Below are 55,939 nucleotides of genomic sequence, written 5' to 3'. Positions count from 1 at the left end.
GGGGGATGCGGGCGGGGCGGCTATGCTGATGGCATGCCAGCCCCTGCGCCGCCCGGATGGTACGTGATCTCGCTGCGTCCGCGTGGCGAGCATGCGGCGTTGCGCCGTGCCGCCGCGCGCGTGGGGGCCGGGCTCATCACACTTTCGCCGTGGCAACTGCAGTTGCGCGACGACGACGCGACGCGCGAGGCATTGCGCGATGCCACGCAGACCGCGCGCGTGGTGGTCACCAGCCCGACCGCGGTGCGCGCGGCGCGTTCGCTGCTGGCGCTGCATGCCCGGCCGGGGCAGCAATGGTTCGCGGTCGGTGCAGGCACCGCAGCGGCATTGCGCCGCGCCGGCGTGGCGGAAGTCGCGGCGCCATCGCGGATGGACAGCGAAGGCCTGCTGGCATTGCCGGGATTGCAGGACCTCGCCGGGACAGAGCTGGGTTTCATCAGCGCCCCGGGCGGTCGTGGCGTGCTGGTACCGGCGCTGCAGGCCCGCGGGGCACGGGTCGTGCGCGCCGATGTCTACGATCGTGTCGCGATCACGCCGACAACGCGTGCCGTGAATCAACTGCTCGCACTGGTCGCGCCCAGCGTGATCGCGCTGTCGAGTGGCGAAGCACTTGAGACGGTTCTCGCTGCATTGCCTGCGCCGGCCCGTGCACGGCTGCTGCAATCGTCTGTTGTTGCCGCCAGTGAGCGGCTGGCGGATATGGCACGGCAGGTGGGCTTCACCACAGTCGCGGTGGCCCGCAGCGCGCGTCCGCAGGACCTCATGGCGGCAGCGTCGGCCCACGCGCCGGCAGCTGCGAAAATGGCGCGCCCGGACAACCGTCCGTGACGCGTATCGCATCCGGTAGCATGGCGCCGTCCCTTACGACCTGACCCTGCCGTGTCCGCCACGCCTGAAGCCAACCCTGCGCCCGTATCCGCCACACCGTCGTCGCGCCGCTCGCGCGGCTGGCTGTGGCTGGTGCTGCTGCTGATCGTCGCCGGCGCGGGTGGCTATGGCTGGATGCAGTGGCAGGCGAAGCTCGAGCGCGACCGTGAGCAGGCCAGCGATGCCGGGCAACGGCTGGATGCACTCGATGGCCGCATCGATTCGATCCGCCGCGACCAGCGCGCGCAGGTGCAGCGACTGCAACAGGCCGATGCGACCAACCGCGTGCTGCGCGACGAACTGCTTGGCATTGGCCAGCGTGCGGCGCTGCTCGAGGACACGGTGTCCAAGCTGGCCGACCCCGATCGCCATGGCGAGCAGGCACTGCGGCTGGACGAGACCGAACTGCTGCTCAGCCTCGGCCAGCAGCGCCTGCTGATCGCAGGCGACCTCGATGGCGCGCGACGCGCATACGCGCTGGCCGGCCACGTGCTCGACGGTGTCGACGATCCGGCCTACCTGAGCCTGCGCCAGACGCTGCAACAGGAACGCGCCGGCCTGGACGCGCTCGGCATCGAACCGCGCGTGCAGGCGATGGCCGAGCTCGATGCGCTGGCGCAGACGGCGATGATCGCCCCGATTGAAACTTCCACGCAGGCGCAACCCGAAGCGCCGTGGTGGCGTCGCGCATTCTCGACCCTGATCGACGTGCACCCCAGCGACCGCATGGTCGCGGTGCAGGCCTCCGACCGCGTCGCCGCGATGGCCGGCCTGCAACTGGAAATCTCGCTCGCACGTGCCGCGGCCGAGCGTCGCGACCAGCCCGGCTTCCGCGCCGCGTTGCAGCGCGCCGACGGCTGGCTGACGCGCCTGTGGCCGGAATCGCCATCGCTGCAGCAGCAGCGTTCGCGCATGCGTGCACTGGCCCAGCGACCGCTTTCACTGTCGCTTCCGACCCTCGGCAGCACACTGCAGCAGCTGCGCCAGATGCGCGCGGCGGACTGACGACCGCCAAGGAGCCACGCGTCCATGAACATCTTCCGCAACCTGCTGTTCTGGATCGTGCTGGCACTGGCAGGCGCGCTGGTGGCGCAGGTATTGCTGCAGGATCCGGGCTACGTGCTGGTGCGTTACGGCGGCAACGACTACACCACCAACGTGCCCAAGGGCGCGGCCTTGCTGTTGCTGCTCGCGGCCGGCCTGTGGCTACTGTGGAAATTGCTGAGCCTGCCGTTTGCGGCGATGCGCCGGCACCGCAAGCGCCAGGCACGGGCGCAACTGATCGACGGATTGTCCGCGCTCGACCAGGGCCAGTGGGCCCGAGCCGAGAAGCTGCTCGACCAGGCCTCCGCGCAGGCGGACGTGCAAGCGTTGGCGCTTGCCGGTGCCGCGCGTGCCGCAGCGGCGCGTGGCGACGATGCGTCGGCGCAGCGCCACCTGGCCGCGCTCGACGCCGGGCACGCCACTGCACGCGCCATCGCCGGCGCCGAACTCGCACTGGAGCGGGGCCGTCCCGCCGATGCGCTGGCGGCACTGGATGCCGCGGGTGCCGCTCCGCTTCCGCCGCGGGGACTGGCCTTGCGCGCGCAGGCGCTGGTCGCGCTTGGCCGCAGCGGCGAGGCCTACGGGTTGCTGGGTGCGTTGCGCCAGCAGCAGGTATGGCCGGCCGATCGTTTGTCATTGCTCGAAGCACAGTGGGGCGCGGCTTCGCTGCGCGAAGCCGGCGATGCCAACGTCCTGGCCGACCGCTGGGAAGCGTTGCCCAAGCCGCTGCGCAGCGATCCGGCGGCCGTTGCCGCCTACGCCGAACGCGCCGCGGCGCTGCGCTGGGACGAGGCCGCGGCCAAGAGCATCGAACAGGCGCTCGACGCGCGCTGGGACGAATCACTGGCAGGCTTGTACGGGCGACTGTCGATCGGTCGCCTCGATGCCCGCCGCGCCAATGCCGATCGTTGGCTGCAGGCGCATCCGGCCAGCCCGGCGCTGCTGTTGACGCTGGCCCGCCTTGCGCGCGCACAGGGGCAGTGGCCACAGGCGGAGACGTACCTGCATCGCGCGCTGGCACAGGGTGCCAACAGCGAAGCCTGGGAAGAGCTCGGCCATGGCTTCAGCCAGGCCGGCGACGAGAAGCTCGCGCGCCTGTGCTATGCCAATGCCTTGAATGCCGCGCGCGGCGCGGCGACGCAGGAACTGCCCGGGCGCGACCTGCGCCAGAAGATCTTCGACCAGGCCGTGGTCGAGGAGCGCAACGAGCACGGCGTGCCGCGACTGCGCGGCTGAAGCATCGACGCCGCGACTTGCGCGGCTTACGCGGTCGGAACCGTGCTCAGCGCTCGAGGATCGCCACCACGCCCATGCCGCCGGCGGTGCAGATCGACACCAGGCATCGGCCGCCGCCGCGCTGCTTCAGTTCCTTCGCGGCGGTGGCAACGATGCGCGCACCGGTCGCGGCAAACGGATGGCCCGCGGCGAGCGAGGAACCGTTCGGGTTGATCTTCGCCACGTCGATGCGGCCCATCGGCGCGTCCAGGCCGAGGCGGCTGCGGCAGTACTCCTCGCTCTCCCACGCGCGCAGCGTGCACAGCACCTGCGCGGCGAAGGCTTCGTGGATCTCGTAGAAGTCGAAGTCCTGCAGGGTCAGGTCATTGCGCTTGAGCATCTCCGGCACGGCCACGGTCGGCGCCATCAGCAGGCCCTCGCCGTGGACGAAGTCGACTGCGGCGACGTGCGCATCACGCAGGTAGCACAGCACTTCGTGGCCGTGCGAGCGCGCCCAGTCCTCGGAGGCCAGCAGGCACGCGGAGGCGCCATCGGTCAGCGGCGTGGAGTTGGCGGCGGTCAGCGTGCCGCGGCCGGAGGTCTTGTCGAAGGCCGGCTTGAGCGAGGCCAGCTTTTCCAGGGTGCTGTCGGGACGCAGGATGTTGTCGCGCGAGACGCCGCGGAAACTCACCACCAGATCGTCGAAGAAGCCGCGCTCGTAGGCGGCGGCGAGCTTCTGGTGCGACGACAGCGCCCACTCGTCCTGCGAATCGCGCGAGATGTTCCATTGCTTGGCCATGTCCTCGCAGTGGTCGCCCATCGACTTGCCGGTGCGCGGCTCGGCCACGCCCGGGAACTCCGGCTTGAGCTCGCGGAAGTGGAAACCCTTGAACGCGGCCAGCTTGTCGCGTGGCGTCTTGGCGCGCGCGGCTTCGAGCAGGCGACGGCGCAGCTTCTGGCCGTAGACGATCGGCACGTCGGACGTGGTGTCGGAACCGCCGCCGATGCCGACCTCGATCTGCCCGGCGGCGATCTTGTTGCCGATGTGCACGATCGAATCGAGCGAGGTGCCGCAGGCGCGCTGCAGGGTGATGCCAGGCGTCAGCGGAGACAGGCCCGAGGACAGCGCGGCCTCGCGGCCGAGGTTCCAGTCGCTGGAGTGCTTGATCACCGCCCCCATCGCCACTTCGCCCAGCTGCTGCCCGTGCAGGCCGTACTTCTCGACCAGGGCGCCGAGGGTTCGGACCGACATGCCCAGGTTGCCAACGTCCGCATAGGCCGTGTTCTGGCGGCAGAACGGGATTCGGACGCCACCGAGCACGGCAACGGGACGGGCAGGACGCATCGTTACACCTCACGCTGAAGGGGGACACCCGGGCCTTAACGGCGCCGCGGGCATAATGTCCGCAGTGTAGCGCCGCCTTCGCGTGCGACCAAACGCCACCGTATCCATGAGTCTTGCCGACCCCGCCGCCGCTGCCCCCACCACCACCCTGCACGTGCTCGGCGCATTGGCGCTGGAGCTGCGGGGAGACGCCCCGGTCTCGCGCCAGACCCTGGCGCAGACCGAGGTTGGCGCACTGGCCGAGCTGGTCGCGCACGACCTGGCGGGCTTCGCACCCGAGGCGGCGGCGCTGGAGCTGGTGACCGTCGGCGCCCATTACGACCCGGTCGAGTTGCTGCGGCCGGGCTGGCCCCTGCACCAGGAACTGGACCAGCTGGCCGCGCGGGCGCCGCGTTCGGCCGCCCAGCCCGGCGGCCGGATCATCGCCTTCGGCGCGCACGAGGCGCAGCTGCCGGGTGCGTTGACGCCGTCACCGGACTTCGCCGGCGGACCGCTGCGGCTGGTGCCGTTCGTGCTCGGCGGCGATGCCGGCATCGCCACCCGGGTCGGCGACGCCTTCGAGCGCGAGTTGCTGGAGCGCGGCATGGCCGGCGCGGCCACCGCGCTGGCAGCGCAGGAAGCCTTCGGCCTGCAGGTCGAGCACGCGCGTTACCTCACCGTGCACGATCTGGCCGCGATGATGGCGATGCAGTACGACCACGCCGGCCTGGGTCCGCTATGGCCGCTGCTGGAAACCGCGTTGCTGCAACCGGAAGGCGAGCACTGGCTGGATGCGCCGCCGGAACCGCTGGTGCACTACGCCAACGGCGAGGCCCGCATCGCGCTGTTCGAACCGCGTGCCTGGAAGGCGCGCTATGCCACCGAAGCACCCTGCGAGACGCCCGAGTGCCGCGCCAAGCTCGAGCGGCTGCATGCGCACTTCCAGTCGCGCCAGCGCCAGATCGCCGCGGTGCTGGGCGCACACGGCGTGCCGGTCAACTTCGTGCATTGCACGGGCGAGCAGGCGCGCGAAGCGCTGGATTGAGCGACTAGAACTCCGTTTCGAAGATCGCGTAACCCGCGTCGACCATGCCCAGGGACTGGTACGTGCGCTGCGCGTTGGCGTTGTCGCGTTCCACATACAGGCGCAGGCCGACCACGCCGGGCGTGTTGCGAGCAAGCGTCTCGACGTGCCGGTACAGGGCCGCGAACACGCCCTGGCGGCGATGCGCCGGAGCCACGTAGACGCTCTGGATCCACCACCAGTCGCCGTTGCGCCAGTCGCTCCACTCGCGCGTGAGCATCAGCGTGCCGGCGGCGCTGGCGATGGTCTCGCGACCGGCGACGGTGGCTTCGCGCACGGCGACGAAGTAGCGCGCCCTGGCGGGATCGGCGATGGCCGCTTCGACGCCGGCCGTCACCGTGGCCGCGTCGAGTTGCTTGTGTTCGGTTTCATACGCCATCGCCAGCGCCCACTGCGCGAGCAGGTCGCGGTCGTGGGCGGTGGCCGCCCGGATGCGCAGCGGCGCCAGCACGGGATGGTCGGACACGTGGGCGTTATTGCGTGACGGTGATGACGCCGCAGGCCATGCGGCCGCCGGCGTTGCCGGTGGGCTGGGTCTTGTAGTCGTCGGCACTGGCGTGGACGATCACCGCCTTGCCGGCAACGTCGTTCGCGGCGCCGCCGCCGAGGGTGACGCCGGCGGCATGCACGTCGACCTTGGCCACGCCTTCGCCGTCGGCGACGATGTTGTTCATGTCACCGCCATGGTGCGCGCCGCTGTCGACCTTGCCGTGCGGCGATGCTGACGGATTGAAGTGACCGCCGGCGCTGCTGGCGTCGGCGGCGCTGCAGTCGCCCTTCTCGTGGATGTGGATGGCGTGCGTGCTGTTGGGCGCGAAGCCGCCGATCTCGCCGGTGATGTGCACGCCATCGCGCATGGGCACCACGCTGAGCTTGCCGCTGACCAGGCTGGCCGAGGCCGAGGCGAGGTTGACCGTCGCCGCTTTCGCGGTCGACACCGCGGTCGGCGTGGCAGGTGCCTTGGTCTTCGGCGCGGAACTGCAGGCGGTCACGGCCACCACCACGGTGGCGGCGAGCAGGGTGTTCAGCGTGGTGTTCATCGACTTCTCCATGTTTTTAAAGCCGTATTCAAAGCCGGATCGCACGCAGACTAGGCGCGTGCCGGTGGTCCGGCGGTGAAAGTCCGGCGGTGAAAATGAAGCTTCCCGCATTAACGGCGGCGATTCCCGGCCGCCTCGTTGCAGCATCGGCTCAGGTTCGGCGCCGTCCGGGGCCAAGCTTTCGCGTCAGCGTGTTGCGGCCCAGGCCCAGGCGCGCGGCCGCTTCGGTGCGGCGGCCGCCGGTGTGCTCCAGCGCAGCCTCGAACAGGGCGCGCTCGAAACGCTCGCGTGCCTGTGCGTGGATGTCGTCGCTGCCGAGCGCCAGCTGCGCGCGCGCCCATGCCGCGAGCTGCGTGTCCCAATCATCGTCCGCCGGGTTGCCACTGTCCTTGCCCGGCGTGGCGGCAAGCGCTTCGTCGAGGTCGGCACGCGCGATGGTCTCGCCCGGCGCGAGCGCGGCCAGGCGCCAGCACAGGTTCTCCAGCTGGCGCACGTTGCCGGGCCAGTCGTAGCCGAGCATGCGCTCCAGCGCCGGCTTGGCCAGGCGCTTGGCCGGCGCATCGAATCGCGCCGCGGCCGAGGCCAGGAAGCGTTCGGCCAGGCGCGGAATGTCGTCGCGGCGCTCGCGCAGTGGCGGCAGGTGCAGCCGCACGACGTCGAGGCGATGCAGCAGGTCGGCGCGGAAGCGGCCATCGGCGACCAGCGCTTCCAGATCCTGGTGGGTGGCGGCGATCACGCGCACGTCGACGCGGATCAGCTCGCGACCGCCGACGCGGAAGAACTCGCCCTCGGCCAGCACGCGCAGGAGCCGCGTCTGCAGCGGCAGCGGCATGTCGCCGATCTCGTCGAGGAACAGCGTGCCGCGATGCGCCTGTTCGAAGCGGCCGGTGTGGCGGCGCTGGGCACCGGTGAAGGCGCCGGCTTCGTGGCCGAACAGTTCGCTTTCCAGCAGTTCCGACGGAATCGCGGCGGTGTTGAGGGCGACGAAGGGGTGCTCGGCGCGTGGCGACTCGCGGTGCAGCGCGCGCGCCACCAGCTCCTTGCCGGTGCCGGTCTCGCCGGTGATCAGCACCGACAGCGGCGCCTGCGCGAGGCGGCCGATCGCGCGGAACAGCGTGCGCATCGCCGGCGTGTCGCCGATCAGCGCGTCGTCCTTGGGCAACTCGGCCTGCGTTGGCGCGGCACTCTCGCCCACCGCGGCAAGCGTGCGCGCGGCCAGCGCCACGGCTTCATCCAAGTCGAAGGGCTTGGACAGGAATTCATGCGCGCCGCCGCGGAACGCACCGGCGGTGCTGGCGACGTCGGTGTAGGCGCTCATCACGATGACCGGCAGCTGCGGCGCCTGCGCCTTGAGGCGTTCGAGCAGCACCAGTCCATCGTCGCCGGGCATGCGCACGTCGGTGAACAACAGGTCGGGGGCACCGCGTTCGGCCAGCGCGGCCAGGGCATCGGCGGTGTTCTCGAAGCCGTCGACCTTGTAGCCACCCTCGCGCAGCGCAGTGGCCAGCACGAAGCGCACGCCGCGGTCGTCGTCGACCACCCAGATCCTCTTCACGTGCCTTCCTCTTCCTCGATCTGCAGCGGCAACAGCAGGGTGAACACGGTGTGGCCCGGGCGCGAGCGATAGGCCAGCGAGCCGCGGTGCTCGCGCGCGACCTGCTGCGCCAGCGCCAGTCCCAGGCCGCTGCCTTCGGCGCGACCGGACACCAGCGGCAGGAACAACTGCTCGGCCAGTTCCTCGGGAACGCCGCGGCCGTCGTCGACGATCTCCAGCCGCATCGCGATCGGATGCACGGCATCGCCGATACGCACCGCGTGCTCGGCGCGCGTGCGCAGGGTGATGTTGGCGGCACCGGCTTCGATCGCGTTGCGCACCAGGTTCCATACCGCCTGCACGAGGCGGTCGGCGTCGCCGCCGAATTCGGGCAGGCTGGGGTCGTAGTCGCGGACCAGGCGCACGGCCCAGCCGGCGTCGCTTTCGGCCAGGCGCAGCACGCGCTCGAGCACGGCGTGGATGTTGAGCGGCGCGTGCGGACGCGGCGGCGCCGGCGTGAGCAGCTGGTCCACCAGGGCGGTCAGGCGCTCGACTTCGCTGCCGACCAGGGCCACCAGCTCGCCGGCGTCGCCATTGCTGTTTCCGGTGTCGGCATCGATGCGCCGCGCCAGCAACTGCGCCGCGCCCTTCAGGCCGGCGAGCGGATTGCGCAGTTCGTGGGCCAGGCCCTTGAGCGAGGCCGACAGCGCCGACGGCAGCAGCAAGGCCGGGTCGTCGCCGGGAAACTCGTCGACCGGATGCGCCTCGAGCAGCCAGCCGCCGTCTTCGCGCCGGCTGAGCCAGACATCGGCGAAGCACTCGTCACCGTCGGCGAAGCGCAGCCGGCTGCGGCGCAGGCGCAGGGGTGCGTCGGCGGCCGCGTCGAGGCGGCGCATGGCGTTGGCCAGGTGACCGTCGCCCCCATCCAGCCCCGCCAGCGGCCAGGCCACCAGCCGGCGGGCGCTGACCCCGAGCCAGCGCGAGAAGGCGGCATTGCAGCCGACGATCGCGCCGTCCTCGTCGCTCCACGCCAGCGGCGTGGTCAGGCCGTCGAGGTCAGGCCGGTCGAAATCGCTGGGGGCGGTCGCGGACATTGCACCATGTTAGTGCAAGCGGGCGAGGACGGGTTTGCCCGCCTTCAGCCGCGCCAGTTCGCATGCGTGCGCCAGAACTCGACGCTGCGCATATAGGCCTCGCGGTCGAGCGGCACGCCGGAGCCGCCTTCTTCCACGCCGAGCGCGTTTCGCATCATGGTGATGGGGGCCATGGGCGTCTCGACCGGCTCGGCGGTGTACATGCAACCCACCACGCCGTAATCGGCCGTGGTGTGCGTGCCCTCCTTCGCCAGTTGCTCGCGGCTGTAGAGGATGACGATCAGGTAATCGGCGACCGGCGGGTCGATGCCCTCGAACCAGCGCACCAGCACCGGCAGCTCGCCGCGCGTGCGTTCTTCGTAGCCCGATCGCAGCAGGTGGCGGTTGTCGTCGGTGATCGGCACGGCCAGGCAGCGCGTCGATGTCCAGTTGCGGTGCACGTGCAGCTTGCAGAACGGCGCGTAGCCGTCGAGCACCATCACTGGCGGCGTTTCGTTGAGGTGCCGCTCGAACTGCGCGGGCGTGCAGTCCTGGATGGTGTTGCGCCGTGGCTCGCGCGGGAACAGGCGGGTGCGGGCGAAGTCGGTGAGGACGATGGACATGCGCGGCAGTGAAGTCGGGGTGGCCGGCATTATCGGCTGGGAACCTCAGGGCGTCGCGAATGCCGCCTGCACTGCGGCGATGCTCACCGGCTTCTGCAGCACGTCGTCGAAGCCGTTGTGCACCAGCGACTCCATCTCTTCCGGCAGCACCGATGCGGTGTACGCCACGATCCGCAGCGGACCTTGCTGCAACTTCCGCAGCGCCAGGCAGACCTCGCGACCGTCCATGCCGGGAAGGCCGATGTCGAGCAGCACGGCGTCGAATGCCTCGCGCTGGAAGCACTCCAGCGCGGAGGCGCCGTTGTCGCATTCCACCGCTTCCCAGCCGACGCGTTCCAGAATCGCGCGGGCGAGCTTGCGATTGACCAGGTCGTCATCGACGATCAGTACGTGTGGCATGGCCTGAGCCCTCGTTGCTTGCGTGAACCGGTGCGCTCGCACGTGCAGTGCCGGGTCCTGTCACCGGAATCGAGAATGTGACGCTGGTGCCCGCGCCTTCCTGCGATTCGATCTCGATCGCACCGCCGTGGAGGGCGACCAGTTCCCTGGAGAACGCCAGGCCGAGCCCGGCGCCGGCCAGGGCCCTGGAGGCTTCGTCACGCCCTTCGCTGAAGGGCTGGAAGAGCCGACTCTTGATCTCGTCCGTCATGCCGATGCCGGTATCGGAGACACGCACGCAGGCCTGGCCATCGCGCAGGAACAGGTCCACCGCGACATGGCCGGCGCGGGTGAACTTGACGGCGTTGTGCAGCAGGTTGTGGAGGACTTCGCGGATGCGGACGCCGTCGCAGGTCACCCGCTCGGGAAAACCGGCCGCGACGTCGAGGCGAAACCCCAGCCCCTTCTGCTTGGCGACGATGGCATGGATGCGCGACACGCTCTGTGCGACCTGGCGAAGGTCGACATCGCCCAGCCGCAGCTGCAGCGTGCCGTTCCGCAGCTTGGCCAGGTCGAGGATCATGTTGACCAGGTCCAGCAGGTGGCTGGAGCTGTCGTGGATGTACTCGCCGTACTGGCGCTGCTCCGGCTCGCTGGCGGTGGTCTTGACCAGTTCGGAGAATCCGAGGATGCCGTTGAGCGGCGTGCGCAGGTCGTGGGAAATCTTCGCCAGGAAGGTCGACTTGAGCTCGTTCGCCTGGCGCTCGCTCCTGGCGAGCCGTTGCAGCGTGCGCTTCTGGCGCCTTGCCAGCACGGCGGCCAGGATGGTGAGCAGGCCGACACCGACGGTGAAGGCAACCGATCCGATCAGGTAGATCCGCCGATGCAGCTCGTAGTCGACCAGTGCGTCCTTGCGCGAGATTCCGACGACGATGATCAGCCGGTAGTCGCCCAGGTAGCCGCCTGACCACAGGCGCGGCACGACGTCGACCAATGGCACCGGCACTTTCTCGACGGTGCCGTCGTTCAGGCGCCTGAAGACCTGGTAGCTGGGCAGCCTGGCCGCCGGGACCTGGACGGCGCCGTGCAATGCGGCGCGCGGGCGACCGTCCAGCCCGAGTATCGCGGCGATATCGTCGCGACCCAGTTCGACCGCGCCGAACTGACGGGCCATCGGGCCGACGTTGAGCCTGCGCAACCGGCTCAGGATCTGCTCCGGTCGCACCTTGGCGACCACGGCACCGGCGAATGAGCCGTCGGGCCGCAGGATCGGACGGCTGACGATGAGCGCATCCGGCCGCCCTGCCCTCGCCGGCAGCGGCGTGGAGACCACCGTTCGATCGACCACTGTCCCGCCGGGAATGGTCGCCGGAAGCCATTCGGGGCTGCCCGACGCCTCGCCCACGGCCAGACGGTTGGCGGCATCGAGGATCGCCACTTCGATGCTCCGCTGTTCCGGAAAGCCCGCGTCGCGCAGCAGGCGATCGATGTCGATGTCCTTGCCGCGGGCCAGGTAGGCCGCGCGAACCACCCGCAGCATCTGGTCGATATCGTCGATCCGGTGCAACGTCTGTTCGGCGAAGGAGCGGCTGAGGCCGTTGGCCTCGCGGTAACCCTCGATCAGGGCGCGACTGCGGTCCTTGGCAAGCTGGCTGTAAGTCACGCCCCAGGCGAAGAAGATCATCATGGGGCCGATCAGCAGCATCAGCAATGCAGGGTCGAGACGGCTGGACCAGCGCCGCATGCGGGTCCTGAACGCGGATTCTTCGCGAGGGGCGGGCGGGACGTTCACGCTACTGCCATTCCACGCGCCAACCCAGCAGTGCTTCGGTTTCGTCACCGAGGCTGCGGTGCTCGATGGCGAAGGTGATGGCTTGCCGGTTCGGCAATGGCCACACGCCGCGGACATGGGTGATGAAGTTGTCCGGGTCGACGCCGTAGCCGATGCCGCCGGTGAGTTGCAGGCGGTCGCGCTCGTAGGTGAGGTCGGCGACGTAGGACATGCTGTCGTCGCCGATGTCGGGTTGCGAGTAGTAGCCGACCAGCGTGGCGTAGGTGTGTTGCGATGTCGGGATGCTCAGGCCTGCATGCCACAGGCGGTCGTCCTGCGAAGTGGCGCCGAACTGCTGGCGGACGCCGGCAAATCCCTGCACCTTGCCGCCGAGGCGATGGCCGAGGTTGAGCTCGATGCGCTGCGTGTCCTGGGCGGTGTCGTATTGCCGGTACTCGTAGGCGACTTCCCAGAAGTGCTGGCCCGGGACACGACGCAACCAGCCGATGCGGCCGCTGTTGGAGGGCAGCACGCTGGGATCGAGCGGATTGAGCGAAGGCAGCTCGCGATCGTTGTGCTCGTAGCGGATGTTGAACGCGTCCCTGGCATTGGCGGCGATCTCCAGTTGCGCCACGGCACGATTGGAATCGCCCGGCGCCAGGTCCTCGCGTCCGGCGGCGAGATCGAGGCGATAGCGCCATCCCGTCGCGAGTTCGGCGAGGCCAGCCTGCACGTCCGGGTCGCCGGGATGGGCCGCCTGCAGGGTCTGCAGGCGCTCGCGGGCATCGTCGTAGCGACGCTGTTGCAGGGCCACCATCGCCAGCCCGGTCTGCGCTTCGCGGTCGTCGGGATTGGCCGACACCAGTTCGCGGTAGATGGCTTCAGCTTCATCAGGACGGTATTGCTGGCGGGCGACCCGGGCCAGGCCGAGGCGTGCCGGCCGCGATGCGGGATCGGACTGCAGGACCTGCAGGTACAGCGCGCGGGCCTGCTCGGGGCGCTGCTGGAACTCATGCGTCACGGCCAGCTCGAGTGTCGGCGCCAACTCGCCCGGCGCCTGCGCGTGTGAGCGGGCCAGTGCATCGACGGCGTCGTCCAGCCGCCCTGCATCGCGTGCGAGCACGCCGGCCAAAAGGTCTACCCGGTAGTCGTTGCTGCCCGCGGCGCGACACTGGCCGAGCAATGCATCGATCTGCGCAGTGGGCCGAGGCTGCTGCTCCATCAGCCGCTGTGCCTGGTCGAGCTCGCACGTCGCCGCGGCGGCCGTCGGTGCCGCCGCCAGTGCCGCCAGCAGTGGAAGGACCACAGCGTTCATTGCGCCATCCAGAAACGCAGCCCGACCAGTCCGAGCAGCAGCACAAGGATGACGAGCTCCGCATACAGGAGACGTCGCTCCCGGCGCATGTCGGCCTGCACGATGGCCGTAAATTCGGCCGGGAGCCCGGTCGCGGTGGATTGCATCGGGTTCTGCGCGGCGGCTTGTGCGGCGGTCTGCACCGTCGACTTCACCGTGTTCTTGAGGTCGCTCATTCCAGTTGCCTCACCTTGCCTGTCTTCACCGTCTTGTCCCACTTGCGCTCGGCCCCGCGCAGCTCCTGCACGTAGGCGGACAGCGAGACGGCGCACAACACCGGGCCGACGCCCACCAGCGCCAGCAACGGACGCACCAGCCATGCCGGTGCGCCAGCGCGTTCGAGCCGATACAGCGCCCACGCAGCCGCCATGCACGCGCCGACCCACGCGTACAGCGCCAGGATGACCACGGCGTGCCAGTCCCATTGTTCGCCCGGCGACGGGAAGGCCAGCACCAGTTGCTGCAGCCGTTCCGGGAACACCGACCAGGCCATCAGGCCCACCGACAGCAGCCCCGGGAACAGCGCGCCTTCCAGCCAGGACCGCTTCGACGTCTGCGGGTCGATGACGAAGCACATCAACAACTGGAACAGGTAGACGAAGACATTGGTCAGCCACAGCACGTGGAAGGCACGCCATGCCCATGCCGGGTTCAGGAACAACAGGCTCAGGCCGCCGACCATCGCCATCAGCATCAGGATCGGTGTCAGCACGGTCGCGAACCAGATCAGCCCGAACACCAGGCCGCCGATGCCGCGATGCGAGAACGGGCGGAACCAGGCATGGCGGAACGCCCAGCTCAGCTGCAGGTTGCCGCGCGCCCAGCGCAGGCGCTGCTTCCACAGGCTGACGAGTGCATCGGGTTCTTCGGCCCAGACCACCGCGCTGGGGTCGAACAGGGCGCGCCGGCCGCTGAGCTCGGTGAGGAACGTCGTATAGGTGTCCTCGGCCAGGGTCGAGGTGTCGATGGCGCCACCGATGGCAATGAGATTTTCCCGCGAGTGCAGCTGCGCGCCACCGGCGACGCAGGCCATCACGCCCATCACGTTCTGCGCGCGGCGCGACGCCGCCTGCGCGGTGATGTACTCGAAGGCGATGGAACGCGAGACGTATCCGCCCGGATCGCTGCCTTCCTTGATGTACGCAGTGATCGCGCCGACCTTGGGGTCGGCGAGGTGGCGCACCATCCTGGTCAGGGCATCGCGCGAGTACTGCACGTCGGCGTCGGTGATCAGCACCGCTTCCATCCAGTCGTCGCCCAGCACGTGCGCCAGGCCGTAGTTCAGCGTGTGCGCCTTGCCCTGCCCGCCCTTCTCCCGGCGCAGATGGAATACGTTGCCCGGATAGCGCAGCGCGGCGGCCTGGGCCAGCTGCGGGGTCTGGTCGGTGCTGGCGTCGTCGATCACGTACACGCGCAATGCATCGCGCGGATAGTCGAGCGACATCATGTGCTCGATGGTGTTGTCGATGACCAGCCCTTCGTTCCACGCCGGGATCAGCACGGCCACGCGGCGTGTCGCCGGCGCGCAGTGCGGGTAATGGTTGCGCACGCCATGCAGGCCAACCAGCAGGAACTGGATCAAGGCCGCCAGCTGTGGCGCGGTGCCGAGGAAAACAGCGACCACGCACACCCATACCCAGACTTCCTGCATGCGCGTTGGCCTCCGCACGACCCGAGGGCAGTCGCCCATTCATGACCGTTGCTCTTTACCACAACCGCTGAGTGCTCCCCGCGAACCTGCAACGCGTGAAGATCACCGTCACGAACAAGCGGATAGCGTTCCGCGCAGCTGTTGCCGAATAGAAAATCATGCGAGTGCTCATCACCGGTGCAGGTGGTCCCTCGGCGGTCAGCGTCTGGAAATCGCTGGCCGACGACCACGACCTGTTCCTCGCCGACATGGACCCGGATTCGCCAGGCCTTTACCTGGTGCCGGCGTCGAGGCGGTTCTTGATTCCCGGCGGCGAGGACCCCGCGCTGGTTCCGGCGCTGCTCGAGCTGTGCCGGGCGCATTCAATCGAAGTGCTGATCTCCACGGTGGACGCCGAGCTGGCGCCGCTGGCGGAGGCGGACGCCGCGTTCGCCGCCATTGGCACGCGCGTGCCGCTGTCGCCGGCGCCGGTACTGCGCCGCTGCCGCGACAAGTGGGCGCTGCTGTCGCACCTGTCGGGCAATCCGGCCGTGCCCTATTGCGTGGCGCTGACGGCGGACTCGCTGCCGACGATCACCAAGTTCCCCTGTTTCGCCAAACCGCGCGCCGGATCGGGTTCGCGCGGCATTGCCATGATCGGCAGCAGCGAAGACCTGGCGGCGCTGCCCCAGGACGGGTCTTACCTGGTGCAGGAACTGCTGCCCGGCCCGGAGTTCTCGGTCGACGTCTACGTGAGCCAGCACGGTGAACTGGTCGCGGCGGTTCCGCGCGAGCGCATCCGCACCGACTCGGGCATCGCGATCACCGCGCGCACCGTGCACATGGCCGAGCTGATGGAGTCCGCGACCACCATTGCCCTGGCCGTTGGCGTGCGGTTCGTGGCCAACGTCCAGTTCAAGCAGGCCAGCGACGGGCGCTACAAGCTGCTGGAGATCAATCCGCGCTTCCCGGGCAGCCTGCCGCTGACCGTTGCCGCCGGCGTCGACGTGCCGCGGCTGCTGATGGACGACCTGCAGGGCAAGCCGCTGCCGCCGGGGCCCATGGAGTTCAGGGAGATACTCATGGTCCGCTACTGGACCGAGAAGTACCTGGATCCATCGGAATGGCAGGCGCTGTGCCGCCGCTGAGCGTGCTGCTGGTGAGGCACGCGCAAACCACGGCAAACGCCGGCGAGGTCACGGACAACCATGCCGACATCCGCCTGACCGCGCTCGGCGAACAGCAGGCGCGAGATGTCGCCCTCGCCGTCGGCCAGTCGCCGCCGGACCTGATCGTGGTGTCGCCGTTCCGGCGCACGCTGGACACCGCTTTGCCGCTGATCCAGGCACATCCGACCGTCGCGGTGGAGACGTGGCCGATCGAGGAATTTTCTTACCTGGCGCCGGCACGGGCGGAGCGCACCAGTCCGGCCGAGCGCAAGCCGATGGTGGCCGAGTACTGGCAGCGCGCCGACCCGCTGTACGTCGACGGCGCGGGCGCGGAGTCGTTCGCGCATTTCGTCGGGCGCTTGCGCCGGTTCCACCAGCGCCTGTGGCAGTGCAGCGGCCGCGTGGTGGTGTTCGGCCACGGCCAGTTCCTGCGCGGTTTCGTGCTGGGGCTGCACGAGGGATTTTCCGAAACGAGCGAAGCGATGCTGCGCTTCCGCGAGGTCGAGACCGGCAGCCCGGTCCGCAATGGCGAGGTCATCGCCGTGGCGCTGCCGCCGCCGGGCGGGGTGATCCATGTCGGTAGCAGCGATGGGCAGTAACGGTGACCTCGACCTTGCCGCTGCCGCCAGGCTGCTGGGCGACGAGCAGCTGGTGCCCCTGGTGGCCGATGCGTTCGCCAGTTCGGCACCGGCGCTGCTTCGGCAGTTGCGCGAGTGCATCCTCGCCGACGACGCAACGGAAGTGCGCCGGCACCTGCATCGTTTGACGCCGACGTTGGCGCTGCTTGCCAGCCAGGACCTGCAGGACCAGTGCGAACGCGTGTTCGCGCTGTGGCGCGCGCCGCGTGTCGCCGAGCGGGAAGCGCGCTCGCTGGCGCTGGCCGATCGCCTCGACTCGCTGGCTGGCGATGCCGTCCAATGGGTGAATCGGCAGGGTCAGGCGGCGCCGTGAGGCGCTGTGAATTCCGTGCGCTTCACTGCGCACTGTGTCGTATGACTTCCAGTGGCTCGGCCATGACATAGCCGGCGAAACGCCCCCAGTAGCGCGCCGTGGCAACGATCAGGTCGGGCGCCAGGTAGGCGCGCAGCGCGGTCTGGCTGCTGTAGGCATCGATGGCCTGGAGCTTGTGCTGCAGGTGGTCGGTGATGTCGATGAACAACCCCGGGCGGAATTCCACCGTCGCCGAGGGCGGCTGGTAGCAATACACCTTGCCGACACCGCGCGCGGCCACCATCGTCGCGCGATAGGTGTTGCGATGATCCTGGTGGGTGTCGTACTGCGAGTGCGTGTACACGTGGGTAGGATCGACCTGTGCAATCACCTGCTGGATCAGCTCGATGCTGGCGCCGCCTTCGGGCACCTGGGTGTCCTGCAGGTCGCCGAGGATCAAGTGTGCGTGCAACAGCCCGGCGGCGGCATGCGCTTCGCGCGCACGGATGCGGGCGTCGCCACCCTGCGCACCGTGGCTGAGGGTGAGGATGGTCACTTCATCCTGGCGCGCCGCGTGCATCGACAAGGTGCCGCCGCAGCCGATCTCGACATCGTCCGGATGCGCGCCAACAGCCAGCACCGAGCAGCGTTCCTGCTGGCGACGCCGACGCGTGCGCTGGCTCAGGGTGCGCACCTGCTCGAGGAATTCCTCCCGTGCGAACGGCTTGAAGAGCAGGCCGTCGGCGTCGTTCTGCAATGCGGTGCGCGCGTACTCGGCGCTGACCACGCCGGTCATCACCAGCACGCACGTCCACTTGTGCACCGCCTTGACCGCCTGGATCAGCTCCAGGCCACTGCCGCCGGGCATCTCGACGTCGGTGATCACGAGGTCCCAGTTGCGCGTCCCGATCGCCGCCCTGCCCTGGATCGCATCCACCGCCAGCGTCACCTGCGCCTGTTCGCCTTCCTCGAGCCACTGCCGCACGATCACGGCGTACTCGGGGCTGTCTTCCACCACCAGCACCTGCAGGGGTTGGTCGGGACGTATTGCCATGGGTTACAGCACGCGCTCGAGTTTGCGTTGCAATGCGGTTGCCTCGGCCGCGCAGTCGCGACCGGGGGCAAGGCCCTGGCTGCGCGCGCTCGCGATCTCCGCCTTCGCCGCGGCCAGGTCGGCCTCGAAGGTCGGGTCTGCGTGCAGGCGCGCGACGGTGCCGGCGCCCATGAAGCGGCCTTCGAGGATGTCGCTCTGCCAGTGGACGTTGCAGACCAGGCGGCTCTCGCCGAACGAACGGCCGCGGGCGAGGATCGCATTGGCGCGGTCGGGTGCGAGCTCGGCGAGGATCAGCGCCCACGCCCAGCCGATGGTGGTGTGCCCGGAGGGATAGGAACCGTCCTTGCGCAACGCGGCCTCTTCGTCGGGCGTGCAGCTGGCCTCCTTGGCGAGCGCGAACGGCCGCGTGCGGTTGTACTGGTTCTTGGCGCCGTAGGTCGACAGGCCGGCGTCGACCATGCTGCGCTGGAGCAGCAGGTACAGGCGCGGCGTCGCCTGTTGCGAGACCGGGATGCCCAGCGCGCATTCAAACGTGCCTGCCGCGTGCGGGAAATGCAGGTCGGCATCGCTGATCGCCTGCTGCCAGCGCGGCGTGCCGCGCAGGGTGATGGCTTCCTCGCGCACGGCCTGGTCGTGGGCGAACGCGGCCGAGCCCTTGGCCGGCGGCGCCGGGACCAGCGCCAGGCTGTCGAGGTACTGCTCCTTGTGCAGGTAGCCGGCGGGAATGCCCGGCGCGATTTCCGGGACGGCGGCGGGGGCGGTTGAGGCTGCCGCTGGTTCGGCGGCGACGTTGGCCGCTTTGGGCGCCTGGCTTGCGCAGCCGGCGAGCAGGACCATGCTCGTCGAGATCAGGCCAGCGCAGAGGGCCAGGTTGAGGGCGACGGGTCGGGGGCGCATGTCCATGCTCGCGTGGAATCGGTCCACGAACCTTCACGACGTCGCGGTGAAAACCCCGTGAGAGGTTGCGCCCGGCCAATGCTGCGCTGGCAGGACACGTTATTGTGGCGGCCCGCCCGTTGCCGGATCCGTAGATGGCCTCTCCTGTCGCACCAGCCGCAGCATCGACCCAGCTCAAGCACGCACTGCAGCCACGGCAGCTGATCATGATGGGCCTTGGCAGCGCGATCGGCGCCGGCCTGTTCCTGGGTTCGGGGGTGGGCGTGCAGGCCGCCGGACCGGCGGTGCTGGTGTCGTACCTGGTCGCCGGCGCGCTGGTGATCATCGTCATGAACGCGCTGGGTGAAATGGGCGCGGCCAAGCCGGCCAGCGGCGCGTTCTCGGTGTACGCGGCCGATGCCATGGGCGCGACCGCCGGCGCGACGGTGGGCTGGTTGTGGTGGGCGCAGCTGGTGATCGTGATCGCGGCCGAGTCGGTCGGTGCGGCGGGCCTGCTGGCCACGGTATGGCCATCGTTGTCGGTGCCGCTGGCATCGCTGACCTTCATGCTGTTCTTCACCGCCATCAACCTGATGGGGGTGAAGAACTTCGGCGAGTTCGAGTTCTGGTTCGCGATCCTCAAGGTCGTGGCGATCGTCGCCTTCATCCTGATCGGCATCGCCCTGCTGCTGGGCCTGCTGCCTGAGGTCGCCTCGCCGGGGCTGTCGAACTTCACCGCCCACGGCGGATTCGCGCCCAAGGGCCTGGCCGGGATCGGCGCGGCCCTGCTGGTGGTGGTGTTCGCCTTCGGCGGCACCGAAATCGTCGCGGTGGCGGCGGCCGAGACCCAGGACCCCGAGCGCAGCATCGCCCGTGCGATCCGCACCGTGGCGTGGCGCATCCTGGTGTTCTACATCGGCTCGCTGAGCGTGATCATCGCAGTGGTGCCGTGGACGAGCCCGGCGCTGTCGTCGCCGTTCGCGGCGGTGCTGGAGGCGGCGAAGATCCCCGGCGCGGCGACCGCCATCACGCTGATCGCGGTGATCGCGCTGCTGTCGGCGCTCAACGCCAACCTCTACGGCGCCTCGCGCATGATCCATTCGCTGGCCGAGCGCAGCGAAGCCCCGCGCTGGCTGGCGCGGGTGAACCGCAGCCAGGTGCCGGTGGCGGCGGTGCTGTCGTGCGTGGTGTTCGGTTTCATCGCCACCGCCATGGAGCTGCGCTATCCGGGCAAGGTGCTGCCGGTGCTGCTCAACGTGGTCGGCTCGACCTGCCTGCTGGTGTGGACGATCTCGCTGGTGTCGCAGTTGATCCTGCGTCGCCGTGCCGATCGGGCGGGGACGCGGTTGCCGTTCCGGATGCGCGGGTTCCCGTACCTGACGGTGATCGCGCTGGCGATCCTGGGGTTAATCTTCCTGTTGCTGCTGTCGGGGTCGGAGACGCGGCTCCAGTTTCTGTCGATGCTGGGGCTGACGGTGGGGATCGCGGTGGTGAGTGAGGTGGTGCGGCGGCGGAGGGGTTGAGGGCAAGGCTTGGGCATCGACAAGTTGCGGTAGCTCGGGCACCCATCCCCTCCCAACCCTCCCCTTGAAGGGGAGGGCTTTGTGCTCCTGATGGTGATGGTGCCCCTCCCCCGTTCGGGAGAGGGGCTTGTTGCTCAGTTCTCGTAGGCCGATTCGCCGTGCGAGGTGATGTCGAGGCCTTCGCGCTCGGACTCTTCCGACACGCGCAGGCCGACGGTGTACTTCACGATCAGGAAGCTCAGCAGGGCGACCACGCCCGACAGCACCATCGTCACCAGCACGCCCTGCAGCTGGATCCAGACCTGCGAGGCGATGGAGTACTCCGGCAGCGCGGTCTCGGTGACGTAGTCCCAGATGCCCGAACCGCCGAGCGCCGGCGACGCGAACACGCCGGTCAGCAGCGCGCCGAGGATGCCGCCGATGCCGTGCACGCCGAACACGTCGAGGGCGTCGTCGGCGCCGAGCAGGCGCTTGAGTCCGTTCACGCCCCACAGGCACACCGCACCGGCAAGCGCGCCGATGATCATCGCGCCGCAGAGGCCGACGAAGCCCGCTGCCGGGGTGATCGCGACCAGGCCGGCGACCGCGCCCGAGGCCGCACCCAGCATCGACGGCTTGCCCTTGCTGACCCATTCCAGCGCCGTCCAGCCCAGCACCGCCGCGGCGGTGGCGAGGAAGGTGTTGACGAAGGCCTGGGCGGCGACCGCGTTGGCTTCCAGTGCGGAACCGGCGTTGAAGCCGAACCAGCCCACCCACAGGATCGACGCGCCGACCATGGTCTGGGTCAGGTTGTGCGGCTTGATCGCCTCACGTCCGTAGCCCACGCGCTTGCCGATCACGTACGCGCCGACCAGGCCGGCCACCGCGGCGTTGATGTGCACGACCGTGCCACCGGCGAAGTCGAGCGCGCCCTTGGCGAACAGGAAGCCGGACTGGGCCAGCACGCCCGGAACGGCATCGTTGCCGGTGAACGCATCCGGGCCCGGGAAGAACCACACCATGTGCGCCATCGGTGCGTAGGCGAAGGTGAACCACAGCACCGTGAACAGCATGACGCCGGCGAACTTCACCCGCTCGGCAAACGCGCCGACGATCAGTGCGCAGGTGATGCAGGCGAACGCGCCCTGGAACACGAAGAACACCAGCTCCGGGATGTACACGCCCTTGGTGAAGGTCGCGCCCATCGCGGTGGCGTCCAGGCCCTTGGCGAACAGTCGGTCCCAGCCACCGATGAAGGCGTTGCCGCTGGTGAACGCCAGCGAGTAGCCGTACAGCGCCCACAACACGGCGACCAGCGAGAACACCAGCAGGCACTGGATCAGCACCGACAGGACGTTCTTGCTGCGCACCAGGCCACCGTAGAACAGCGCCAGCCCGGGCAAGGTCATGAAGATCACCAGTGCCGAGCACACCAGCAACCAGGCGACATCGCCCTTGTTGGCGACCGGTGCGGCCGCGGCGGCCGCTTCCTGCGCGAGGGCGAGTCCGGGAGCTGCCAGGATGGCGACAGCTGCCAGGAGTCGCGGAAGGCGGAAGGCATCGACCATGCGGCTGCGCTCGCGTGCATGAATGTCGTCATTCCCGCGAAGGCGGGAACCCAGTGTCGTGGGTAGTGTCACGTTGTTGGTCCCCGAAGTAGCGTCTGACGAAGCACAGTCGCTGGGTCCCCGCCTGCGCGGGGATGACGGCTGCAAGGTGTGGTGAGGAAGGTGGTTGTTCATGGCATCACCTCACAACGCATCGTCATCGAGCTCGCCGGTGCGGATGCGCACCGTGTGCTCGAGGGCTTGAACAAAAATCTTGCCGTCACCTACCTTGCCCGTGCGCGCGGCCGTCTGCAGGGCTTCCAGTGCCGCCTCGAGCACCGACTCGGCGACCGCGCATTCGACCTTGAGCTTGGGTAGGAAATCGACGACATACTCGGCGCCGCGATAGAGCTCGGTATGCCCCTTTTGTCGGCCGAAACCCTTTACTTCGGTAACGGTGATGCCGGACACGCCGACTTCGGTGAGCGCTTCGCGCACCTCGTCGAGCTTGAACGGCCGGATGATCGCGGTGATCAGTTTCATCTCGCAGCTCCGTGGGTTTGGATGGCTCTCTACTGTCAGAACGTCTTGGTCAGGGTCAGCACCACGGTGTCTTCGCCGAGGTAGTTGCCGTAGCGGTTGGTGTAGAGCGCTTCCTCGGCGTCGGTGTCCTGATAGGCCAGGGCGATGGCGAAGCCGCCGTCGAAGGACTTGGTGACGCCGAGCTTCCAGTCGACGTACTCGAAGTCCTCGTTGTTCTCGATCCACTGCTTGCCGGCGTGGGCGTTGAGCGTCCAGGTCGGGACGAACTCCCAGTTCACTGCCGCATCGAGATAGCCGCTGCCGTCCGAATCGGCGTAGCCGAACAGATCGGTCAGGGCGTAGGAGTACTTGGCGGCGAACACGCCGGCGCTGATGCCGAAGTAGATTTCGCCGGTGTCGGGGCTGTTGAAGCCCGAGGGATAGTCGCCGGGATACCAGTAGTACAACGCGCCGACGTCGAAACCCACGCTCTCGCCGAACTTGCCACGGTAGCCACCGTAGAAGTCGAGCTCAAGGCTGTTGGAAATCGAATCGGGTGAGACGTTGGTGTCGGACAGCCAGCTGACGTTGCTGCCCCAGCTGCCGACGTAAAAGCCGCTGTCGGCGGCATATTCGATGCCACCCTGCAGGGCCGGTTCCTGGTTGTTCTGCGAGATACCGCGGAAAAGATAGTCACTGGTCAGTGACAGTGAGCCGGACGTGCCGGCGTGTGCGTTGGCCATCCCCATGCCCACGAGCGCGATGGAAAGGATGGTTGCAGCGCAGGTCTTGCTTGCAGTGGTTCGAGACGACATGACGCAGGCTCCTCATAAGCGGTGGCCCCTCCCCGGTCATTGCTTCGTGCTCTTGCAACGCGGACGTTGGTGTCGTCTCCCGCGCTATCACTGGGACGCACTTCGCCTTGCGGCGGGCGCAGCCCGTCGATTTGGGTTACCTCGTGGATTGGTTGGAACGGCAGGGGGAGGCGAAGAGCACCCCACCCCAACCCTCCCCTGCATTCGCAGGGGAGGGAGCGGAGCAATCAGACCGTGTAGTACATCTGGTATTCGAGCGGGTGCGTGGCCGCGCGGAAGCGCGTCACTTCCTGCATCTTCAGCGCGATGTAACCGTCGATGAAGTCGTCGGTGAACACGCCGCCGGCCTTGAGGAAGTCGCGATCCTTGTCGAGTGCTTCCAGCGCCTGGTCGAGGCTGTGGCACACGGTCGGGATGTTCTTCTCTTCTTCCGGCGGCAGGTCGTACAGGTCCTTGTCGCTCGGAGCGCCCGGGTCGATCTGGTTCTTGATGCCGTCCAGGCCGGCCATCATCAGCGCGGCGAAGGTCAGGTAGCCCGACTGGATCGGATCCGGGAAACGGATCTCGATGCGACGTGCCTTCGGGTTGGCCACGAACGGAATGCGGCAGCTGGCCGAACGGTTGCGGGCCGAGTAGGCCAGCATCACCGGGGCCTCATAGCCCGGCACCAGGCGCTTGTAGCTGTTGGTGCCCGAGTTGGTGAAGGCGTTGAGCGCGCGGGCGTGCTTGAAGATGCCGCCGATGTACCACAGCGCCATCTGCGACAGGCCGCCGTAGCCGTCACCGGTGAACAGGTTGACGCCGCCCTTGGCCAGCGACTGGTGCACGTGCATGCCGCTGCCGTTGTCGCCGACGATCGGCTTGGGCATGAAGGTCGCGGTCTTGCCGTTGCGGTGGGCGACGTTCTTGATGACGTACTTCATGGTCATCAGCTCGTCGGCCTTCTTCACCAGCGAGTTGAACTTGGTGCCGATCTCGCACTGGCCGGCGTTGGCCACTTCGTGGTGGTGCACTTCCACTTCCATGCCGACCAGTTCCAGGGTCTTGCACATCTCGGCGCGCAGGTCGTGCAGCGAGTCGAGCGGTGCGACCGGGAAGTAGCCGCCCTTCACCATCGGGCGATAGCCGGTGTTGCCACCGTCGTACTCGCGGCCGGAGTTCCAGTGCGCTTCTTCCGAGTCGATGTGGAAGAAGGTGTGGCCCATTTCATTGGCGAAGCGGACCGAGTCGAAGATGAAGAATTCCGGTTCCGGGCCGAAGAAGGCCTGGTCGGCGATGCCGCTGGACTTGAGGAAGGCCTCGGCGCGCTTGGCGACGCCGCGCGGATCGCGCGAGTAGGCCTGCATGGTCGCCGGGTCGAGGATGTCGCAGGTCAGCACCAGGGTCGGATCGGCGGTGAACGGGTCCAGGAACGCGGTGCTGGCGTCCGGCAGCAGGACCATGTCGGACTCGTTGATGCCCTTCCAGCCGCTGATCGAGGAACCGTCGAACATCTTGCCGTCTTCGAACAGCGCCGGCTCGACGATCGACTTCGGGAAGGTCACGTGGTGCTGCACGCCGCGCATGTCGACGAAGCGCAGGTCGACGAACTCGACCTTGTGGTCCTTGATCAGCTTTTCTACGTGTTCGATCGACATGGGTACTCCGGGACAGGGGAATGACGGATTGGGAAAAAGTCGGCCGCGTTGGCCGCACTTGTCTATACGAACGCAATGACCGTGCCAACTTTTACTGACTCGTAAGCGGTTGATTTTGAACAGGGCGCCGGTAGCGCCGACACGAGATCGCACCATTGTGGTGCACCAGGAAGGGCCAATGCCTCAACCGGGTGCAAACGCCGATCCGGTATGCTGCCGCGTCGCGCGAACCCCGCCACTACACATTTTCGACGGCCCACTGCATGACTGATCTGCTCGCCGCGCTGCTGCTCGGCATCATCGAAGGCATCACCGAGTTCCTGCCGATCTCCAGCACCGGCCACCTGCTGATCGCCGAGCGTTGGCTCGGCCACCGCAGCGATCTGTTCAACATCTCGATCCAGGCCGGCGCGATCCTCGCGGTGGTGCTGATCTACCGGCAACGGCTGTGGGACCTCGCGATGGGCTTCATCGGCCGCCGCGCCAGCGCCGAGCACAGCCCGGCCGGCATGGCGCTGACGCCGGCACAGGCGCGCGACTACGCCTTCAAGCTCGCCGCCGCGTTCGGCGTGACCGCGGTGCTCGGCCTGGTGGTCAAGAAGCTCGGCTTCGAACTGCCCGACCAGGTCACGCCGATCGCGTGGGCGCTGGTGATCGGTGGCGTGTGGATGATCGCGGCCGAGCATCTGGCCGCCAAGCGCGCCGCCAAGCTCGGTGAACGCGCGGCCATCACCTGGACGGTGGCGATCCTGGTCGGCATCGCGCAGGTGGTGGCCGGCGTGTTCCCGGGCACCTCGCGCTCGGCGGCGACGATCTTCGTCGCGCTGCTGGCTGGCACGACTTCGCGCGCGGCGGCGACCGAGTTCGCGTTCCTGGTCGGCATCCCGACCATGTTCGCGGCGACCGCGTACGAGCTGATGCACGTGCTGGGCAACGGCGAAGCCGCGAACGAAGACTGGACCGCGCTGGCCGTGGCGTTCGTCGCCTCGGCGATCACCGCGTTCGTGGCCGTGAAGTGGCTGCTGCACTACATCCAGAGCCATCGCTTCACCGCGTTCGCGATCTATCGCTTCGTGCTGGGCGCGGCGCTGTTGCTGCTGGTGCCGACCGGTACCTGAATCGGCGATGGGGGTCTTCACCCCGTTTTAGGCCGCACTGCGTTTCCATTGGCACCCGCAATGGAGACCGCAATGAACCGATTGATGCTGCTTGCCCTGCCCCTGGCCCTCGCCGCCTGCGCCAAGGCGCCGACACCGCCGGAGGCGGCAACGCCCACAGCGGTAACGCCGCCTGCAGCGACGACGCCGGCGGCAACCCCGGCGGCAAGCACCACGATCGATGCCGCCGCGCTCGGCAGCCAGCACTGGAAGCTCGAGCAGGCGGTCGACGCCAAGGGCCAGCGCATCGACGCGCTGTTCGCCCGCGCCGACAAGCCGCTGCAGCTCGACTTCCGCGACGGCCGTGTCAGCGTGAGCAATGCCTGCAACCGCATGGGCGGTGGCTACACGCTCACTGGCGACCGCCTGCAGGTGGCGCGCATGGCCGCGACGCTGATGGCCTGCACCGATCCCAAGCTGATGGCGCTCGACCAGGCGATCGGCAAGCGCCTGGAGGCGCCGCAGACGGTCGCGCTGCGCAACGGCGACCAGCTCGCGCTGACTTCGGCCGATGGCGAAGTGCTGACGTTCCGTGGCGAGCCCACGGCAGAAACCCGTTACGGCGGACCCGGCGAAACCGCGTTCCTCGAAGTCGCCGCGCAGACCAAGCCGTGCAGCCACCCGCTGATCCCGAACAAGCAATGCCTGCAGGTGCGCGAACTGCGCTACGACGATCGCGGCATCAAGACCGGCACGCCGGGCGAGTGGCAGCCGCTGTACCAGGACATCGAGGGTTACGAGCACACCGACGGCGTGCGCAACGTGGTGCGCGTGAAGCGCTACACGATCAAGAACCCGCCGGCAGACGGCTCCTCGATTGCCTACGTGCTCGACATGGTGGTCGAGTCGGAGAACGTCGCGGCGTCGAAGAAGAAGTAACGGCCCTGCCGATCAGGCCGGCACGCGCGACTGCTTGCCGGCCTTGATCGCGTACATGGCCGCGTCGGCCTGCATCAGCAGCTCCGACAGCGTCGCCCCTGGCGTATCCGCCGGGTCGATCACGCCGACACTCAGCGACAGCACGTAGGGCTGGTTGGCGTGCAGCGCCGCCAGCTGCTTCAGGCCGACTTCGACGCGGCGGCGCACGGTCGCCTCGTCGATCGGATCGAGCGCGAGCACGGCGAACTCGTCGCCACCCCAGCGCGCGAGCACGTCGGCTTCGCTGAACACCACGCGCATCAGTTCGGCGGCCTGGCGGATCATCACGTCGCCGGCGGCATGGCCGTGGCGGTCGTTGACCTGCTTGAGGCCGTCGAGGTCGATGAAGATCAGCCGGCACGGCTGGTGCAGGCGCCGCACCACTTCCAGCTCCTGCGTCGCCAGCACCTGGAAGCCGCGGCGGTTGTGCAGGCCGGTGAGTTCGTCGGTCAGCGACAGCAGGCGCACTTCGCGCTCGGCGCGTTCGCGCTCGAGCATCTCCTCGCGCAGCAGCTGGTTGGTGAGCGCCAGCTCCTCGGTGCGGTCGAGCACGCGCTGCTCCAGTTCGGCATGGATCTGGATGTTCTCCAGCGCGACCGAGGTGGCATTGGCCAGGGTCTGCAGCAGGTGCGTCTCGTCGGCGCTGGGCATGTGGTGCTGCGCCCAGTAGCTGCCGATCGCACCGATCGGCTCGAGCGTGCGGATCGGCGTCATCAGCAGGCTGCGCACGAACGTCGGCCGATAGGCCGCGTGCGGGATGCGGTCGTCGGCGTAGATGTCCTCGATCGCCACCGCGGTGCGGTTGAGCATGCACCAGCCGCTGATGCACTGGCTCAGCGGGAAGCGCTGGCCTTTCCACAGGGGCGAGATCGCGTCTTCGTCGAAGTAATAGCACTGGCCGGCATCGCGCAGCACCAGCGAGGCGCCGTCGGAACCGGCCAGTGTGCGCGCGGCACCGCGCACGATCGCGGCGATGCTGTCGAGGTCGCGTGCCAGCGACAGCTGCTGCACGGCCTCGACCAGCGACTCGAGTTTTTCCTGGTATTGCATCGCAACTCCTCGTGCGATTGCAGTGCCCGCGCGCGCGGGCGAGGAGTCAGTCCCTGACGTTCAATCCTTGACGGCGTTGTTGAGCGAATAGGTGCCGTAGATCGCCACTTCGTCGAGGACATGGCTATGCATGGCCTTGAGCACCTGTGCGGCGGTGAAACGGTCCGGCACCGGCAGGTGGTCGATGTCGAGGGCGAAAAGGCGGAAGAAATAGCGGTGCAGTCGCAGGTCGTTCGGCGGCGGGAACGGGCCGTCGTAGCCGAACCAGTCGCCGGCCAGCGAAGCATCCTCGGCGAACCAGCCGGTGTAGTCGTTCATGCCCTGGCGCGCGCCGGCCGGACCGGCCGGATGCGTCTTGCCGTGCGGCACGACGCGATCGCTGCAGCTGCCGGCGACGATCTGGCTGACGCTGGTGGGGATGTCGACCATCGCCCAGTGGGTGAAGTCGCAACGCGGCTGCTCGGAGGGGATCAGCACGCCGGGCTTGCCAACCATCTCCGGCTCGGTCGGCACGTCCGGATCGATGCACAGCAGCACGAAGGACTTGGTGCCGGCCGGCGCGTCGCCCCAGGCCAGGTGCGGGTTGCGGTTGGGCGCGAACCCGAAACCGTCGGCGGTGGGCTGGCCGGCGGCGAATTCGGCCGGGATGCGCTGGCGGTGCTCGAAGCTGTCACTGCGGATGTACATGGGGGTCCTCCTTGCCGGGCCGGTCAGGCCCGGGTGCAATGTCCGCGCAGGCTACGCCACCCCCGCACCGGACCGCCATACGCGCTTAGTCGGCTGCCTTCATTCGGCCTGCTTCATTCGGCCTGGTAGCCCAGGCGCTGCGCCACCGGCGCAAGCAGCGCGAACTCCTCGGCCATGGCATCGCGGAACCGGCGCCAGTGGCCGGCGGGGAAATGCGGCGGCCCGATCTGCTCCTGCGGGACCACGCCCACGCGCAGGCCCATCGAATCGGCGATGGCCTGGGCGACGGTGGTCGGGTTGGCGTCATCCATCCGGATCAGGTGGTGCGGGAACAGGTCCTGCTCGTGCAGGTCGGCCACCTGGGCCATCGTCTGGGCCAGCCAGCGCGCGCCTTCCAGCGGCGAGGCCAGGGCCAGCGGCACCGGGCCACCGAAGGCGAGCCAGTCCAGCAGCATGTCGCGCGGGTCGCGCACGGCCACCATCAGCACGGCCTCGGGCAGGTGCGGGCGCAGGCCCAGCAGCAGTGCGTTGTCCCACCACAGCAGCCAGTCGAAGGCGCTGCCGCCCGGGATGCCGCGCGACGGCAGGGCCGCACGCCACAGGCTGACCATGTAGGCCGGGTCGAGGCTGCCGTCGAGCAGGCCGGGCACGGTGTTGTAGCGCTGCATCGGATCGTTCGGCGGCTGCGCGCCGAAGCGGTCGACCAACAGCGGACCGCCGGAGTGCTTCAGGGTCGCGCCGATGTATTCGACCAGCGAACCCGGTGCACCCCACAGCAGCAGCATGCCCGGTGCCTGCTCCGGACGCGGCGCCATTGCCGGCCATTGCGTGATCGGTCGGATCGTCGTTCCCGGCTGCGGCAGCGGCAGGCGCTCGTTGACGACATCGGCGTGCAGTTCGGCCCAGGTCGCGGCCGCCGCGTCGGGCTGGCCGGCGGCGTCGAAGCAGCGGCCGAGCAATTGCCGCAGGCTGCGCTTGACGCTCGGGTCCGGCGCCTGCGCCAGCAGCGTTTCCACGCGCAGGATCGCCGCGTCGGGGTCGTCGCGCAGCAGCTGGTCGACGATGCGCATCTCGGCCAGGGTGTGGCCGGGCTGCAGCTCGGTGATGCGCTGCGCGGTGGCGTAGGCCTGGTCGTGCTCGCCGGTCTGGTCGTGCAGGGTCGCCTGCGCTTCCAGTGCCGGCACGTAGTCGGGCATCGCTGCACGCCAGCGCGCGATCACGTCGCGCGCCTGGTCGCCGGCGAACTCCTCGAACAACAGGCGCGCACGCCACAGGTCCGGCGCCTGCGGGTGGTCGAGCAGGACGCCGTCGAGCGTGCTGCGGGCTTCGTCGAGCAGTTCCAGGCGACGCCAGGCCTCGAGTACCGCCAACAGCGCGCGGCGGTCGAGCGGCTGGGCAAGGAATGCCTGGCGGAGCAGCGACAGCGCGCGGTCGTTGCGGCCGGCATCGAGTTCGAGCTCGCCGACCAGGCGCTGCATGCCGGCGGTGGCGCCGTCGCCTTCGAGCAGCGGGGCGAGCTCGTCGGCCGCTTCGGCCGGACGCGACTGGCGGCGCAGCAGGTCGGCGACCAGCAGGCGCAGCGGGCGCGAGGTCGGTTCGGATTCGAGCAGGCCGCGGAAGGCCTGTTCGGCAAAGGCGAAGTGGCCCTTGCCCAGGTAGGCGAAACCGAGCGCGTGGCGCAGCTGCGGGTCGCCGGGGGTGCGTTCGGAGGCGCTGCTGAGGATCGCCAGGGCGCGGTCGGCATCACCACGGCGCAGCGCCAGGGTGCCTTCGATGGCGGCCACGTGCGGGTGCTCGGGGGCGATGCGGGCGGCGGTGCGGACCAGCCGATCGGCCTCGTTGAGGTCGCCGCGGGCGATCGCCAGATGGGCCTGGATGATGTAGGCGGGGAACTGGTTCGGGTCCAGGCCGGTGGTGCGGGCCAGGGCGGCCTGCGCCTCGTCGATCTGGCGCTCGCGCAGCAGCAGGCCGGCGCGCTCCAGGTGCATGTTGGCGTCTTCCGGGGCCAGTTCGATGGCCTGGTCGATGGCGGCCAGCGCGCCGTCGCGGTCGCCGTCCAGGCGCAGGGCCGCGGCCAGCAGTCGGTGCGCGTTGGCGTCCTGCGGCTGGGCGGCAATGGCCTCGCGCGCTGCGGCGAGCGCTTCGCTGGCCGCGCCACGGCGCAGGGCGTCAATGATCGGTTCGTACATGGACTGCTCGATGGTTCAGGCGAAACCGCGATTGTAGCGGCTGCGGGCGCACTGACCCTGCACGCGGCACGGGGTTTCAAGGTGTTTGGGGGTTCTGGAACCCCGCCCGGGGCTCAGCCGGCGGCGTCGACCATGCGCTGGGCGATCCAGCGCTCGGCGAAGCCGTCCAGGCTGGCGCTCTCGAGGAAGCCGCAATGGCCGCCCCACGGCGCGATCTCCAGCTGCGCGGTCCCGGGCAGGGTCAGCGAGTGGAAACCGTCGACCGGGATGACCGGGTCGTCCTGCGCCATCAGGATGCTGGCCGGCACCTGCAGGGCCGACAGGCGGTCGCCGGCGATCGAGTAACCGTCGAAGTAGCGCTCGAGCGTGCCGAATTCGGTGTGGCGCTCGACCATCCATTGCGTCAGCGGACGCATGCGCAGGCCCAGCACCTGGTCGTCGAAGGCGTGGATCTGCGGGAACAGTTCGCGCTTGCGCGCCAGCGAGTCGCGCCACTTGCGCTCGAAGTACCACAGGTAGACCGGCAGGCCGTTCTCCATCGACTCCATCGTCCGCGCCGGATCCAGCACCGGGCACACCGATGCGACGTGGACGAGGTCCAGCCCCGCCGCCGGCGCGCGCAGCGCCAGGCGCAGGGCGAAGTTACCGCCGAGCGAATAGCCGGCCACGGCCATCGGCCGGCCCGGGAAGCGCCGGGACACTTCCACCGCCGCGCGCACGACCTCGTCGATGCGGTTGGAGTGGAACAGGCCTTCGTTGAGGTGGTGGGTGTTGCCGTGGTCGCGGAAGTTGAGGCGGAACACCTCGAAGCCGGCACGCAGCAGTTGCACCGCGGTCAGGCGCATGTAGCTGGAGTCGACGCTGCCCTCCCAGCCGTGCAGCAGCAGCACCAGGCCGCGCGACTCGCGGTCGGGCATGACGCTGTGCAGGCCATGCAGGCGGGCATCGCCGGCGTCGATGAGGTGCTCGGTGCTGACCGCGCCCAGTTCGGCCAGGCTGCGCTCGCCATGGCGCCGGCGCAGCGAGCTGGAACCGAGCGCCGACTGGACGTGCGCGTTGCGCAGCCAGCGGGGCGGTCGGTAGTCGGCGGCAGTCAGCATGCCTCGGACCATAGCCATCTGAATTCGAGTGCGCCCACTAATTTACGAATGCCATGACGATGGGAACGTAGAACTCAAGCCGTCATGGCCTCGACAATGCGCGATCGGGCCAGATCGGCGATGCGGCGACGTCCGTCGGCCTCGCCCGGGGCGATCGGCGCGAGGAAATGCACCTCGGCCAGCCGCGCCGGCTCACCGAGCAGGCGCACGAAGTTGCCCAGGAAGCTCTCGCCCGGCTGGAACGCGACGATGTGCTGGGCGCTGCCGCCTTCGCCATAGCGCAGCGCCACCGGCTGCACCGGCACACCGGCCTCGACCGCGGCCAGGAAGATGCGCGCATGGAACGGGCCGATCTCGCGGCCGCCGCGCGTGCCGCCTTCGGGGAACACGCCGACCGAGCGCCCGGCGCGCAGGCGCGCCAGCATCTCGTGCAGCACGCCGCCGAGCGATTCGGTGCTGCCGCGGGAATGGAAGATGGTTTCGCCGCGTGCGGCCAGCCAACCGACCAGCGGCCAGCCTTCGATCTCGCGCTTGGCGACGAAGCCCATCATGCGCTGGCTGTGCAGGGTTTCGATGTCGATCCAGCTGACGTGGTTGGCGACGAACATCGCCGCGCCCTGCAACGGTTCACCGACACGGCGCAGGCGGAAGCCGAAGATCCACATCAGGCCGGCCGACCAGGCGCGGATCGCGCGATGGTCCAGGCGCTCGTTGCCGACGCGCACGCCAGCGGTCAGCGGCGTGCCGAGCAGCAGCACCAGCGGCAGGTCGACGACGATGTGCCACAGCAGCAGCGGCACGCGGACGAGGTAACGGAGGACGCGCGCGGCGGGCGCCGCGGTCGGCGCCGTCGCGCCGGCATGGGGGGACGGCGCATTCATTGATGGCACGATACCGAAGCGATGTCGCTGCGGCCAGCGCTGATTCGCCATACGTGGGTGGATGTTGCGGCGATGAATGGCCGCCGCGTTCGATGCAGGAGCCAGGTCACCGGCTCCCGCATCGATCAGATGCGCGAAAGGTTTACTTCAGCGCGCAGGCCATCACCTTTTCCGCATCGCCCTGTGCACCCAGCGAAACCTTCGACAGCGACAGCTGCCTGGGGCCCTTCGCCTTCAGCGTCAGCAGCGTGTCGATCTTGCTCATGTCGGCACCGGCGGCCTGGAAGCACTTGAGCGGAATGCCCAGCGTGGTCCACTTCGCCGGCGCGAGCCCGGCCAGCGTGTCGGCAAGCGGCAGCGTCGCGCCGCAGCCCGGGCCGCAGCCCACGCCGATGGCGACATCGCCCTGCGCCGGCGAATCCACGCGCAGGGTCAGCACCAGCATCACGTCGCCGTTGGTCTCGCGGACGAGGTCCTTGGCGGCATCGGACTGCAGCGACACGGTGGCGGCACCGGCACCGGACCACTCGATGCGGCGCGCGTCTTCCTGCGCGAGGTGATCGACGCCACGCACCTTGACGCTGCCGTCGGCGGACGCGGCCGGCAACGACGGCGCGTCGGCGGCGGCACCAGTCGCACCCTGCAGGCGCATCGTGACGCCCGGCGTCAGCACGCCGCGCGCGTAGTACACGCCCGGACGTCCCATCGCCGCCGAGACGCCCGGCTCTTCCGACAGCTTCGCCAGGTTGCCGTCGTCGCCGTAGGTCAGGCCATGGCCGAAGGCGAACTGCGGCGAGTAGTCGGCCTGGCCGACGTTGTTGGCGTACTGGTCGGCGCGACGCGGCCAGGAGAAGCTCAGCTTGCCCTTGAAGTCGTGCGCAGGCTTGCCGTTGTTTCCGGCCAGCAACACGTCGGCGACACCGCCGCCCTCGCTGCCCGGCAGCCAGGCGGCGACAAAGGCATCGGCGGCGTTGATCTCGCGGTTCATCCACAGCGGCCGTCCACTGAGGAACACCGCCACCACCGGGATGCCTTCGGCCTTCAGGCGCTTGATCAGTTCGAGGTCACGATCGTCGCCGGGCTTGTACCAGAGTGTCGGGATGTCGCCCTGGAACTCGGCGTAGGGATCCTCGCCGAACACCACGATGGCGGCGTCGGGCTTGCGCGTGTAGCGGCCATCGATCGCCAGCTCGGCGTGGCCACCGGCACTGCGCACGGCGCTGTCGAGGCCTTCCCAGATGGTCTGGCCATTGGGGAAGTCGGCGCGCGTGCTGCCCACGCCCTGCCAGTTGAGGGTCCAGCCGCCACTCTGCTTGCCCATGTCGTTGGCGCCGTCGCCGGCGACGAGCACGTTGCGCTTGGGATCGAGCGGCAGCAGATGGTCGGCGTTCTTGAGCAGCACCAGCGATTCGCGCACGGCCTGGCGTGCGATCGCGCGATGGTCCGGGGCGCCGAGCAGTTCGAACTTGCCACCGAGGGGACGCTGCGACGGCTTGCCGGCATCGAACAGGTGCAGGCGGAACTTCACCCGCAACACGCGACGCACGGCATCGTCCAGGCGCGCCATCGGCAGTTCGCCACTGCGGGCCGCGGCGAGCGTGCTTTCGTACACCGCCTTCCAGGTATCGGGCGCCATCACCATGTCGATGCCGGCGGCGATCACCGCCGGGCAACCGTCGTTGCTGCAGCCCGGGACCTGGCCGTGGGCATTCCAGTCGGTGACGACGAAACCATCGAAGTTCATGCGCTTCTTCAGCACCTCGGTGATCAGGCCCTCGTGCGCGGCGAGCTTGATGCCCTGCCAGCTGCTGAAGGACGTCATCACCGCCTGCGCACCCACCGCAATCGCCGGCGGATAACCGGCGGCGTGGACATCGCGCAGTACTTCCTCGCTCGACAGGTTGTCGCCCTGGTCTTTGCCGCCGTCCGTGCCACCGTCACCGACGTAATGCTTGACCGAGGAGATCACGTGCTGGCCGTCGAGGAACCCGGGCTTGCCCGGGATGCCCTGCAGGCCTTCGACCATCGCCGCGGAGTACGACGCCACCAGCTGCGGTTGTTCGGAATAGCCTTCGTACGAGCGGCCCCAGCGGTCGTCCTGCGGCACCGCCACGGTCGGCGCGAACGTCCACTCCATGCCGGTGGCGCGCGTCTCGATCGCGGTGACGCGGCCGATCTCGCGGATCAGCGCCGGGTCGCGCGCGGCGCCCAAGCCGATGTTGTGCGGGAACACGGTGGCGCCGACGATGTTGCTCTGGCCATGCACGGCGTCGATGCCGAACACGATCGGGATGGCCTTGCCACCGCCGCTGGTGTCCATCGACGCTTCGTAATACGCGTCGGCCAGCGCCAGCCAGTCAGCGGGCGGGGCGTTGTACTTGGCGCCCGGGTCGGAGTTGCCGCCGGCGAGGACGGAGCCGATGCGATATTTGCGGACGTCGTCCGGCGTCATGGCGGTGATGTCGCCCTGGACGACCTGCCCGACCTTCTCTTCGAGCGTCATCGACGCCAGCAGGCGGTCGATGCGGCGCTCCATGGCGCGGTCGACGGGCAGCGCGCGCGCCACCTTCGGCCACAGCTCGGGGTGGATGCTGCCGTCAGCGGCGACGACGACGCCGGTGCCTGTCACCAGGCCCACTGCGATCAGTCCTGCCAGGATGCCGTTCTTCCGCGGGCGCACCGCACGTACTGCTGTGTCCAAGGCCGTCTCCATGATCCCCACGCCAGGCGCTTTCGCTGGCGGGGCAAGACTGCGGCCCATTGGCGGGTTGCGTCAATCAACCCATGGTAGGTGGGGCGGTGGTCTTTGCGTTGTAGGCGCGGGCCAGGTGGGGTGTCCTCAACACCAAGCCAGAAGCAACGTCCTTGGGTTCCCGCCTTCGCGGGAATGACGGCTTTCGGACGAAGACCGGGCAATGAAATGCCGGAGCGGCGTTCGACGGGCCGGGGATTGATCCGCAGTGGGCCATGGATGGCCCACGCCCTGCCTTCGGACAGGATGTCCGAACGAAGGGGCGGAGCAATCCCCGGCCCGGCGGACGACGCCCAACGGAGCAGGAGCAACGGCAACGGCAACGGCAACGTCAAAGTGGATTCCGGCGTACGCCGGGATGACGGTGACGGATCCCGGCGTACGCCGGGATGACGGTGGAGCTAGGTGCGGGCGACCACCGCCAGGGTCAGGCGCGAGATGCAGACCAGGCGGCCGCGCTCGTCTTCGATGCGGATGTCCCAGACCTGGGTGCGGGCACCGATGTGGATCGGTCGCGCCGTGCCGGTCACCACGCCATCGCGCGCGGCGCGCAGGTGGTTGGCGTTGATCTCGATGCCGACACAGACCTCGTCGTCGCCGACGCACAGGTTGCCGGCGCTGCTGCCCAGGGTCTCGGCGAGCAGCACCGAAGCGCCGCCATGCAGCAGGCCGTACGGCTGGCGGGTGCGTTCGTCGACCGGCATGGTGCCGCGGACGAAGTCGTGGCCGATCTCGGTGAAGACGATGCCGAGCGGTTCCATCGCGGTGCCCCTGGACAGCGCGTTGAGGTCGGCGGGGACGGTGGTGCCGCGGAACGGCGAGCGCTGCGGCGCTGGGGGGGTGACGTCGCTCATCGCGCAACCTTAGCCCAGCGTGGGCGGTGGCGGCCAGCCGTGGCGGCGGCCCGGTGCGCGGATGCGGTCAGCAGGAATGCGAAGAAAAAAATCGGCCCGGTGGACGGCGCGTCGCCACGGAGAGAGTCCGACGAGCCGACCCCGGGCCAGGGGGAAGTGAGAGATGCGTTGTATGGAGCGGTGGTGCGGGTACTGCCGTTACAGCGACAGCGTCATTCGATACGTTCATCCGGTGGGTTCTTCGCTCGGATCACGCGCAACGGAAGCGCGGCTGCATCCAGTCCTGGGCGTAGTGGCGGTTGGTGGCATAACCGCTGCTGTTGCCGTAGCCGACGCCGAAGTCACGTTCGCGGTGAACATGGCGCTGCGGCATCGGAACAACGTTCGAGCGCGGAGCGGAGACGGGGACGGTCGGGGTGTGGGTGAAGGCGTTCATGGCGTGGTCCTGGCGAAGAGGTCTTGCGGTGTGGCGAGTAGCGGTTCAGGCGCAACGGAAGCGCGTCGGGCCCCACTCGGAGGTGTAGCGGCGGTTGCTGGCGTAGCCACTGCTGTTGCCGTAGCCGATGCCGAAATCGCGTTCGCGATGCAGGCGGGCCGGGGCGGCGTTGAGCACGTTGGCGGTCAGGCGGGCCGGGGCGGCCGGCTTGGCAAACAGGGAGGAGAGGCGGATGGCGTTCATGGCGGTGTCCTGATCAGCGGGGGATGTGACTTGGTGTGTTGGTAGACTACAACACCATATCGATTCCGCCATGGGCCATAAGTCACCCCACCGAAGACCTACCTGGTGAAGCGCAACCACATCCGGAACTTGCTGATATAGATAGCTATTTGGAGCGAACCGTTGCCATGACTGATGGCAGGGGTGAAGGCTCCGGCCCGCCGACGGGGCCGCCGGACCCCGGAAACGGGCCAACGGAGACAGTGACGAGCGTCACGGTCAGGCGTCTGAACAGGGCGTCACGCAGGGGGGCCAAACCAGCCACTGCGCAAAAACGGACCCGTAGCCCGGGTAAGCGAAGCGCACCCGGGACCCCGGAGCCTCAAAGAATCGGCGCCAACCCCGCCCCGAACGCCGTAAAGATCCGCGTCGTGATCCCCTTGAACCCCACCGACACCTCCGGGAAGTCCCCGACCGGCTGGTAGCAGGCGCGAAACCCCGGGTCGCTCGGCAGCAACGGCTGCGGGCACTCCGGCCCGGGCACGAACTCGTAGCTGGTGGCGTAGCGCATCGGCCACAGGTCGAAAATCGGCATCGCCTCGAACATCTTGCCGATCGAATAGTCCAGGCCGGAGAACACCGGCGGCTTGTCGCGCCGCGCGATCACCCACGAGTTGGCCGGTTCCATGTCGCGACGGATGCTCTGCGCCAGCGCCTGGGCGAACGCCACGTCCTCGATCACCACCGCGCTCTCGGTGTTGTAGTGGTCGCCGCGCGGATCGAAGTTGTGGGTACCGACCACGCCGATCTTCTCGTCGATCACCATCGACTTGGCGTGCATGCCGATGCGCACGCCGGCGCGCTCGAGCGGCACCGGCTGGTTGGCCTTTCGCGAGCCGTAGCGCAACGCGGTGTACTCGCGGGACAACGCTCGGCGGTACTGCTCGCGCTCGACCGCGCTGCGGCGGTCATAGCGCTCGCGCAGTTCGCGGTGCGTTTCCTGTGGCGTGGCCGAGCCGTGCGACGACGGTGGCTCGATGGTCTCGTCGGTCAGCGCCCGGCCTGGCTCGAGCGACGACGGATCGGCATCGTCGTCGGTGTCGGTGTCGCTTGCCGCCGCCGCGGCAGGACCGCCGGCATCGTCGAACGCCGGCAGGGTCGCGCCGGTGGTGGTGACGTCGATCGGCGCGTCGCGCGGGAAGGGCTTGTACTCGAAGATGTTGAAGCCGAACTCGCGCAGGTAGCGGCGCTTGTACTTGTACGACAGCGCGTAGGCGATGAAGGCGTCCGTCGCCGCCAGGCTGTTGGTCGAGATGATCACCGTCGGCCGCTCTTCGCGCGGGCGCTGGTGCATCTGGCGGAACATCTCCTGTGCCGCGTCCGACAGCACCAGGTACGGGGTCTGCAGCAGCACTTCCTTGCGCGCCGACTCGATCAGCTCGCGCAGCGATCCCGACGCCACCGCTTCCTGCGTGGCGCCGTTGCTGTGGTGCTTTTCTGGCGTGTCGGAGATGTAACGCACCTGCCCCACCGGCAGTGCCTGCGCGGCCAGGCGCTGCTGGACCACGGCGGCATCGGCGGCGTCGCGGCGCATCGCCTGCGCGCGCTCGGGATGGTCGTACACCGGCGTCGGCAAGGGCGGGACACCGACGTGCAGCAGGCGCTCGCCGACGTCGTTGAGGCGCTCGACCGGGACGCTGCGGCGATCGTTCCAGAACAGCGCGAAGTCCTCGCCCATCACGTGCGCGACCGGGCCGGCGACGAGCAGGTCGCGGTCGCGGAAGTTGTATTCCTTGTCCCAGTCGTAATAGTCGTCCTGGTAGTTGCGGCCACCGGTGATGCCGACGGCGCCATCGATGAGCAGCAACTTGGTGTGCATGCGCTGGTTGAGCTTGTTCCAGCAGCACGCCGCGGCCAGCGCGTACTGCGGGTAGCTGGTCTGGGCACGGCCGAGCACGGGGCTGTACAGGCGCAGCTCGAAATTCTTGTGGGCGGCGGCTAGCGCGGCCAGCGTGTCGACATGCTTGAGTGCCGACAACTGGTCGATCAGCACGCGCACGCGCACGCCGCGTTCGGCGGCGGCGATCAGTTCCTCCATCACCAGCCGGCCGGCATCGTCCTCGTCGAAGATGTAGGTCTGCAGGTCGATGGCGGTGGTGGCGCTGCGGATCAGGTTGATGCGCGCGAGCAATGCGTCCGGGCCGACGTCGATGATCAGCGCGTAATGGCGCGGTGCCTTCGCGGTCGATTCGGCGAAGGCGCGCGAGGCCAGCTGGCGCAGCGGCGAAGGCTGCGCGCAGGCGTCTTCGCGGACGCAGTCGACCCGGGTGGGGCGCGCCGCGGCGACCATCGCGCTGGCGCGGTCGCGCTGGGCGTTGGACAGCGAGGCGCAGCCGGACACGGCCAGCGCCAGCACCACCACGGCCAATCGCCAGGGCACGGACTTCACGAGCACTTGCATCAGCGCGCCTCGATCACGCGCACGCGCATGTTGAAGCGGACCGTGTCGGTCAGCGCCAGCTGCCAGCCATTGAGGTCGTAATCGGCGCGGCTGATGCTGCCGCTGGCGACGACATCGCAGTCCTTGCCGGGCCGGTCGCACACGGCCGGCGCCAGGTAGAAGGTTTCGACGCGGCTGACCCCGTGCATGGTCAGGCGACCGCGCAGGCGACCGCCGGTGCGGATCAGCGGCTCCGGGTGCGGGTCGGATTCGAACTCGATCAACGGGTGGTGCGCCGAATCGAAGAAGCTCGGCCCCCGCGCCATCGCGGTATAGCGCGCGGATCCGGCGACTTCGACGCCGCCGGTGCGCAGCACGATCCGGACCGTGTGGCGTCCGTCCGGCAACAGCGTCACTTCACCCTCGTACTGGGGAAACATGCCGACCACGCGCTGTCCCCAGCGCGTGCGCAGCTCGAAGCCGAAGCGGGTGAAGCGCGGATCGAACGCCTCCACCGACGCCGCCCGCACGGGGGCCGGAGCCGGGGCAGCGGAAGCGACGGACTGGCGGGCCAGCACAGGCGGGCCCGGCAACAGGCACGACAACAGCACACAGCACAGCAGCGCCACCGGGGCGCATCGCGAACTCGTTGTCACGGCCACCAGAAAGCGCTGAGCTGGGCCACTCCCGGTTCGAGGCTGGTCTGCGCTGGCACGCTCAGCACCGCGATCCCGCCCGGAGGCATGCCGCGGTAATCGCCGGACTGGCCGCTGTGGAGCAGCGCGGCCAGCCGTTCCAGCCCGGGGTTGTGGCCGACGACCATCAGCCGTTCGGACTCGCCGTGGGCATCGGCCAGGGCGATCAGCGTGCCCGGCGTCGCCTCGTAGATCGACGGTTCGATGCGCTGGTCGACGTAGCCGATCGCGCCCAGCACCGCCTCGAGGGTTTCGCGTGTGCGCCGCGAGGGCGAGCACAGCACGCAGTCGGGCACCATCTTGTTGGCCGCCAGCCAGCGGCCGGCGGCTTCGGCCTCGGCCAGCCCCTCGGCCGAGAGCGGGCGGTCCAGGTCGGCCTGGCCGTTACCGGCCGGTTCGGCGTGGGCATGGCGCAGCAGGATCAATTCACGCATTCGCGTTGCTACCTTTTCGCGTCTGGACCGAGGGAGGGCAGGATCGAGCAACATTATCCTCGACCGGCGTGATGCCGCACTGATTGACCACGCTGGACTGCGCGGTCGTCACGCTTTCTTCAACCACTTCAACAAGGGCTGCCAGTCGTCCTGGTGCTCGCGCACCTGCGCCGAGTGGTAGTCGAACAGGCTCTTGCCCAGCCCGGTCAGCACCACGTAGGCCTGGCTGTCGCGCAGCTGCGCCACCACCGGGTACGGCCAGGCCGCGAGCAGTTCCAGCGCATGCTGCGAGGCGTTGGTCCAGGGCTTGATCTTGTTGCCGACCAGGCCGACGCGGAGCGAACCCTTGCGCACCCGCGGGTGCCGGGCCAGCGAATCCAGGAACGGCACGGTCGCGTCGATGTCCAGCGCCGACGGCTGCACCGGCACCAGGACGGCATCGGCGTGCTCGAGGAAGCTGTCGAGATCGTCTGCCATCGCGCCGGCAGGTGCGTCGATCACCAGGCGCTGGGTGTCATCGGGCAGCTGCTTGCGCCAAGCCTTGCGGCGGGTGCCGTCGAGCGGCAGCACGGCACTGTCGAGCAATGCGCGGCGCTGGGCCCAACGGGTGGAGGACTCTTGCGGGTCGGCGTCGACCAGCGCGGTACGCAGGCCGTCGATGGCCGATTGCGCGGCGATATGGGTGGCGATCGTGGTCTTGCCGACGCCACCCTTGGAACTGGCCACCAGTACGGTCTTCATGCGAACTCCCTCTGGATGGAAGCCGCAGCGTACACCGGCCCGCTGCGGCGAAACCATCGCGGCGGCGGGCTCAGCCGGAAGGTCCGAGGGTGATCAGGTCGCGCTGGCGGGGGTCGTCCGGCAGCCAGCCGGGCGGCATGGCGTGGTCGTTGGCCTTGAGCCAGGCCTGCAGGGCGGGGGCTTCGCCGAGTTGCCATACAGCCCGGGCGCGGTCCGGCCCTTTCTGGCCGGGGAAGCGTGCGCCCACGGACAACAACCATTTCTCCTGCCGCAGGCGTTCGCGCCAGTAACGGTTGGCGGGCGTGCCAACGGTGAGAACGACCATCTGGTAGACGCCCATCACCCGGGCCAGGAGGATGTCGGCCTCGGCCATTCGCGTCGACGTGCCCATGCAGTCGCGCCGGCGGGACACTGGCAGCGGTGGGCGGCAGGCGCGAGTCAGCGGCGAGAACGAGGGCAGGTCGCCCACGCCGGGGTCGTGCAAGGACGCCAGCACGGTCGAAAAGTCTGCGTCGGACAGCGCAGGGCTGCCGTCCAGGTCGGCGATGTTCCGCAAAGTCCGATCGGCTTGCGGCGACCGTGGCGGCAATGGCATCGATGCCAGCAAGTCGGCGAGGAGCTTCGCACCCGTGTCGTAGCGGCTGTCGTAATGGCTTGCCTGCGCCGCGAGATGCAGATACTCGTCGAAAGCGGCCATGTCGCCGTCCTGGTACGCGCGCTCCGCCGCGACCATCCAGACCTCGGCATTGTCGGCATCCAGGCGCATGAGCCGCTGCAGGGCCGACGTGCGATCACACAGGGTCGAGCCGGGTGGGCAGCGCATGGCCTCCAGCCAGGCGATGCCGGGGTCGTCGGGCCGCAAACGGCCGGCCTCACCCAGCGCGGCGGCGACGCGGTCACTGATGTCTTCGGGCGCGGTCCCGTCGGCCGCCAGCAGCGGTGCCATGAGGCCCGCGGCCAGCGCGGATTCGGCGTCATCAGGCCGGGCCGCCAACCACTTCGCAAGCGCCTCTCCCAGCTCCGCGTTCCACTGTTTCAACGCGGCCCACTCCGCGGGACTGGGCGGCAAATGTGCGGGGCGCATCGCCCGGCGTAGTGCCGGTCGCGGCGAAGCATCGACGCGCGTGGCTGTTTCGCTTGCTGGGGAGTTCGCCTGAGACGTCGGCTCCCGCTCCGCCTTTCCGCAACCAGCAAGGCAGGCCAGTGCGATGGCCATTGCGATCCAACCGCACCCGTTCCAGTGCTTCGCCATCCTCAGGCTCCCCATTGCGCCCACAGCGGTAACGTCAGCAGCGACAGCAACACACCGTAACCGACCATCGCCGCCGCCAGGCGCGGCGCCAGGCCGTGGCCGATCGCCAGCGCACCGGCGGTGACCATCGGCGGCATCGCCGATTCAAGCACGGTCGCGCGCGCCATCTCGCCCTGCAGGCCGAGCAGCGGGACGATCAGCAGCGCCAATGCCGGCATCAGCGCGAGCTTCAAGGCCAGGCCGACGGCGAGTGGCTTGAGTTCGTCCCGCGGCAGGGTCAGCCGCACCGACAGCCCTATCGTCAGCATCGCCAGCGGCAACAGCGCCTCCGACAAGCGCTGCAGGCCGCCTTCGATCCAGGCCGGCGGGTGTTCGGGCATCACCGTGAAGCCGACGACCAGCGCCCACAGCGGCGGGAACTTCAACACCCGCAGCGCCATGTCGCGTGCGCTCGGCGTGTGCTCGCCACCGTAGTGCGCCAGCACCCACAGCCCGAACGTCGACAGCATCAGGAACACGCCGAACTGGTCGTAGACCACGGCGTAAGGCAGCGCGGACTCGCCGATCAGCGCCCGCGTCAGCGGGTAGCCGAGGAAACTGGTGTTGCCCAGGGCGACGGTGAGCAGCAGCACGGCATGCTCGTCGCGGCGCAGGCGAAGCCATCGCGACAGCAGGCCCACCACCAGCACGGTCGCGCCGAGCAGCAGCCACGGCACCGCGGCGACGGCCAGCAGCGCCGGCTCCAGTTGCAGGCGCGGCGCATAGCGCAGCACCGCGGCCGGCAGGCAGACGTACAGCACCACCAGGTTGAGGGTGCGCGCCGCGTCGGCCGGCAACGCGCGCAGGCGCTGGAACAGGTAGCCCAGCACCAGCATCGCCAGGATCAGGGCGAAGGCGTCGAAGGCCATGAGTGTTCCGTGCCTGCTTCGGTGCGGTCGGGCGGACATCGTCCCACACACGTATCGCCCCGGGCACGGCGGAAGCGCTGCGGTTGGTTATCATCAACCCATACACGGATGGCCGGACATGCGCGCGCAATGAGTGAACTGCAGGACCTGACCGCGCTGATCCGCGCAAACACGCCCTTGATCGTGATCGAGACCCGTGACGAAGCGCGGGTGGTGGAACTGTTCCGCCAGGCCCTGATGCAGGTGTGGCGCGCGCTGCACCGCTGGTCGATCACCGAGGGGCTGCGCCGCATCGACCTGGACAAGGAAGACCCGCCCGAGGTCGCGCCCGATGCATCCACCACCCTGCACGCGATCCGCGATGCCACCCAGCGCGGCATCTACGTGCTGCTCGATATCCATCCCTACCTGGGCTACGCCAGCACGCAACGGCTGATGCGCGACATCATCCAGCGCCGCGACTGCCAGCCGCACGTGCTGGTGCTGGTCGGGCACAAGGTCGAACTGCCGCCCGAGCTCGATGCCCTCGCCGTCCGCTTCACCCCGCGCCTGCCCGACGCCAACGCCCTGCTCAAGCTGGTACGCGAGGAGGCCGAGGCCTACACGCGCGAGCACGGCGGGCGCCGGGTCGAGGCCGATGCCGAGACGGTGCAGCAGATCGTGCGCAACCTGCGCGGCCTCGACCCGATCGATGCGCGCCGCATCACCCGCCACCTCATCCACGACGATGGCGCGCTCGGCCCGGGCGACCTGCCGCAGCTGGCCAAGCTGAAGTTCGAGCTGCTCAACCGCAGCGGCCACCTGCATTACGAGTACGACAGCGCACGCATGGACGACGTGGCCGGCGCGCGCCGCTTCAAGCGCTGGATCGAGCAGCGCCGTGGCGTGTTCACCAGTGGCGACGCTCCGCCCGGGCTCGATCCGCCGAAGGGCGTGTTGCTGCTGGGCGTGCAGGGTTGCGGCAAGTCGATGCTGGCCAAGGCGGTCGCGGCCGGGTTCGGCGTGCCGCTGGTGCGGCTGGATTTCGGCACCCTCTACGACAAGTTCCATGGCGAGACCGAGAAGAACCTGCGCGCCGCGCTGAGTTCGGCCGAGCAGCTGGAACCGTGCGTGCTGTGGATCGACGAGATCGAGAAAGGCCTGGCCAGCGATGGCGGCGACGCCGACGGCGGCGTCTCGCGCCGGGTGCTGGGCTACCTGCTGACCTGGATGGCCGAACGCAAGTCGCGCGTGTTCCTGGTCGCCACCGCCAACCAGATCGACGCGCTGCCGCCGGAACTGCTGCGCAAGGGCCGTTTCGACGAGATCTTCTTCATCGACCTGCCCGACGCGGCGGCACGCGAGCAGCTGTTCGCCCTGCACCTGCGCCGGCGCAAGCTGGAACCGTCGAGCTTCGACCTGGCCTCGCTGGTCGCCTCCAGCGATGGGTTCTCCGGTGCCGAGATCGAGCAGGCGATCGTCGCCGCGCTCTACGCCGCGCACGCGGCGAAGGCGCCGCTCAGCGACTTCACCCTGCGCGCGGAGCTCAAGCAGACGCGGCCGCTGTCGGTGCTGATGGCCGAGCAGGTGCAGCAGCTGCGCGAGTGGGCGAACGGGCGGACGGTGCCGGCGGACTGATCACGGCGACCTGACCCACCGCGCCGGCACGCCGTGCCGCTGGTGGGGATGACCTCCGGGACGCGAAGCCACGCTGGCCGAAGCCTAGCGTGGCGGCCAGTCCCCCGGAGGTGGCTGCGATGAAACTGCTGACCGGCCTGCTGGCGGCGCTGTTGGCGCCCGCCGCGATGGCGGCACCCGCAGCGGCGCCGACGCCCTCGCTGCCCGCGCCCGACGACGGCTACTTCCAGCAGATCACCCGCGTCGGCGACGGCCTCTGGCTGATCGCGCAGCCGCAGCCGTTCCATATCCAGCCGGTCGGCAATGTCGTCGTGATCGAGCAGAGCGACGGCCTGGTGCTGGTCGACAGCGGCGGCTCGCCGGGGGCCGGGCGGCGCATCGTCGAACTGCTGGCCACGGTGAGTGACAAGCCGGTGAAGGCCGTGGCGCTGAGCCACTGGCATGGCGACCACGTGCTGGGCCTGTCGGCGATCGCGCAACGCTGGCCGAAGCTTGAAGTGATCGCCACCGCGACCACCGCCGGCCATCTCGCCGGCAAATCGATGCGCGCCTACCCGAAGGGAGCGCCCGATGCCGCGTTGCAGGCGGCGTTCGACCAGCGCCTCGACGGCATCGATCGTTTCCTGCGCGACACCCTGGCCAAGCCCGAACTGGGCAGCGTCGAGCGTCGCGGCTTCGAGCGATCGCAGCGCCTGTTCCAGCAGTACCGGATCGACACGCGCGGCATGTACCTGGTGCTGCCGACGCGCACGTTCGACGATCGGCTCGTGCTTGAAGACGCCAAGCGGCCGGTGGAACTGCTGCATCCCGGCCGCGGCAACACCGACGGCGACCTGGTGGCCTGGCTACCCCGGCAGCGCGTGATGGCCTCCGGCGACCTCGTGGTCGCGCCGATACCGTTCGGCTTCAACGTCTATCCGGCGGACTGGCAGCGCGCGCTGCAGGCGCTGGACGACCGCCACCCGGCGCTGTGGCTGCCCGGGCACGGTGCGGCGATGCGCGACGACCGCTACGTGCGGCAGCTGATCCACCTGATCGCCGCTTCGCGCACCGCGGTGGCCAGCGAAGTGGGCAACGGCGTGGCGCGCGACAAGCTGAAGCTCGACCTGTCGTCGCAGCGCGGCGCCTTCGTCGGCGACGATGCCTGGTTGCAGCGCTGGTTCGATCGCTACTGGACGCAGCCGTTCGGCGATGCCGGGTGGCGCGAGGCGAGCGGACAGCCGATCGAGCAGGGCGAGGGGTGAAGCGAAGGTGCGTGACGCTGCGGGTTCGCCGCAGCGTCACGCCACGGACTCAGTAACCGGCGGCCTGGCCGTCCTTGCGCGATTCGCTGGCGCCGACGTAGCCGCCATTGGGATTGACCATGATCGCCTGGTAGCCGCCGTACGGGCCGTCGGCGAAGCGCACCGAGTGACCCTTGCGCATCAGCGCGCGCACGGTCTCGTAGGAATAGCCGCTTTCCAGGTCGAGCTCGCCGCCGTCGCTCATCACCGTCGCCTGTCCGGCCGGTTCGGTGCTGCCGTCGTGCTGGATGCGCGGCGCGTCGCCGGCTTCCTGCAGGTTCATGCCGAAGTCGATCAGGTTGAGCAGGATCTGCACGTGGCCCTGCGGCTGCATCGCGCCGCCCATCACGCCGAAGCTCAGCCACGGCTTGCCGCCCTTGGTGACGAACGCCGGAATGATGGTGTGGAACGGGCGCTTGCCCGGCTCGAACGAATTGGGGTGGCCTTCCTTCAGCACGAACTGCTCGCCGCGGTCCTGGAAGATGAAGCCCAGGCCCGGAGGGGCCATGCCGCTGCCCATGCCGCGGTAGTTGGACTGGATCAGCGAGACCATCATGCCGTCGGCATCGGCGACGGTCATGTAGATGGTATCGCCTTCATCGAGTTCCTTCGGCGTGGCCGGCTGCACTTCCTTGAGTGCCTTGTCCATCGAGATCAGCTTGCGGCGCTGGGCGGCGTAGTCCTTGGAGATCAGCTTCTTCACCGTCGAGGCGGCGGACGAGCCAACGAACTCGGGATCGGCATACCAGCGCGCGCGGTCGGCGAAGGCGAGCTTCTTGGCCTCGGCGAACAGGTGCACGTGCTCGGGGCTGCCGAAGCCATACGACTTCATGTCGTAGGGCTCGAGCAGGTTGAGGATCTGCAGTGCGGCGATGCCCTGGCCGTTGGGCGGCAGTTCCCACACGTCGTAACCGCGGTAGTTGGTGCTGACCGGCTCGACCCACTCGCCCTGGTGCGAGGCCATGTCCTCGTAGCTCAGGAAACCGCCGTTGGCCTTGAAGTAGGCATCGATGGTATGGGCGATGTCGCCCTTGTAGAACGCGTCGCGGCCGCCCTTGGCGATCTTCTCCAGGGTGTTGGCGAGGTTGGGGTTGCGCCACATCTCGCCCGTTTGCGGGCCGCGTCTTTTACCGGTACCGCCGCCATCGACGGTGAACTGCTCGGTGAAGCCCGGGAACTTCGACAGCGTCGGCACGCTGCGGCCCCAGTAGTAGGCGATCACTTCGTGCACCGGGTGGCCTTCGCGCGCGTAGCGGATGGCCGGGGCGAGGTCGTCGGCGATCGGCTTGCGGCCGAAGCGGCCGTGCAGCGCGAACCAGGCATCGACCGCGCCCGGCACCGTCACCGGCAGCGGGCCGTGCGGCGGGATGTCGGTCAGGCCGCGGCGCTGGAACTCGGCCAGCGTCAGCGACTTCGGCGAACGGCCCGAGCCGTTGTAGCCGTAGAGCTTCTTCGTCTTGGGATCCCAGACGATCGCGAACAGGTCGCCACCGACGCCACTGCCGGTCGGCTCCATCAGGCCGAGCGCGGCGTTGGCGGCAATCGCGCCATCGATCGCGTTGCCGCCGTTCTTCATCACGTCCAGCGCGATCTGCGTGGCCAGCGGGTGCGACGTCGCGGCGATCGCATGCGGGGCGTAGACCTCGCTGCGGGTGGCGAAGGGCTTGCCGGTGATGCGATCGGCGCACATGGCGGAGAAGGGAAGGCTCAGGAGGACAGCGGTGAACAGCAGACGCATTGCCGGAGGACCCGCGCGGGAAAAATGCATCCTAGCGCGGGCGGCGGGCGTGGAGACTGTGCCGGTTTGCCCATTGGCGGGGATACGGGGGCGGATGGGTCCTTCGACTTCGCGGCTGCGCCGCTACGCTCAGGACGAACGGGCCGGGTATGCACCGTTCGTCCTGAGCGTAGGGCCGTAGGCCCGAAGTCGAAGGAAGCGTAGGGCCGTAGGCCCTACGCCATCACGGCCACTTCGGCGGATTGGCGGCCCAGGCCGCCTGCACTTCGGCGAGCGTCGCGCGCTCTTCCTCGCGCCATTCCGGCAGCAGGCGCGCGAACTGGTTCGGCGTGTTCCATTGCTGCGGTTCGCTGCGCACGGCGGCGGCGTACCACTGCACGGCGTCGTCCTTGCGGCCCACCGACCACAGGGCCAGGGCGAAGGTCGGCGGGATCCAGGTGGCGGTGACGCCGCGCGCTTCCATCAGCGTGCGCCACTGCTGCAGTGCGTTCTCGCTGTCGCCGGCGCGGTAGAGGTCCCAGCCGTAGTTCCATACGACCGCACGCCACAGGCCGTCGCTGCGGTCGATCGCGCCCAGTGCGCGGCCATAGAGCTGGCGGCCGAGCTCGACGCGACCGGCGTCCATCGCCATGTGCGCGAGCTGACCGACCTCGGCCTTGGCATGCGGGTTGCGCTCGACGATCTTGATGAGCTTCTGCATCGCCACGTCGCCGGTTTCGCGCACCGCCACCACCGGTTTGACGGTGTTGGCATCGGCGGCGAAGTAGAACTCCGCGGGCTTGGGAAAGGTTTGCGCCGACACGGCGCCGGTGGCGGCCAGCAGGGCCGTCATGAGTAGGCTTCGAGCAAGCATGTGTGGGGTCCCCTGTAACGGGCCAATCCTAACCCGCATTTGCCGCGCCGCGTCACGCTCGGCGCGTGCGGTTTGACCGTTTGGCCGCCCCCCGGCAAGCCGGAGGGCAGCACTGGCAAAACTGCGGGGGCGGCCGGGCGGGCCGCCGTGCCTCAGGGCAGCAGGGCGACCTCGTCCACGACCCACATCGGGTTGTACTCGCCCGAGGCGAAGATGAAGCACAGGTCGTGCTTGCCGGTGGTGGCCGGCAGCGTCGCCTGCAGCGTGGTCAGGCCATCGGACTTGCGCGCCGGGGCCAGCGGCAGCGTCGCCACCGGCTTGCCCTCGCAACCGTCCACGCGCACTTCCAGGGCGCCGCCCGGGATACTGGCCGGACGCGTGACCACCAGCTTGGCGTCGCGCCACAGCTGGAAGTTGTGCGGCAACTGGCCCACCCGCACTTCCAGGCGGGTCATGCCATCGAGGTCGGCGTCGTTGTAGACCCAGCACGGATCGAACACGTCGGCCAGCAACAGGGCGCGCTCGCTGCCCTCGCCTGCGGCCGGTGCGTCGTCTTCCATGCGCAGCGCCAGGCCCTTCTTGCACGATTCCAAGGCATGGCTGCCGCGTGCGCGCAGGCTGCGCAGGTCGACGGCGAACTTGCGCGGCGCGGCCAGGGCGATGCCGTTTGCGAAGGCATTGGCGGTGACGGTCGTCGGCAGGGCCACGCTCAGCGGCTGGCTGTAGACCGGCGACGTCGTCGTCGGTTCGCTGCCGTCGGTGGTGTAGCGGATCTCGCCGAACGCGGTCTGGTTGGACAGCGTCAGCGTGCCCTTGCCGTCCGCCGCCGGCGCCGCAGCGAAGGCGACGGCGAAGGCGCTGTCGGAGGCGTGGAAGCCGCTGGCGCGATAACGCGCCATGTCCGGAACCATGCGCCGCAGGAAGTCCTGCCAGTCGCGGCGGTTGTCGGGCGTCCAGACGTTCTCGGCCAGTGCCGCCACGCGCGGGAACACCGCGCGCTGCATCCGCTCGTTGGTGCGCTGGTGTTCGGTCCACAGGTTGGCCTGGGCGCCGAGCACGTGCCTGGCCTGGTCCGGATTGAGCTGCGGCGGCACCACGTTGTAGCTGTAGTACTGCTTCAGCCCGAACACATCGAGGCGGCCCGGGTTCTCGTCCGGCAGGTCGCTCTGGAGGTGATCGAGGTAGAGGTCCGGCGCCGGCGCCAGCACCACGTCGTGACCGGCGCGTGCGGCCTCGATGGCGCCGTCGGTGCCGCGCCAGGACATCACGGTGGCATCAGCCGGCGGACCGCCTTCGAGGATCTCGTCCCAGCCGATGAGGCGGCGGCCGTGTGTTTCGATGTAGTTGCCCAGGCGGCCCATGAACCAGCTCTGCAGCTGCATCTCGTCCTTGAGCTTGAGTTCGCGGATCTTGGCCTGCACCGCGGCGGACTGCTGCCACTGGTCCTTGGCGGCCTCGTCGCCGCCGAGGTGGATGTACTTGCCGGGGAACAACGCCATCATCTCGTCGAGCACGTTCTCGAGGAAGGTGAAGGTGCCGTCTTCGGTGTTGAACAGCCAGGTGTGCACGCCCCAGTCGGGCGATACCGGCGGCGCCTTGCCGGTCACGCCGAGCTCGGGGTACGCGGCGATGGCGGCTTGCGCATGGCCGGGCAGGTCGAGCTCGGGAACGATGGTGATGTAGCGCTCGGCGGCGTACTTCACCACGTCGCGGATCTGGTCCTGGGTGTAGAAGCCGCAGTAGGGCTTCGGCTGACCCTTGTCATCGCGACCTGCGGCGCCGGCCGGGATGCGGCAACCGCCGACGCCGGTCAGCTTCGGGTACTGCTTGATCTCGATGCGCCAGCCCTGGTCGTCGGTGAGATGCCAGTGGAAGGTGTTGATCTTGTGCAGCGCCAGCTGGTCGAGCAGCGCCTTGACCTCGTCGACGCTGCGGAAATGGCGGGCGGTGTCGAGCATCATGCCGCGCCACTGGAAACGCGGCGCGTCCTCGATGTGCTGGGCGTTGATCGCGGCGGTGCCCTGCGCGCCATCGCCGGTGGCCAGCTGCCACAGCGTGACGGCACCATAGAACAGGCCGGCCGGTGCGCGCGCGGTGAGCTTCACGCCATTGGTGGTGACGTCGAGCGTGTAGGCCTCGTCGCTGGGCAGCGCGGCCTTGGGATCGAGCTGGAAGGTGATCTTCGCGGCATCGGTGCCGACGGCCGGGGCGAAGCCGCGCGACTGCTTCAGTCGCGCGGCGAAATCGTTGGCAATGCGGGTGGCTTCGGCATCACCGCCGACCACCGAGATGCGCACGTCGGGATCGAGGACGAAGCGGCCCTGCCCCAGCTCGACCCTGGCCGGGCGCGGAATGACCGGCGTCGCTGCGGCGGAGGTGACGGGCGTGGCGCTGCTGGCGGCGGCCGGGCCTTCGGGGGCGTTCGCGTCGCGTTTGCAGGCCGACAGGCCGATGACCATGGTCACGCCGGCGACGGCGGTCAGAACTGGATGCAGTTTCATCGATCCCTCTTCTCATCTGCGGGCAGCACCGATGGTTGATCGGCGCCGCCGGTGACTGTCGCATAGCAAGCGGGCCCGGCATGACCGGGCCCGCTTTTTTTACATCACTACTACCGGAGGATCAGTAGTTGAAGCGGAAGTTCAGGTAGTACTGGCGGCCGTTCTCGTAGATCGAACGCGGACGGTCCTTGTTCTCTGCGAAGTAGGCGATCTTCGGGTTGTTGAGGTTCATGGCGTCGAGCTGCAGCGACATGTTCTCGTTGATCTTCCAACCCACCGAGGCCGACAGCGTACCGATCGAGTCCTGCCAGAAGGCAGACGCGCGATCCAGGCCGCTGAAGAACTCGTCACGCCAGGTGTAGTTCACGCGGGCGTTGAACATCTCGTTCTCGAAGTAGGCACCGACGTTGATGGTGTTCTCCGAGGTGCCCAGCATCGCGTCGGTCTCGACCGTGGCCGGGTTGCCGTCGTCCGGGTTGTCGGCTTCGCCATCGGCGTAGGTGTAGTTGGCGAACGCGCCGAAGTTGTCGCTCAGCGGCTGTTCCCAGGCCAGTTCGAAGCCCTTCACCTTGGCGTTGGTGTTGACCGGCACGGCCAGGTCGTACGGCACGTCGGCGCCCTGCGGGTGCAGGTTGTCGATCGTGAAGAACGACTGGCGGACGTTGCCCAGCGAGACGTAGTTGTCGATGTCCATGTAGAACACGCCAGCCGACACCAGCGAACGCTCACCGTAGTACCACTCCCAGGTCGCGTCGAAGTTGGTCGACAGGATCGGCTCGAGGTTCGGGTTGCCACCGGTGCCGGTGCCCACGCCACCGACGTTCGCCGGCGGGCTCAGGCTGACCGAGCCGGCCAGTGCCGAGAAGTCGGCGCGGGTCAGCGTGCGGGACAGGGCCAGGCGCAGCACGGTCTCGTCATTGATGTCGTACTTGAAGTTGGCGCTCGGCAGCCAGTCGTTGTACTCGTTCTTGGTGATGATCGGCTTGTACGGGCCGAATGCCGAGGTGGTGATGGCCTCCGGATCCTGCGCCGTCGTCTGGACGTAGTTCTTGACCTCTTCCTCGGTGCGCACGTAACGCACGCCGAAGTTGCCGGTCCAGCGGTCGCCGCGGAAGTTCAGCTGGCCGTAGGCGGCGTCGCTGCGCTCCTTCAGGCCGTACGCCGCGTTGTAGCGGAAGCGGCTGATCGGGTCGCGGTTGCTGAAGTTGCTGCCGAACTGGTGCAGGTCGTCGGCCGAGTAGTACCAGATGTCGCGCGGGAAGTTGCCGCCAAAACCTTCAGCGTAGTCGCTGGGGTAATCGCGGAAGCTCTGCGGCCAGTTGGCCGGATCGAACGCACCCGGGCCCGGGCCCTGGCCGGTGACCTGCGGCAGGTCACGCTCGTGGCGCGCGCTGCGGACGCCGAAGTCGACCGAGGAGATGGTGCTGCCCTCGACGAAGTAGGTGCCGTCGATCTGGCCCCAGTCTTCGCTGTCTTCCACGTCGATGTCGTTGTCGCCGAAGACCCAGTCGAGGCGGAAGTCGGTGTTGGCGGTGCCCGGGGCGGCGGTGTTGGCCGTGCCCAGGTTCCAGTCGGCCGCGCCGACGCCGTGGATGTTCCACGCGGCGCCGGTGTTGATGCCGGTGTCGAACTCCATCACGTCCTGGGTCGGGGTCTTGCCGTGGCCTTCCGAGGTACCGGCCTGGCCCTTCAAGGTCAGCTTGTCGCTGACGTCCCACTTGCCGTCGACGCTGAAGAACTCAGCCGAGGACTCCGAGTTCGGGCGGTTGATCATGTCGTAGATGCCGAACGCATGATCCTGGCCCGGGGTGGCGGCGAACTGCGCGGCCACCAGGGTGTTGTTGCGCACGACGTAGCCCGGCAGCGGCACCTGGCCGATGTCGGTGCCGCCGGAGCCGTTGATGATGCGGCGGCCCCACAGCATGTAGTTGCGGTTGTAGTTGTCGGCTTCCATGTCGGAGCGGAAGTAGTTGGCTTCCAGCTCGACGGTGTCGCTGGGCTTCCACTGCGCGGAGAACATGCCGCCGGTGCGCTTGCGCTCCTGCTCGAACAGGGCCGAACCGATCAGCACCGGGAAGTACACGCCGACCAGGTCCGGATGGGCGATGCCCGCCGCGGTGCCTGCACCGATCGTCTCGTAACCCAGCAGTTCCTGGCCGTCGCGGCGCAGGTGGCGCTCTTCGCTGAACGCCTGCACGGTCAGGCCGAAGGTGCCGTCGCTGTTCTTCCAGTTGCCCAGGACCGAGATCTGCGGGTCGGTCTTGCTCGGCTGGTCGGCGTACACGGCGCCGATCGAACCGAAGATGCTGAAGCCTTCATCGAAGTTGAGCGGGTTGCGCGTCTGGATGTCGACGCTGCCGACCGCGCCGCCTTCGACCAGCTTGGCTTCGGAGGACTTGCGCACCACGACCTTGTCGACCAGCTCGGCAGGCAGCAGCGAGTAGCTGACGCTGCGGCCCACGGTGCCGGTCTGGTTGAGCACGAACCAGTCGCCCGAGGCGATGTTGTGGCCGTCGACCAGGGTCTGGGTCAGGCTCGGGCTGGTGCCGCGCATGGAGACGCGGTCGTTCTCGTCGAACGCACCTTCGTTGGCGCTGGCCGCGCTGATGTTGACGCCGGGAACGCGCGCCAGCGAGTCGGCGACGTTCTTGTCGGGCATCTTGCCGATGTCTTCCGACGTGATGACTTCCACGCGGGTGACGTCATCGCGCTTGGTCTGGAGCGACTGCTCGATGGCGCCGCGGATGCCCTTGACGACGACGGTGTCGAGGTCCTTGGCTTCCTGCGAAGAGGCGGCAGCGGTGGTTGTTGCCGTGTCCTGCGCCATGGCGGTGCCGGCAAAGCCGAGCGCCGCGACGATACTCACCGATAGCATTGACTTGCGAAGTTTCATTGCTCTCCCTCCCACGGGCTGTGTGCGACTCCGCGATGCCGATTCTTTCGTCGGCGTTACGGAGCCAGTTTCCTGGTCCGCGCCCGGCTTTCGCCGCGGCCCGGTTCCGTTGTCCTGTGACTTCTGCTGCGATTTACCTTGCTCATTCGCCTGCCTGCTGTTCGCAGGTGTGCTCGAGGTACCAGCTGGCGGCGCCAATGACGCCCAGGCGTTCGTTCTCGATCAGTCGCACCGGCACGCGCTCCAGCGCGGCGTGCATCACGCCCTTGTCGAGCAGGCGTGCATGGAACTGGCTGTGCGGCAGGAAGTCCTTCAACCGCGGCAGGATGCCGCCGGCGATGAACACCGCCTTGGCGCTGCTGATGGTCACCAGGTCGCCGATGACGCTGCCGAGCAGGGCGCAGAAGGTCATCACCGCCTCGCGCGCGGGCACGTCGCCCTGGCGGGCGGCTTCCGTGATCGCGGCCGGGGCGCGCAGGCTCGGCTCGATGCCGTCGATGGCGCAGATCGCCTCGTACAGGTGCACCAGGCCGGGGCCGGAAACGAAACGCTCGGTCGGCACATGCGTCTGGCCGCGCTGGCGCGCCCAGTCGAGCATCGCCGCTTCGCGCGCATTGCCCGGGGCAAACGCCGTGTGGCCGGCCTCGGTCGGCAGCACGACTGTGCCGCCACGATGCGGAATGCGGATCGCCGCACCCAGGCCGGTGCCCGGTCCCACCACCAGCACCGGGCCGGCGGCGGCTTCGCTGACGCCCGGGGTGAGCAGCAGCGAGTCGCCCGGATCCATGCACTGCGCGGCGTGCGCGGCGGCCTGGAAGTCGTTGATGTACTGCAACTCGCTCAGGTGCAGCTCGCTGCGCAGCTGCGACAGCGAAATGCGCCAGGGCAGATTGGAATTGATGACCGCGTCGTCGAGGACGACGCCGGCGCTGGCGATGGCGACCCGGTCGATGCCGGCGCAGGCGCTGTTGCCGGCGATGAAGTCGGCCAGGATCGCGGCCAGGCTGGGGTAGTCGGCGCAGACGTACTTGCGGTGCGCCAGCACCACCACGTGCGATTCGTCGGAACCACCGGCGCGGACCAGGCCGACGCGGGTGTGGGTGCCGCCGACGTCGGCGGCGATGAAGCGGGTATCGGGATGCACGAGCGTAGGCACGGCGCTCACCCGCGGACGACGCGCATGGGCTGCGCGCTCACGAGAGGGCATGACTGGCTTGGCGTTTCCGTCGAATCCCACTGCATGTTCCCTCCGCTGGCGCCGGTTCCCCACCGGCACGGGCCGAATTTGGCTCGCCACTGACAACGTTGTCAACAGAAAGTTACGAAATTGTCAGAAAGGCCGGAATCAA

At 68.8% G+C, this 55,939-nt stretch carries 49 protein-coding genes; 12 read left to right on the top strand and 37 right to left on the bottom strand.

The features are described 5' to 3' along the window. The first annotated feature begins 63 nt into the window (after nucleotides 1–63). The 3 genes from ACFOPO_RS04865 to ACFOPO_RS04855 are packed head-to-tail and all read left to right on the top strand — an operon-like array spanning nucleotide 64 to nucleotide 3,147. Entirely contained in the window at nucleotides 64–828 is a 765-nt protein-coding gene (locus ACFOPO_RS04865) for a uroporphyrinogen-III synthase (RefSeq protein WP_386701492.1), read from the top strand. Nucleotides 829–879: 51 nt separating this feature from the next. Next, nucleotides 880–1,872 carry a uroporphyrinogen-III C-methyltransferase gene (locus ACFOPO_RS04860; RefSeq protein ID WP_386701490.1) on the top strand — a complete coding sequence of 331 codons (993 nt, stop codon included), beginning with the start codon at nucleotides 880–882 and terminating at the stop codon, nucleotides 1,870–1,872. Nucleotides 1,873–1,896: 24 nt separating this feature from the next. After that, entirely contained in the window at nucleotides 1,897–3,147 is a 1,251-nt protein-coding gene (locus ACFOPO_RS04855) for a heme biosynthesis protein HemY (RefSeq protein ID WP_386701488.1), read from the top strand. Between the two features lie 46 nt (nucleotides 3,148–3,193). Here ACFOPO_RS04855 and ACFOPO_RS04850 read toward each other — a convergent pair whose 3' ends face one another. Beyond that, complete coding sequence (locus ACFOPO_RS04850; RefSeq protein WP_386701485.1) at nucleotides 3,194–4,471, bottom strand: acetyl-CoA C-acetyltransferase; 1,278 nt, start codon at nucleotides 4,469–4,471, stop codon at nucleotides 3,194–3,196. A 106-nt stretch (nucleotides 4,472–4,577) separates the two neighbouring features. On the opposite strand from ACFOPO_RS04850, the gene ACFOPO_RS04845 reads away from it, so the two are divergent. Beyond that, complete coding sequence (locus tag ACFOPO_RS04845; protein WP_386701483.1) at nucleotides 4,578–5,495, top strand: hypothetical protein; 918 nt, start codon at nucleotides 4,578–4,580, stop codon at nucleotides 5,493–5,495. 4 nt (nucleotides 5,496–5,499) lie between these two features. On the opposite strand, the gene ACFOPO_RS04840 is transcribed toward ACFOPO_RS04845, so the two are convergent. From ACFOPO_RS04840 to ACFOPO_RS04795, 10 genes are all read right to left on the bottom strand, one after another. Then, complete coding sequence (locus tag ACFOPO_RS04840; protein WP_386701481.1) at nucleotides 5,500–6,000, bottom strand: GNAT family N-acetyltransferase; 501 nt, start codon at nucleotides 5,998–6,000, stop codon at nucleotides 5,500–5,502. Nucleotides 6,001–6,007: 7 nt separating this feature from the next. Next, nucleotides 6,008–6,574 carry a superoxide dismutase family protein gene (locus ACFOPO_RS04835; RefSeq protein ID WP_386701478.1) on the bottom strand — a complete coding sequence of 189 codons (567 nt, stop codon included), beginning with the start codon at nucleotides 6,572–6,574 and terminating at the stop codon, nucleotides 6,008–6,010. Between the two features lie 151 nt (nucleotides 6,575–6,725). After that, a complete protein-coding gene (gene ntrC / locus ACFOPO_RS04830; RefSeq protein WP_386701476.1) occupies nucleotides 6,726–8,129 on the bottom strand; it encodes a nitrogen regulation protein NR(I) in 1,404 nt (467 codons plus the stop codon). Continuing rightward, nucleotides 8,126–9,202 (bottom strand): nitrogen regulation protein NR(II), encoded by a 1,077-nt coding sequence (locus ACFOPO_RS04825; RefSeq protein ID WP_386701474.1) that lies wholly within the window; start codon nucleotides 9,200–9,202, stop codon nucleotides 8,126–8,128. The genes ntrC and ACFOPO_RS04825 overlap by 4 nt, the downstream gene beginning before the upstream one ends. A gap of 44 nt (nucleotides 9,203–9,246) precedes the next feature. Beyond that, complete coding sequence (locus tag ACFOPO_RS04820; protein ID WP_386701472.1) at nucleotides 9,247–9,804, bottom strand: DUF3228 family protein; 558 nt, start codon at nucleotides 9,802–9,804, stop codon at nucleotides 9,247–9,249. A 45-nt stretch (nucleotides 9,805–9,849) separates the two neighbouring features. Further along, nucleotides 9,850–10,203 carry a response regulator gene (locus ACFOPO_RS04815; protein ID WP_386701470.1) on the bottom strand — a complete coding sequence of 118 codons (354 nt, stop codon included), beginning with the start codon at nucleotides 10,201–10,203 and terminating at the stop codon, nucleotides 9,850–9,852. Then, nucleotides 10,178–11,926 (bottom strand): ATP-binding protein, encoded by a 1,749-nt coding sequence (locus tag ACFOPO_RS04810; protein ID WP_386701468.1) that lies wholly within the window; start codon nucleotides 11,924–11,926, stop codon nucleotides 10,178–10,180. Before ACFOPO_RS04810 ends, ACFOPO_RS04815 begins: the two co-directional genes overlap by 26 nt. 49 nt (nucleotides 11,927–11,975) lie before the next feature. After that, nucleotides 11,976–13,268, bottom strand: coding sequence for a tetratricopeptide repeat protein (locus tag ACFOPO_RS04805; RefSeq protein ID WP_386701466.1), 1,293 nt, complete (start codon nucleotides 13,266–13,268; stop codon nucleotides 11,976–11,978). Beyond that, nucleotides 13,265–13,483, bottom strand: coding sequence for a hypothetical protein (locus tag ACFOPO_RS04800; RefSeq protein ID WP_386701464.1), 219 nt, complete (start codon nucleotides 13,481–13,483; stop codon nucleotides 13,265–13,267). The genes ACFOPO_RS04805 and ACFOPO_RS04800 overlap by 4 nt, the downstream gene beginning before the upstream one ends. After that, entirely contained in the window at nucleotides 13,480–14,958 is a 1,479-nt protein-coding gene (locus ACFOPO_RS04795) for a glycosyltransferase (RefSeq protein ID WP_386701462.1), read from the bottom strand. The genes ACFOPO_RS04800 and ACFOPO_RS04795 overlap by 4 nt, the downstream gene beginning before the upstream one ends. A gap of 158 nt (nucleotides 14,959–15,116) precedes the next feature. Here ACFOPO_RS04795 and ACFOPO_RS04790 point away from each other — a divergent pair, with 158 nt between their 5' ends. Genes ACFOPO_RS04790 through ACFOPO_RS04780 form a run of 3 tightly spaced genes read left to right on the top strand, consistent with a single transcriptional unit; the run spans nucleotide 15,117 to nucleotide 17,057 of the window. Continuing rightward, a complete protein-coding gene (locus tag ACFOPO_RS04790; RefSeq protein WP_386701459.1) occupies nucleotides 15,117–16,085 on the top strand; it encodes an ATP-grasp domain-containing protein in 969 nt (322 codons plus the stop codon). Next, nucleotides 16,061–16,705 carry a histidine phosphatase family protein gene (locus ACFOPO_RS04785; protein WP_386701457.1) on the top strand — a complete coding sequence of 215 codons (645 nt, stop codon included), beginning with the start codon at nucleotides 16,061–16,063 and terminating at the stop codon, nucleotides 16,703–16,705. Before ACFOPO_RS04790 ends, ACFOPO_RS04785 begins: the two co-directional genes overlap by 25 nt. Continuing rightward, the gene (locus ACFOPO_RS04780) at nucleotides 16,695–17,057 is read left to right on the top strand and encodes a hypothetical protein (protein ID WP_386701455.1); all 363 of its coding nucleotides are present in this window, start codon (nucleotides 16,695–16,697) and stop codon (nucleotides 17,055–17,057) included. Before ACFOPO_RS04785 ends, ACFOPO_RS04780 begins: the two co-directional genes overlap by 11 nt. 22 nt (nucleotides 17,058–17,079) lie before the next feature. On the opposite strand, the gene ACFOPO_RS04775 is transcribed toward ACFOPO_RS04780, so the two are convergent. Together ACFOPO_RS04775 and ACFOPO_RS04770 are read right to left on the bottom strand one after the other, a co-directional pair. Further along, on the bottom strand, nucleotides 17,080–18,090 hold the full coding sequence (locus ACFOPO_RS04775) for a PIG-L family deacetylase (protein WP_386701453.1): 1,011 nt from the start codon (nucleotides 18,088–18,090) through the stop codon (nucleotides 17,080–17,082). Between the two features lie 3 nt (nucleotides 18,091–18,093). Further along, complete coding sequence (locus ACFOPO_RS04770; protein ID WP_386702669.1) at nucleotides 18,094–18,927, bottom strand: phosphatase PAP2 family protein; 834 nt, start codon at nucleotides 18,925–18,927, stop codon at nucleotides 18,094–18,096. 194 nt (nucleotides 18,928–19,121) lie between these two features. Between ACFOPO_RS04770 and ACFOPO_RS04765 the strand changes: the two genes are divergently transcribed. Continuing rightward, on the top strand, nucleotides 19,122–20,489 hold the full coding sequence (locus ACFOPO_RS04765; protein WP_386701450.1) for an amino acid permease: 1,368 nt from the start codon (nucleotides 19,122–19,124) through the stop codon (nucleotides 20,487–20,489). 134 nt (nucleotides 20,490–20,623) lie between these two features. On the opposite strand, the gene ACFOPO_RS04760 is transcribed toward ACFOPO_RS04765, so the two are convergent. From ACFOPO_RS04760 to glnA, 4 genes are all read right to left on the bottom strand, one after another. Continuing rightward, nucleotides 20,624–22,036, bottom strand: coding sequence for an ammonium transporter (locus ACFOPO_RS04760; RefSeq protein ID WP_386702668.1), 1,413 nt, complete (start codon nucleotides 22,034–22,036; stop codon nucleotides 20,624–20,626). Between the two features lie 183 nt (nucleotides 22,037–22,219). Further along, nucleotides 22,220–22,558 carry a P-II family nitrogen regulator gene (locus ACFOPO_RS04755; protein ID WP_158732090.1) on the bottom strand — a complete coding sequence of 113 codons (339 nt, stop codon included), beginning with the start codon at nucleotides 22,556–22,558 and terminating at the stop codon, nucleotides 22,220–22,222. Between the two features lie 35 nt (nucleotides 22,559–22,593). Continuing rightward, the gene (locus ACFOPO_RS04750) at nucleotides 22,594–23,352 is read right to left on the bottom strand and encodes a TorF family putative porin (RefSeq protein WP_386701448.1); all 759 of its coding nucleotides are present in this window, start codon (nucleotides 23,350–23,352) and stop codon (nucleotides 22,594–22,596) included. A gap of 227 nt (nucleotides 23,353–23,579) precedes the next feature. Then, nucleotides 23,580–24,989: a type I glutamate--ammonia ligase gene (gene glnA, locus ACFOPO_RS04745; RefSeq protein ID WP_386701446.1), complete on the bottom strand. Its 1,410-nt coding sequence runs from the start codon at nucleotides 24,987–24,989 to the stop codon at nucleotides 23,580–23,582. A gap of 263 nt (nucleotides 24,990–25,252) precedes the next feature. Here glnA and ACFOPO_RS04740 point away from each other — a divergent pair, with 263 nt between their 5' ends. Next, complete coding sequence (locus tag ACFOPO_RS04740) at nucleotides 25,253–26,107, top strand: undecaprenyl-diphosphate phosphatase (protein ID WP_386701444.1); 855 nt, start codon at nucleotides 25,253–25,255, stop codon at nucleotides 26,105–26,107. Nucleotides 26,108–26,179: 72 nt separating this feature from the next. Further along, entirely contained in the window at nucleotides 26,180–27,025 is an 846-nt protein-coding gene (locus ACFOPO_RS04735) for a DUF4377 domain-containing protein (RefSeq protein WP_386701442.1), read from the top strand. Between the two features lie 12 nt (nucleotides 27,026–27,037). Here ACFOPO_RS04735 and ACFOPO_RS04730 read toward each other — a convergent pair whose 3' ends face one another. The 15 genes from ACFOPO_RS04730 to ACFOPO_RS04660 form a co-directional block, all read right to left on the bottom strand. Continuing rightward, on the bottom strand, nucleotides 27,038–28,114 hold the full coding sequence (locus ACFOPO_RS04730) for a diguanylate cyclase domain-containing protein (RefSeq protein ID WP_386701440.1): 1,077 nt from the start codon (nucleotides 28,112–28,114) through the stop codon (nucleotides 27,038–27,040). A gap of 60 nt (nucleotides 28,115–28,174) precedes the next feature. After that, nucleotides 28,175–28,801, bottom strand: coding sequence for a YbhB/YbcL family Raf kinase inhibitor-like protein (locus tag ACFOPO_RS04725; protein ID WP_386701438.1), 627 nt, complete (start codon nucleotides 28,799–28,801; stop codon nucleotides 28,175–28,177). A gap of 113 nt (nucleotides 28,802–28,914) precedes the next feature. Then, nucleotides 28,915–30,990 (bottom strand): tetratricopeptide repeat protein, encoded by a 2,076-nt coding sequence (locus ACFOPO_RS04720; RefSeq protein ID WP_386701436.1) that lies wholly within the window; start codon nucleotides 30,988–30,990, stop codon nucleotides 28,915–28,917. A gap of 113 nt (nucleotides 30,991–31,103) precedes the next feature. Next, nucleotides 31,104–32,090, bottom strand: a complete 987-nt coding sequence (locus ACFOPO_RS04715; RefSeq protein ID WP_386701434.1) for a YheT family hydrolase — start codon at nucleotides 32,088–32,090, stop codon at nucleotides 31,104–31,106. 74 nt (nucleotides 32,091–32,164) lie between these two features. Beyond that, complete coding sequence (locus ACFOPO_RS04710; RefSeq protein ID WP_386701432.1) at nucleotides 32,165–32,971, bottom strand: lysophospholipid acyltransferase family protein; 807 nt, start codon at nucleotides 32,969–32,971, stop codon at nucleotides 32,165–32,167. A 142-nt stretch (nucleotides 32,972–33,113) separates the two neighbouring features. Continuing rightward, nucleotides 33,114–35,684 carry an exo 1,3/1,4-beta-D-glucan glucohydrolase gene (locus ACFOPO_RS04705; RefSeq protein ID WP_386701430.1) on the bottom strand — a complete coding sequence of 857 codons (2,571 nt, stop codon included), beginning with the start codon at nucleotides 35,682–35,684 and terminating at the stop codon, nucleotides 33,114–33,116. Between the two features lie 440 nt (nucleotides 35,685–36,124). Further along, the gene (locus tag ACFOPO_RS04700; protein WP_386702667.1) at nucleotides 36,125–36,484 is read right to left on the bottom strand and encodes a hotdog fold thioesterase; all 360 of its coding nucleotides are present in this window, start codon (nucleotides 36,482–36,484) and stop codon (nucleotides 36,125–36,127) included. A gap of 343 nt (nucleotides 36,485–36,827) precedes the next feature. Further along, nucleotides 36,828–37,013 carry a hypothetical protein gene (locus tag ACFOPO_RS04695; protein ID WP_386701428.1) on the bottom strand — a complete coding sequence of 62 codons (186 nt, stop codon included), beginning with the start codon at nucleotides 37,011–37,013 and terminating at the stop codon, nucleotides 36,828–36,830. Between the two features lie 45 nt (nucleotides 37,014–37,058). Beyond that, a complete protein-coding gene (locus ACFOPO_RS04690) occupies nucleotides 37,059–37,256 on the bottom strand; it encodes a hypothetical protein (protein WP_386701426.1) in 198 nt (65 codons plus the stop codon). A gap of 361 nt (nucleotides 37,257–37,617) precedes the next feature. Then, nucleotides 37,618–39,696 (bottom strand): phospholipase D family protein, encoded by a 2,079-nt coding sequence (locus tag ACFOPO_RS04685; protein ID WP_386701423.1) that lies wholly within the window; start codon nucleotides 39,694–39,696, stop codon nucleotides 37,618–37,620. Then, nucleotides 39,696–40,190, bottom strand: coding sequence for a YceI family protein (locus tag ACFOPO_RS04680; RefSeq protein ID WP_386701421.1), 495 nt, complete (start codon nucleotides 40,188–40,190; stop codon nucleotides 39,696–39,698). The genes ACFOPO_RS04685 and ACFOPO_RS04680 overlap by 1 nt, the downstream gene beginning before the upstream one ends. A 137-nt stretch (nucleotides 40,191–40,327) precedes the next feature. Beyond that, nucleotides 40,328–40,804: a SixA phosphatase family protein gene (locus ACFOPO_RS04675; RefSeq protein WP_386701419.1), complete on the bottom strand. Its 477-nt coding sequence runs from the start codon at nucleotides 40,802–40,804 to the stop codon at nucleotides 40,328–40,330. Nucleotides 40,805–40,912: 108 nt separating this feature from the next. Continuing rightward, nucleotides 40,913–41,545 (bottom strand): AAA family ATPase, encoded by a 633-nt coding sequence (locus ACFOPO_RS04670; protein WP_386701417.1) that lies wholly within the window; start codon nucleotides 41,543–41,545, stop codon nucleotides 40,913–40,915. A 70-nt stretch (nucleotides 41,546–41,615) separates the two neighbouring features. After that, a complete protein-coding gene (locus ACFOPO_RS04665) occupies nucleotides 41,616–42,584 on the bottom strand; it encodes a hypothetical protein (RefSeq protein WP_386701415.1) in 969 nt (322 codons plus the stop codon). 215 nt (nucleotides 42,585–42,799) lie between these two features. Beyond that, a complete protein-coding gene (locus ACFOPO_RS04660; RefSeq protein ID WP_386701413.1) occupies nucleotides 42,800–43,705 on the bottom strand; it encodes an AEC family transporter in 906 nt (301 codons plus the stop codon). A 129-nt stretch (nucleotides 43,706–43,834) separates the two neighbouring features. Between ACFOPO_RS04660 and ACFOPO_RS04655 the strand changes: the two genes are divergently transcribed. Continuing rightward, complete coding sequence (locus ACFOPO_RS04655) at nucleotides 43,835–45,322, top strand: AAA family ATPase (RefSeq protein WP_386701411.1); 1,488 nt, start codon at nucleotides 43,835–43,837, stop codon at nucleotides 45,320–45,322. A gap of 119 nt (nucleotides 45,323–45,441) precedes the next feature. Then, nucleotides 45,442–46,566 carry an MBL fold metallo-hydrolase gene (locus ACFOPO_RS04650; protein WP_386701409.1) on the top strand — a complete coding sequence of 375 codons (1,125 nt, stop codon included), beginning with the start codon at nucleotides 45,442–45,444 and terminating at the stop codon, nucleotides 46,564–46,566. Nucleotides 46,567–46,615: 49 nt separating this feature from the next. On the opposite strand, the gene ggt is transcribed toward ACFOPO_RS04650, so the two are convergent. The 5 genes from ggt to ACFOPO_RS04625 form a co-directional block, all read right to left on the bottom strand. Beyond that, nucleotides 46,616–48,343 (bottom strand): gamma-glutamyltransferase, encoded by a 1,728-nt coding sequence (ggt, locus tag ACFOPO_RS04645; protein ID WP_386701407.1) that lies wholly within the window; start codon nucleotides 48,341–48,343, stop codon nucleotides 46,616–46,618. 223 nt (nucleotides 48,344–48,566) lie between these two features. Beyond that, complete coding sequence (locus ACFOPO_RS04640; protein WP_386701405.1) at nucleotides 48,567–49,175, bottom strand: tetratricopeptide repeat protein; 609 nt, start codon at nucleotides 49,173–49,175, stop codon at nucleotides 48,567–48,569. 173 nt (nucleotides 49,176–49,348) lie between these two features. Continuing rightward, on the bottom strand, nucleotides 49,349–51,697 hold the full coding sequence (locus ACFOPO_RS04635) for a family 20 glycosylhydrolase (protein ID WP_386701403.1): 2,349 nt from the start codon (nucleotides 51,695–51,697) through the stop codon (nucleotides 49,349–49,351). A 121-nt stretch (nucleotides 51,698–51,818) separates the two neighbouring features. Then, on the bottom strand, nucleotides 51,819–54,590 hold the full coding sequence (locus ACFOPO_RS04630) for a TonB-dependent receptor (protein ID WP_386701401.1): 2,772 nt from the start codon (nucleotides 54,588–54,590) through the stop codon (nucleotides 51,819–51,821). Between the two features lie 142 nt (nucleotides 54,591–54,732). Next, nucleotides 54,733–55,746 (bottom strand): glucokinase, encoded by a 1,014-nt coding sequence (locus ACFOPO_RS04625; RefSeq protein ID WP_386701399.1) that lies wholly within the window; start codon nucleotides 55,744–55,746, stop codon nucleotides 54,733–54,735. Between the last annotated feature and the right edge of the window lie 193 nt (nucleotides 55,747–55,939).

The sequence above is a fragment of the Lysobacter sp. GCM10012299 genome, from assembly GCF_042649405.1.
Classification (GTDB): Bacteria; Pseudomonadota; Gammaproteobacteria; order Xanthomonadales; family Xanthomonadaceae; genus Lysobacter_J.
Note: the sequence above shows the minus strand (reverse complement) of the source record. Positions and strands in the feature narration are given on the sequence as shown.

Excerpts from the sequence above, each read along its gene's own strand:
- ACFOPO_RS04715 (WP_386701434.1), bottom strand. The coding sequence starts at position 32,090 with ATGCTGACTGCCGCCGACTACCGACCGCCCCGCTGGCTGCGCAACGCG.
- ACFOPO_RS04730 (WP_386701440.1), bottom strand. The coding sequence starts at position 28,114 with ATGCAATACCAGGAAAAACTCGAGTCGCTGGTCGAGGCCGTGCAGCAG.
- ACFOPO_RS04750 (WP_386701448.1), bottom strand. The coding sequence starts at position 23,352 with ATGTCGTCTCGAACCACTGCAAGCAAGACCTGCGCTGCAACCATCCTT.
- ACFOPO_RS04765 (WP_386701450.1), top strand. The coding sequence starts at position 19,122 with ATGGCCTCTCCTGTCGCACCAGCCGCAGCATCGACCCAGCTCAAGCAC.
- ACFOPO_RS04650 (WP_386701409.1), top strand. The coding sequence starts at position 45,442 with ATGAAACTGCTGACCGGCCTGCTGGCGGCGCTGTTGGCGCCCGCCGCG.
- ACFOPO_RS04820 (WP_386701472.1), bottom strand. The coding sequence starts at position 9,804 with ATGTCCATCGTCCTCACCGACTTCGCCCGCACCCGCCTGTTCCCGCGC.
- ACFOPO_RS04835 (WP_386701478.1), bottom strand. The coding sequence starts at position 6,574 with ATGAACACCACGCTGAACACCCTGCTCGCCGCCACCGTGGTGGTGGCC.
- ACFOPO_RS04780 (WP_386701455.1), top strand. The coding sequence starts at position 16,695 with ATGGGCAGTAACGGTGACCTCGACCTTGCCGCTGCCGCCAGGCTGCTG.
- ACFOPO_RS04810 (WP_386701468.1), bottom strand. The coding sequence starts at position 11,926 with ATGCGGCGCTGGTCCAGCCGTCTCGACCCTGCATTGCTGATGCTGCTG.
- ACFOPO_RS04635 (WP_386701403.1), bottom strand. The coding sequence starts at position 51,697 with ATGAAACTGCATCCAGTTCTGACCGCCGTCGCCGGCGTGACCATGGTC.
- ACFOPO_RS04735 (WP_386701442.1), top strand. The coding sequence starts at position 26,180 with ATGAACCGATTGATGCTGCTTGCCCTGCCCCTGGCCCTCGCCGCCTGC.
- ACFOPO_RS04695 (WP_386701428.1), bottom strand. The coding sequence starts at position 37,013 with ATGAACGCCTTCACCCACACCCCGACCGTCCCCGTCTCCGCTCCGCGC.
- glnA (WP_386701446.1), bottom strand. The coding sequence starts at position 24,989 with ATGTCGATCGAACACGTAGAAAAGCTGATCAAGGACCACAAGGTCGAG.
- ACFOPO_RS04775 (WP_386701453.1), bottom strand. The coding sequence starts at position 18,090 with ATGGCAATACGTCCCGACCAACCCCTGCAGGTGCTGGTGGTGGAAGAC.
- ACFOPO_RS04815 (WP_386701470.1), bottom strand. The coding sequence starts at position 10,203 with ATGCCACACGTACTGATCGTCGATGACGACCTGGTCAATCGCAAGCTC.
- ACFOPO_RS04655 (WP_386701411.1), top strand. The coding sequence starts at position 43,835 with ATGAGTGAACTGCAGGACCTGACCGCGCTGATCCGCGCAAACACGCCC.
- ACFOPO_RS04640 (WP_386701405.1), bottom strand. The coding sequence starts at position 49,175 with ATGACGGCCCTGCTGGCCGCCACCGGCGCCGTGTCGGCGCAAACCTTT.
- ACFOPO_RS04790 (WP_386701459.1), top strand. The coding sequence starts at position 15,117 with ATGCGAGTGCTCATCACCGGTGCAGGTGGTCCCTCGGCGGTCAGCGTC.
- ACFOPO_RS04785 (WP_386701457.1), top strand. The coding sequence starts at position 16,061 with ATGGCAGGCGCTGTGCCGCCGCTGAGCGTGCTGCTGGTGAGGCACGCG.
- ACFOPO_RS04725 (WP_386701438.1), bottom strand. The coding sequence starts at position 28,801 with ATGTACATCCGCAGTGACAGCTTCGAGCACCGCCAGCGCATCCCGGCC.
- ACFOPO_RS04670 (WP_386701417.1), bottom strand. The coding sequence starts at position 41,545 with ATGAAGACCGTACTGGTGGCCAGTTCCAAGGGTGGCGTCGGCAAGACC.
- ACFOPO_RS04800 (WP_386701464.1), bottom strand. The coding sequence starts at position 13,483 with ATGAGCGACCTCAAGAACACGGTGAAGTCGACGGTGCAGACCGCCGCA.
- ACFOPO_RS04720 (WP_386701436.1), bottom strand. The coding sequence starts at position 30,990 with ATGTACGAACCGATCATTGACGCCCTGCGCCGTGGCGCGGCCAGCGAA.
- ACFOPO_RS04740 (WP_386701444.1), top strand. The coding sequence starts at position 25,253 with ATGACTGATCTGCTCGCCGCGCTGCTGCTCGGCATCATCGAAGGCATC.
- ACFOPO_RS04760 (WP_386702668.1), bottom strand. The coding sequence starts at position 22,036 with ATGGTCGATGCCTTCCGCCTTCCGCGACTCCTGGCAGCTGTCGCCATC.
- ACFOPO_RS04795 (WP_386701462.1), bottom strand. The coding sequence starts at position 14,958 with ATGCAGGAAGTCTGGGTATGGGTGTGCGTGGTCGCTGTTTTCCTCGGC.
- ggt (WP_386701407.1), bottom strand. The coding sequence starts at position 48,343 with ATGCGTCTGCTGTTCACCGCTGTCCTCCTGAGCCTTCCCTTCTCCGCC.
- ACFOPO_RS04825 (WP_386701474.1), bottom strand. The coding sequence starts at position 9,202 with ATGTCCGCGACCGCCCCCAGCGATTTCGACCGGCCTGACCTCGACGGC.
- ACFOPO_RS04660 (WP_386701413.1), bottom strand. The coding sequence starts at position 43,705 with ATGGCCTTCGACGCCTTCGCCCTGATCCTGGCGATGCTGGTGCTGGGC.
- ACFOPO_RS04685 (WP_386701423.1), bottom strand. The coding sequence starts at position 39,696 with ATGCAAGTGCTCGTGAAGTCCGTGCCCTGGCGATTGGCCGTGGTGGTG.
- ACFOPO_RS04705 (WP_386701430.1), bottom strand. The coding sequence starts at position 35,684 with ATGGAGACGGCCTTGGACACAGCAGTACGTGCGGTGCGCCCGCGGAAG.
- ACFOPO_RS04805 (WP_386701466.1), bottom strand. The coding sequence starts at position 13,268 with ATGAACGCTGTGGTCCTTCCACTGCTGGCGGCACTGGCGGCGGCACCG.
- ACFOPO_RS04630 (WP_386701401.1), bottom strand. The coding sequence starts at position 54,590 with ATGAAACTTCGCAAGTCAATGCTATCGGTGAGTATCGTCGCGGCGCTC.
- ACFOPO_RS04845 (WP_386701483.1), top strand. The coding sequence starts at position 4,578 with ATGAGTCTTGCCGACCCCGCCGCCGCTGCCCCCACCACCACCCTGCAC.
- ACFOPO_RS04755 (WP_158732090.1), bottom strand. The coding sequence starts at position 22,558 with ATGAAACTGATCACCGCGATCATCCGGCCGTTCAAGCTCGACGAGGTG.
- ACFOPO_RS04770 (WP_386702669.1), bottom strand. The coding sequence starts at position 18,927 with ATGGTCCTGCTCGCCGGCTGCGCAAGCCAGGCGCCCAAAGCGGCCAAC.
- ACFOPO_RS04675 (WP_386701419.1), bottom strand. The coding sequence starts at position 40,804 with ATGCGTGAATTGATCCTGCTGCGCCATGCCCACGCCGAACCGGCCGGT.
- ACFOPO_RS04850 (WP_386701485.1), bottom strand. The coding sequence starts at position 4,471 with ATGCGTCCTGCCCGTCCCGTTGCCGTGCTCGGTGGCGTCCGAATCCCG.
- ACFOPO_RS04855 (WP_386701488.1), top strand. The coding sequence starts at position 1,897 with ATGAACATCTTCCGCAACCTGCTGTTCTGGATCGTGCTGGCACTGGCA.
- ACFOPO_RS04690 (WP_386701426.1), bottom strand. The coding sequence starts at position 37,256 with ATGAACGCCATCCGCCTCTCCTCCCTGTTTGCCAAGCCGGCCGCCCCG.
- ACFOPO_RS04700 (WP_386702667.1), bottom strand. The coding sequence starts at position 36,484 with ATGGAACCGCTCGGCATCGTCTTCACCGAGATCGGCCACGACTTCGTC.
- ACFOPO_RS04710 (WP_386701432.1), bottom strand. The coding sequence starts at position 32,971 with ATGAATGCGCCGTCCCCCCATGCCGGCGCGACGGCGCCGACCGCGGCG.